We start from the raw sequence: 53,427 nt of genomic DNA on the forward strand, positions 1-53,427 counted from the left end.
CACCATTTGCGGCACGCGCAAACCTTGTGGTTCGGCTCCGCAAGGTGCCGAGGCCCCGGGCAAACGCAGGCAGAACCAACATCCCGACCGTCGCGCAATGTGCGCTCTTTTATCCTGCCCTCCTGCGGTCGTGGGTAAGCGTCCGGCCCCTGCACAGTATTGGCGTGGTGCAAAATCGGGGCATGTCGGGTTCCTTCGTAGCATGGAGGATCTCCGATGAATTTGAGACATTTCGAGAACACGGCGCGGCAGTCCTTTTGGGTTGTTCACATCGAGGCGTGGCGGCAGAGCGGGCTGGACCGGACGAACTATTGCCGCCAGCACGGACTTTGGAAGTGCACGTTCGATCGCTGGCTGAAGTATCTGGCCGGCAAGGAAGCGGCTCGTAAGCATGTGGAATATCAGGCGGAACTGCGCCGGGAGAAGCGCCGTGAAGCCGAGGAAAAGCGCCAGAAGAGACGCGCCCGGCTGCGGTTCAGCGTGAGCACGGATGAGCGCAACCGTGCGCTTCAGGCGTTCTGGGCGATGCATGTCGAGGCGATGAACTGGAGCGGGATGGGCATGCGCGAGTACGCCGCTGCGCTCAATCTGTCGCCGACGAGCCTGCGCAAATGGCGCGACCGGCTGGACGAGGGCGAGGTGGAGATCGACTGGCGCGCGCATCTTCACCCCTCCGCCCGTCCGGTCGTTGGCACTAGTGCCAGCAAAAAGCCGGCGGACGGCCTCTTGACGGCTCCATCGAAGGGTGAACCGGAGGCGCCGCGGCAGCCGATCCGGCGTGTCTTCAGCGACGAGGAAAAACGCGCCATCGCACTCGAGAGCGACCAGGCGGGCGTCAGCGTGTCGAGCGTGGCGCGCAAGCACGGCATCGTCACGGGACTGCTGTTCCGCTGGCGGGTGCAGTTCGGCGTGGCGCAGAAGAAGCGCGCGAAGCTGGCGCCCGTCGCGCTGGACGAAGGTACGCCGGCGGCACGTGTGCTGCAGGATCTGATGCAGCGGCCCGACGGCATGATAGCCGTCGAATTGGCCGACGGGCGGCGGGTCTTCGCGCCGGTCGGCAGCGATCCCGATGCTGTGCGGGCGCACGTCGAGCGCGGGGAGATCGCACCATGATGATCGTTCCCGCCGGCGAGAAGGTGCATCTGGCGCTGGGCTACACCGACATGCGCAAAGGCCTGGACGGGCTCGCCATGCTGGTGCAGCAGACGCTGAAGCAGGACCCGTTCTCGGGCCACCTGTTCGCCTTCCGGGGAAGGAAGGCCTCGATGCTGAAGATTCTGTTCTGGGACGGCAACGGGCTCTGCCTGTTCACCAAGCGGCTCGATCAGGGCAGCTTCGTGTGGCCGGTGATGGCGGGCTATGACGGCGCGATCACGTTGACGCCGGCGCAGCTGGCCATGCTGATCGAAGGCATCGACTGGCGTGCGCCGGAACGTGTCTGGAAACCGGCACTGGCGGGATGAAAAGGCACGCAAATGCTGACAGATGAAGGCTTCTAAGCTTGGGCGCGACGCGGTTTTGCAGTAGAATCGCGCATGCGGCTCGATCTGGATAACCTGCCCTCCGATGTCGACCTCCTGCACCAGCTGGTGCGCGAGATTGTGGGCGTCGTCGAGAGCCGCGACGGCGAGATCGAGCGCCTTCAGTCGATCATCAAGAAGCTGCAGCGGGCGCAGTTCGGCCGCCGTTCCGAGCGCCTCGATCCCGACCAGCTGGCGCTCGCCCTGGACGATCTCGATGCCGATATCGCTCGCATCAGGGAGAGCAGTCCGGACGTCGCGAAGCTGCCGTCGGAACGCACGTCTCATCGCAAACCGCTGCCCGATCACCTGCCGCGCCAGGAGGTTCGGCTCGACATCGAGAGTGAGGTTTGCGCGTGCTGCGGCGGCGCGCTCCATGCGATTGGCGAGAGCCAGGCCGAAATGCTCGACTGGGTGCCGGCGCAGCTGCGCGTGATCCGCATCACCCGCCCGAAATATGCCTGTCGCCTCTGCGAGAGCGTGGTTCAGGCGCCGGCGCCGGAACGGCTGATCGCCGGTGGAGTGGCCACGCCGGCGCTGCTCACGCAGGTTCTCATCAGCAAATATTGTGACCATACGCCGCTCTATCGGCAGTCGCAGATCTTCGCGCGGCACGGCATCGATCTGGCGCGCTCGACGCTCGCCGGCTGGGTCGGTGGCGCATGCTGGTGGCTGGAGGCGCTTCACGACAGGCTGGCGAAGAATATCCTGGCTTCCGACTATCTCTTCGCCGATGACACGCCAGTTCCGGTGCTCGATCCCGGCCGGGGACGCACCAAGACCGGAAGGCTGTGGGTCTATGCCCGTGAACAGCGCGGGTGGAGCGGACCGGAACCTCCAGCCGCTATCTACATGTTCGCACCCGACCGGAAGGCCGAGCGCCCGGCCAGACATCTGGCGTCCTATAGAGGCGTACTGCATGTCGATGGCTATGCCGGCTTCGAGACGCTCGCGAAGGCCGGGACCATCAAACTTGCCGCCTGCTGGGCGCATACGAGGCGCAAGTTCTACGATGTCGCGCAGGCCACCGGCTCGCCCCTCGCCGAAGAGGCCATGCGCAGGATCCGCGATATTTACGTGATCGAAGCAGAGCTTCGCGGGCAGTCGCCGCCGCACAGACTGGCGGCACGACGAAGCCGCTCGAAGCCACTGGTGGCAGCACTGGAGGCCTGGCTGAAGGCACAGCTGGCGCTCATCCCCGCTGCCGGGGAACTGGCGAAAGCCATACGCTATGCGCTCTCCAGATGGGACGGCCTCACCCGGTTCCTGACCGATGGCCATGTCGAGATGGACACCAATCCTGTTGAGCGGGCGATCCGCCCCGTCAGCCTTGGGCGGAAGAACCACCTCTTCGCCGGCAGCGACGGCGGAGGGGCGAGATGGGCGATCCTTTGTTCGCTCATCGAAACCGCCAAGCTCAACGGAGTCGAACCCTACGCCTATCTCGCCGACGTTCTCCAGCGCATGGTCGACGGCCATCCCGTCAACCGGCTCGATGAATTCCTGCCATGGGCATGGACAGCAGCGAATCTTGCCAAGAGCTGACATCATGTGCAGCCCCCGGACGCATACGGTCGTGGTTCCTGTGCTGCGCCTCCTTCCTCGCCACGGAACGCCAGAGCCCGACACCATGCGAAAGCGGGTCCTCGTGCTCATGGCGCTCTCCGCAAGGGCAAAGGTGCAACGAAAAGCGCGCCCGATCGCGACGCGAGAAGCGCGGCATCGATGGGATTGCTGCGCGCGAGCGGCGCGGCGAACAGCGGCGCCTCGCGCCAACTTTGCGCCATTGGCCGCACCAATTCGGTGGCGCCGGCTGCAGACTCTTTGTCGATGATCGGGGCCAAGGCCGCTATGTAAGTGCGCGTCTCCAGCGGCAGCCGCTCACCCGCAAGCGAGGCCTCATAGCGCGCAGGCCCGGCATTGTAGGCCGCGAGCATGGCGCGGATGCTGCCATAGCGGTCATGGAGCTGGCGCAGATAGGCGGCGCCAGCGAGGATGTTGTCACGCGGGTCGAACGGATCGGCGCCGAGACCGTGATGGACGCGAAGCTCGTCCCAGGTCGCGGGCATGATCTGCATCAGCCCCATGGCACCGGCAGGCGAGATGGCGCGCGGATCGCCGCCGCTCTCGGCTTGCAGGACCGCACGGATCCAGCTGGCCGGAAGCTCGAAGCGCTGCGCAGCCTCGTCGATATGGGCGGCGTAGAACGTGACGGAATAAGCCAGGGTCGGCATCGTGGTTTGCGCCGTGGCAGAGCCAGGCGAGGCGCCGCCGATTAACAATCCGGATGCAAGGAAGAGCACAGAGCGATGCATGTCAGCGCACCGCCGCGCGCCAGATGAAGTCGCCGTCGCCGGCTTCATCTGTGAGCAGTGGCATTGCTCGCCCGATGACGGTCGTAGCGGCGGTGGGGCCGAAGTAGCGCCCGTCGAGGCTATCACCGACGTCCGGGTTCATCAGGAACAGTTCGCCAGCCGCGATACGCCGGCAGCCCCGCCAGACCGGCAGATCGCGCCCCATGCGGTCGCGCGGCAGCGCTTCGCCCAATGGCACGCCATCGACAGTGATGGCGTCGCCGAGGCGGCAGACGTCCTGCCCCGGGAGCCCCATCACACGCTTCAACAACGGCGTGCCTTCGCCGAGATAGCCACGCGCGATGAGGAACGCAGCGAGCGGCGGTGGCGGCATTACCGCCACCAGATCGGTGATCTCAAGATGATCCGCCGGCTCGACCGAGTAGAGCCCGACAGGAACGCTCGCCGAGACATTCCAGATCAGCTTGAGCGGCGTCGGCAGCGTGGCGGCGTAGGCCATGCCGACGCTGGCGGCCGCAGCCATCAGCACATAGGCGGCGCGGTTCATTGACCGCACTCCTGCCGCTTCAGCCACGCCTGATGGCGCTCCATGCTATAGGCGCGCGGCTCGAAGCCGACACTGATGCGGTGCGCGACATGACCCCAGTGATCAGGGGCGACGGTCGTCGCATCGATGCCGATCGCCTCGATGGCGTCGATGTGCTGCAGGATTTTCTCGACCTTCGGCCAGCCATCCACCCGCAGCAGGATCTCGCCGCCGGGACGCACGAAGGGCAGCGTCTGGTAGCCGTCGCCCGGCGCCACGCAACGCACGATGTCGAGGCGGGAGGCGACGGTGCCGAAGTCATTCGAGGCCCACCGGACAAAGGCGAAGATGCAGCCGGGAGGGAAAGAGAGGATGCGCCGGCGGCGATCCAGAAGCTGCTCATGTGCATGATGGCCGAAGCGGATCCAGTTCTCAATCCGCTTCTCGATATGGGTCAACTCCACATGGGTCAGGACATCGGACGGGGGACTGGAAGCAGATGCCGTGCTTGCCGCACGGGGCGCAAACGCCGCGCTCATGGCTGGTCTCCAGATTGGGGAGGGAATTCGCGCGCGAGGAGGTCGCGCAGCATCTCGGCGACGGTGACGCCGCGCCGGAAGGCGGCGACCTTGATCCGCCCGCGCAGGTCGGTCGTCACATCGATGGTGAGGCGCGCGGTGAACGCGGCGCCGGGCCGGCGCTCGGTCGAGATATCTGCCGCCTTGATCCAGTGCTCGGGATCGGCAGGTCGAGAGGCGAAGTCGCGGCGGATCGGGCGATCGCTCATCGCGCTTGCCTCCCGAGGTCGAGACCATTGATCTCGGCGCTCAGCGCAGCGATCTCGCGCGTGGCCGGCCCGGCATCGTCGCGCTCGAAGACGAGACGCCCGGATTGCGCGGCCGCCGCAAAGGCGATGCGCTGGCCGATGGTGCTGGCGAGCACCGGCGGATCATGGTCAGCCAGCGTCCGCGCGGTCTCGCGCGCGAGAACCGTGCGCGCGCCGCAGCGGTTCAAGGCGAACCGGACCAGCATCTCCGGGCGGTAGATCCGCGCCTCGCGGATCAGCGCCAGCATCTCGGCCGACGCCCAGCCATCGAAGGGCGAGGGCTGCACCGGGATCAGCACTAGGTCGGCGGCGAGCAGCGCCGAGCGCATCAGCCCTGCGACGCGGGGCGGACCATCGATGACGATGTGATCCGCGTCACGCGCAAGCTCGGGCGCCTCCCGGTGCAAGGTGTCGCGGGCGAGCCCGACGACACCGAACAGCCGTGGCAGGCCCTCGCGGCTGCGCTGCTGCGACCAGTCGAGGCTGGAGCCCTGCGGATCGGCGTCGATCAGCGTGATCCGCTGTCCCTGCCGAGCCCATTGCCCGGCGAGATGCAGCGCCAGCGTCGTCTTGCCGACCCCGCCTTTCTGGTTGAGGAGCGCGACGATCATCGATGCCCCCTCGAGCGAGGCGGCGTCTGTGAGACGCTGTCAGGCGGCGTCTTTCCCGACCACTTCGCCCCCAGTCGGGGCTGATCGACGGCGCTCGCAAAAGCGCTCGCGCGCCTCTTAAGGTTAGATTCTGAGTTAGACTCTAAGTTAAGGGCGCGATTTCCTGATTTAGGACAGTGGGTTATGGTCTGTTTTGGTTCCTGATAGCACGAGGCACCGGTTCCCGATGGCACGATAGTCCGGGTTCCCGATAGCACGAGGCTATCCACAGGCTGTCCACAGGGCGCGGCTGGCTCGAAGGCGAGCAGCAGCCGGCCGCTGACCTCGACCTCGACGAACAGCATGTAGCCGGGAAGCGGCTGGCGCCGGATCAGATCCCTGAGTTCGAAGGCGAAGCGCTTGAACGGCGACAGGCTGCCGGACTTCTGGTGCAGGTGCCGGAAATCGAAACGCCACCCATCCTGCTGTCGCCCGCCATGCTTGCGCACAAGGCGGTAGAGCCAGCGCTCCAGTCCGCCCGTCAGCCCGAAATAGGCCCGGTCGATGGTGAGCACGAGCGCATCGTCGAGTACGGCACGGTAGAACCAGTCCGGCAGGATGAGGTCGACACCATCCGGCCGGCCGCTGCGGTCGGTGCGCTCCTGCCATTCATTGATCCAGGAGAAGCGGTGCCGGCGCCCCTCCGCCGGCTGGCGGATGGTGGTCGAGACCGTCGTGGATTGGAGACGGTCGAGCGCGGCCTTGAGGCGCTGATAGTCGCGCAGGGAGGTGCCGCGTCCGACAAAGGTGAGGATCTCATAGGGCGTCGCCGCCATCAGGCGCGAGGTGCGAAGCCCCGCGTCGCGGGCTTCGACGATCTGGCTGGCGGCCCAGATGAGAATATCCGCGTCCCAGATCGTCGCCATGCCGTGGTCGGGCACGGCCTCGACCCGGATGGCGATGCTGCCGGTCCGGAAATCGATCGGAGCGACGCGCGGCGTCTTGGAAAGGGAGAAGAAGGGATAGGCCATGAGATCCTGCGCATCTCGTGGCGCGAAGTCCCCCGGCAGGGCGCGGAACAGATCGAGCTGTCCGCGCTCCGAGAGGCTGTGATGCCGCGCCGCCATGTGGGCGTTCAGCGCGCGGCGCGGCCGGCCAACGAACCAGCGGCAAGCGCATGGCGCTTGGCCGGCAGGACGGTGCCGCGCGGATCGGAGGTCGAGGTGACGGCCCCGCGATCCGTCCAGGCCTGCAGGTCGTCAATGGAATAGACGACGCGTCCGCCCAGCTTGCGATAGGCGGGGCCGGTGCCATAGGTGCGGTGCTTTTCCAGCGTGCGGGCCGACAGGCTGAGAAACTCGGCGGCTTCCTTGGTGCGCAGGTAGCGCGGCGGGAGGGTGGCGAGATCGGGTCGCATGGAGCGGGCCTCCGTGGGCGTGGCGGGAGCCGCCGGAGTGCGGCGGCGGACGGTGACCACGGTGGCGGAGGAGGAATGTCGGGAGGGATGGGGAAGATTGGGGGGCTAAAATCCCCACCCCGTCACGCCCGGCGGCGATGACGGAACAGCCGCAGATAACCGCCGGCGATCAGGCCGGTGCCGCCTTCCACCAGGCCGATGACGCGGTCGCGCAACGGCGATGTTTTCCAGGGATCGGCCGCGACCCGCTCGATGCCGAACAATGCCGCGGCAATGTCACGGTAGCTCGCGCCCCGGTTTCGTCCGTCGCAGGCTTGAAGCATCAGCCGCAGGCGCCCGCGCTGCTGGCGGGTCATGCGGGTGTCGGGTGGCATCCGCTTCCCACGCTGCGCATGCCAGAAGCGGTTCAGGGCCTCGATACGGCCGGGCAGATCGTCGTCAAAAGGGATCAGAGCCGCGATCGATGCGGTGAGGTCGACGCCGGAAAGCAGAAGGTGCGGCGGCGCCGCATGATCAGGTATGTCGGCAGGTGCAGCGTGAAGCGCCGTGCTGGTGCTCAGCAGATGTTCGGGAAGCTCGGTGAGGACGGTGATGGCCGGATTGATCCGTAGGGACCAGTGGACCGGCTGACGGGTCGCCGGGAGCGAGGGTTTCGCGGGGACATCGCAACCCCCAGAGATGTTCGGCCTCGGCCGGGAGGGGTGCAGCCGCTCTCTCGGCGTCCACAAGTTCCCGATAGGCCTGCTGGTAGGATGGATCCCGCCTCAGGCACTCCCAGGCCAATCCCTCCACCGAGAGATCATCGAAATAGTCGTAGGTCCGACTGTCTCGCCAGCGCGACGTATCGGGCTTCATGAGCGACTCCCAGACGGTGCATGCCGTGGGGGCATCAATTGAAGATTGTATCGCCGGGCAGAACTCACCTCACAGGCAACAGGTGATGCGTCGCGCGCATCACCTGGATAGCGGCGCTTCAGTTCACGCGATGTGGGAGCAGATCGCGATAGCCTGTCTGGGCGAGCCAGCGGGCGCGCTCCAGATGGCTGTCATGCACCGCGCGGGCGCGGGCAGGCTCCTGCGCCGGATCAATCCCGAACAGGACGACCACAACTTCCTGCCAGTCGGCTCCCTCAGTGGTCGCGTCGAGGAGGCGCATATAGAGCTTGATATGGGTGCGGTCATAGGCGGTCAGTTCCTGACCGGACGGCGCCTTATCATCAAACGCCTTGGCCACGTCCATCCCCCGCAGGCTGCCGTTTCTTCTGTCGCAAACCAAGCCGTCGGCGACGGCGTGGGGCTGCAATTTGGGATCATTCTATCATGCGTGCTCATAAAGCCGAACGCTGCGTCGCCGGTGCGCACACCTGATCCACGGTCTCTTTGGCACTGACGATGCGAGGCACTCAGCGATCGCTGCCAGACCGTGGCGAGCGCGATGTAGAGAATACTCCGTGGTGAAATACTCATCAAGCGACTGCTCTCTCGGCCATGGAGATCCGAGAGGTGTTCGCGCGCAATCTAAAGGCCTTGCGGCTGGCCAAGGGGCTGTCGCAGGAGGAGCTTGCGCACCTCGCGGACATTGATCGCACCTATATCAGCTCGCTCGAGCGGTGCGTTTACAACGCCAGCATCGATGTGGTGCAGCGGCTCGCCTCGGTTCTCGGCGTCGAGGCCTCCGACCTGCTCCTGCGTCGGCCTACAGGCCCGACCGAGACCGATCTCGAAGACGACAAGTAGGGCTCGATTGTCCCATCGCAATATTCGCCGCTTGCCGATGGAGTGCGTCCCCGGCGTCGGTGGCCGGGGACGCGGTCCGCGCATCAGTCCCCGCGGCGCCCGTTGGGGCGGGACCAGATGAGGGAGAAGTTCTCGCCGTCCTCGTCGTCGAAGAGGTTGGCGTAGATGGCGGCGGTGAAGCTCGGATCGTCGAGCTTGAGGCCCAGATAGTCGCGGCCCTCGGTGGAGCGCTTGGACCAAGCGGCCCCGATCTCGGCGCGGCCGACCAGGACCCGGTGGCTGGGGGCGTTCTCGCCGGTGGCGCGGGTGTCGGGGATGATGCGCACGCCCCGGGCCTGCACGCCGAGGGTCACGATGTCGCCGGTGAACTCGTTGGTGCCGGTCTTCTTGAAGGTGCCGATGGTGGCCATGTTCCGTCTCCGTCCTGTCTTCTGAGCCCGCACCATTGCGGCCTCGATGGCGATCGGGAGGCCGAAGGCGAGCGACGCCACATCGCCTCGGGGTCCCCGTCGCGCTGGCGCGGTGGGGTGAGGATTGCGACCGCAGCGCAGCGGAGGACGGCGCAGGCGCGACTTTGTTACTTCGCGAGGAATGACGGCGATCCGGGGCCCCCGCGCGGCGCGCGGGGTGGGCGTCGGCAGGGGAAGAAAGTCGGGACCAGCCGTTGTGGCATAGGCGCTCGAGGCGCAGCCGTCCTTCGGCCAGATCAGGCCATTGAAGAGGCCGTTTGGAGCGGGCACGGGCGGATGGATGAGGGAGATGGTTTGGCCTCGCGCCGGATATAGAGACCCGACCGGCCAACATCGGCGGACGATACCCTGAGCTTGGCCAAGCTGCGCATTCCCCGTCCCGCCAACGTCGCGAATGCTCTGCCCCAGGGGGCCTTTCGACGGCGACGCGGTCGCCATCCTCCACGCGCACCAATCTTGCCGCATCGGAGGACGAAGCCGGCGCGCCGGATCTCCGCTCCCTCCCGGCCCGACCGGTTGACGCGGACGATATGCCGTTCGCTGTCTGGTGCGCCGAGCGGCTATCGCGGTGTCAGGGAGGGGAGCTGTGCCCGTCAGAAGGGCCGAACGCCTTCGTCTCGGTGATGCACACGAAGGCTACAATGCCGACCACGCCGGCTCCGATGATCGAAAACACCATCTGCCACGTCTGCGAGGGCATGGTGTGCTTCACGATGCCATGGGTGGCGTGGAAGCCTGCCGCCGCAGCCGGGACGACGAACACGGCAGCGATGAGCAGACGTGCCCAGATCGAGCGGACGGTGGCGAACAGGAACTGGCCGAGGCCGTAAGTCAGGCCAGCGGCGGCAAGGCCGACAACAAGAACGCCGAGCCATCCGGCGCCGGTGCCATAGGCCCATGTGCCCGCCGTGGTGCCCGCAAACAGCGGCAACGCGAATACCGCCAGCGTGAAGAGCAGCCAGCAGAGGAATGCGATCGTCGCCATGCTGAGGAGAATGCCGATGAAGATCATGGGGGCGGCTCCATAAAATCAGATCGACGCGCCTCCACCACCACGATGCACCGGCGGGATTGGCGTTGGCGTCAGAGCACGAGCGCACGCCGCCTCCGCCGGTAATGGCCGCCTATTCGCCTCTCAAGAGGCGAACGGGTCGATTACGCGGACGATGGCGGCTTCGTCGCCGTCATATTCGGCCGCCGGGGTGACGGAGAGCGTGCCGTCGCCGGCGCGGAAGATGATGACGGTGGCCATCAGGGTGGTGGCGAGGCTGAAGGCGAAGGCGTGAGCGATCTGGGCGGACATCGACCTGGCTCCTGCGCGAGCGGAGGTCCATCCCCCGCTGACAGGCGCCCGAAAGGGCCGGCCGTTGGCCGCAATCACCGCGTGAGGCGCAGCCGGAGCGGCGGCACGCGGAGCGTAGTCCGACCCTTCATGGGTTGATGGCGTCAGGCCATCGCTGGACCCAAGGATCAGCGTCGTGAAGCGGGGATGGTCGTCCGATCAGGAGACCTTGATGGCGGGTTACAGCGCAGGTCGCTTCCGCCGCGCTGCGAGTTGCAACACGTGCTGCCTGTGGGAGGCCGTCAGCGTTCCACGTTAAACGGATTGATGACCGCCACACCGGCGGCGTCGAAGGCGCTGGTATCGCGCGTGGCCACAGCGAAGCCCCGGGAGGCTGCGATCGCGGCGATATAGCCGTCGGGCGTCGGAAAGCCCTTCCCGGCCGTGCGCGCCTTGACCGCGAGGTCGGCATAGTGTCGTGCGGCAGCGACATCGAACGGCAGGACGCGGTCAGCGAACAGCTCCATCACCCCGTCCAGGGCTTCGGTGAGCCGGTCTTTGCGCTTGCCCGCGGGCAGCGCACCGATGCCATACAACAGTTCGGCAATCGTGACGCTGGAGAGATAGAGCGTCTCGGTCGCCTGCTCGTCGAGCCACGCCCGCACGGCGTCGTCGGGGGCGGGCTTCATCGCCTCCGAGATGACATTGGTGTCGAGAAGGATCATTCGAAGCTCATGGGCTCGGCAGGTGTCCGGTCACGCGCCGGGCTGAGGGCGTCGATATCCTCATTGGTCAGCCCCAGCCGGCGGCTGCGTTCCGCGAGCGCCGTTCCGAGCCGGAGGCGCGTGTCAGGGCGAACGGCGGTCTCTAGGATCTCGCGCATCTCGGCTTCGGTGCTGCGGCCATGCTGGGCCGCGCGCACCTTGAGGGCACGGTGCGTTGCCTCGGAGAGGTTGCGGATCGTCACTGCGGGCATGATGGCGCCTCCCAGTAAGGCTGATAGCATTGATAGCAAAATAGAGGAATTGCCATCACATTCAAGATGCAGGGTTGCGGCGACGCTTAGGCGCCGCCGGATCCGAACCGATAGACCGGGATGCCCATCTTGCGGGCCTTGTCCGCGAGATTGTCCTGAATGCCGGTGCCGGGGAAGATCACGACGCCGATTGGCACCACGTTCAGCATCTGGTCATTGCGCTTGAAGGGAGCGGCCTTGGCGTGCTTCGTCCAATCAGGCTTGAAGGCCACCTGCGGCACCTTGCGGCTGTCGGCCCAGAGGGACGCGATCTTTTCGGCGCCCTTTGGCGAGCCGCCATGCAGCAGCACCATGTCCGGGTGCTTGGCGTGGATCTGATCGAGCTTGGCCCAGATCTGCCGGTGATCGGCGGTGTCGCCGCCCGAGAAGGCGATCTTTGGCCCTGCGGGCACAAGCACCTCAGTGTCGGCACGCCTTCTGGCCGCGAGGAAATCCCGGCTGTCGATCAGCGATGCGGTGAGGTGGCGATGGTTGACCCGTGATCCGGCCCGTGGCGTCCAGGGCGAGCCGCTGGCGATACGGTAGCGGTCGGCGGCGGCCTCGCGGAAGGTTTCCATGCCGTCGCGCCGGCCGATCAGGTTCATGCCGATGTCGATCAGGCGCTCGAGCTCTAGGGACTTCACCTCGGAGCCGTCCTGTTCACGCTGAAGCTGCTTCTGGGCCTGCTCATTATCGTCAAGCTTCTGCTCGATCCGGTCCACGGCGCGGTGGAACATGTTGACGGTCGACCAGAGGAGATCAGGGAGGTCGGCATCGAGGCTGGTGTCGGTGATCGTGGCGACCAGGGCGTCGAAGATATCGGCGATGGCGCCTTCGATGAGGCGGTCCTCCGGTGGCGGGCGCTGGTCGCGTTCGTCCTCGGAAGGACGATGGCCGTGGATCTGCAATTCCTGGATCAGGTGGTCGGTCGGAGATGATACGTGGTGCGGCTCGTGGTCGTCATGCGCGCTCATGGGATGCTCCGTCGGTTGGGACCGCGACCTTCGCGGCCTTCATGGCGACGAAGCCGTCGGGCGGGACGGACCTGCACCCGGAGCGCTGGCATGGTCCCCGAAAGTGGGAACCGATTTCGAGACAAGACCATGCCGGAAAAGCGCACAGGGCCGCAGCGCCAGCGGAGGATGGCGATAAGCCGGCGATTTTGCCTCGCGATGGAAAGCGGCCTGAAGGCCGCGCCGGAAAATCGTCGGCGGCAGCCATTGCCGATCCGACCCGGCTGATGGCCGATCGCCCTCTCGAAGGCGCAAGGCGCGGTCCTTTCCGTGGGCTGACGCATCCTTGCGGGTATGGCAGCCACGTCTCGCGGTTCAGCCCGTTCCGGCTATTGGGGCAGGCTCATGAAGCGCAAGACGTCTTCCGGGGCGAGTTGCAACCGAACGCACGCCCGGAGCGCATCGAAACCGAGCCGCTGGAGATCCTCGTTGAAGTCCCCAAGTGCTGGCGACAATGGAATGGCCTCGATGCCCTCGGCGTTCGCCCGTTCAATTAGCATGTCCCGTGCGCCGTCTCCCGCCGGATCGTTGTCGCGAACGATGTAGAGTCGCCGCAGCCGCAGTGGGAACAGGATGGCGGCCAGATGTGCTGCGGAGAGCGCTGGCGCCATCGCCATGCTCGGCAGGACCTGCCGGAGCGACAGCATGGTCTCGATGCCTTCGCCCGCTGCCATCACGCTGTTGGGCTCACCGATGCGGACGGCCGACCCAAGCAGATCACCGATCGCCTTGCGCGGCGTGTCGACCGGAGCCTTGTCCGTACCGTCGGGGGCGAGCCAGGTGCGGTGTACGCCGGTGATCCTGCCGGAGAGATCGGTGACGGCGGCGATCATCGCGGGCCAGGTCTCTGTCGGACCGTCGTCAGGCTTGTAGTAGCAGCGCGGATGGAAGCGCAGGTTTCCGGCTCCGTGCAGAAGCGTAATGCCGCGTCGGCGCAAATACGTCTCTGCGAGGGTCCCGGCGATGGGCTGCGACATGGCGAACAACCGGCGCGCCGCTTCGATGGCCCCTGATGGAGCCGGCGTGACGCCGCGACGAGGCGCTGCGGGCTCCGGTTCGGGGTGCGGCAGGCTGAGAAAGGTTCGCGCTTCCTCGGCAACATCAGCGAAGTCGGTGAGGCCCAAGGAGCCACGTATCACGTCGAGAAGATCGCCATGTTCGCCGGTGGCGGCATCGGTCCATTTGCCCGCCGGGCCCTTCGCGGATGCCTGGAGCCGGACGAAGAGCGAGCGGCCCGGTGTGTTGCGGACATCGCCGACGAGCCAGTAGCGGCCCTCCCGGCGCCCATTGGAGAGATAGTGACGGCACACGGCTTCGGCCCGATCGGCGAGCCGGCGCGACAGATCGTGAGCAATCCCGGACATGGCGAGCTTTTCAAAAACAAAGGCCCGCCGACAGAGCCGGCGGGCCGAGGTTCAGGATCGTGTTGAGGATTACTCCGCCGCCACGGCAGGGGGGATGTCCGTGGTGTCTTCAGTATCCTCAAGGCTTTCGTCTTCGCCCATGGCCGTTGTGCCGTCCTGCGCCGCCGTTTCTTCGCCGGCTGCCGGTTCGGCCCCGCGTAGCGGTTCCGGCAGCCAGCCGGTATCAGCCAGCAACGTTTCGGCCTCGCGGGCCATGTCGCCCTTCTTCAGGTGCGCGATACGCTCCGCTGCGCGCAGCCCCTTCGCCTCGCTCACCGCCAGCAGAATGCGGGCCTTGGTGACCCGGCCGAGGAAATTATCCACGGTCGGCTTCCAACCGGCCGCCGCCATGTCGAGGTCAACGGCGCGGGCGAGTTGATCGGCATGGTGGAGTGCGCGGGGGCGCCGGTTCCAGGCCTCATGAACAGCATTCACCGACAGGCTCACCACATGAGCGAACAGGCCGGAGCGGCTGTCGCTGTCCAAGTCGTGCAGAGCCTCCCAGAGATCGGCCGAGTCCTTCGGCAGGACATTCGCCCATCCCTCATGCCGGGCGTGGATCGCCGCGGCCGAGGCGCTGTCGTTCAGCCCCGGCGCCTGCGCACTGAACGCCACGCTCTTCAGGTCGAGTTCAAGGCAGCTGTCCGAGCCATAGCGGTAGAAGCTCTTTAGCGTCAGGGCATGCAGGGCGGCGAGGAAGGCGACATCGGGCCGCTCACCCAATGCCTGGCGCAGGCCAAGCGTGCGATGCGCGGTCAGCTCGGTCATCAGCCGGTCCGAGAGCGCAGACAGCCCTTCGTCCTCCTCGAGTTCGGGCACCGGCATCTCGGCCGTAACAGCATCGCCCGCCCTCGTGGCCGCAGCGGCGGCAAGGCCCGGCCCGGCGTCCTCCACAGCGACTTCGGGCTCAGCCGGCAGTTCGTCCTCCGGCCGCACATAACCGCGCTCAATGCGGACCGTGCCATCATGGGCGATGCTGACGAAAGCGCCAGCGCGCGCCACATCCAGAGGATCGAAGGTGATCGGACGCGCCTCGAAGGCTTCGATCGCCGTCTCGATCTCGCCGAGCCGCACATCGACATCGTCCGGCAACTCGTCCGCCTCGGCGTATTCCGTGGAGAGGCGATCATATTCCGCCTGCAGGGCGTCGCGGCTGGCCTCCTCTTCGGCGGTGAGCGGGATGGTCTCACCGCGCAGCTGGCGCAGGCCGTAGGTGTGGCCATAGGCGAAGTCAGGGGCCATCTCGACCCATTTCCACCCCTCGGCGGCGACAGCGTCCGCCTCGGCCTTGAGCTTCTCGGCCACCAGCCGGTCGACGAGCGCGACATCCTGCAGCCAGCCGCCGTCGTCGCCCTGAAACAGGTCGCGCAGAATGGTGCCGCCGGCCTCGACATAGGCCTCAAGGCCGATGAACTGGGCGCGCTTGTCGCAGGCGCGAACCGCACCTTCGGTCAGCATGCGACGGATGGCATAGGGCTGCTTGTCATAGGAGATCTTCAGCCGCTCGAAGATCTGCTCCTGGCGCGCATGGTCGCCGGAGACAGTGAAGGCCATGAGCTGCTCGAGCGTCATGCCGTCCTCGGCATAGACCTCCAACAGCACCGGCGAGACCGAGGCGAGCCTGAGGCGCTGCTTCACCACCCCGACCGAGACGAAGAAGGCGGCGGCGATCTCTTCCTCGGACTGCCCCTTCTCGCGCAGCGCCAGAAAGGCGCGGAACTGGTCGAGCGGGTGCAGCGGCGCGCGCTGGACATTCTCGGCGAGCGAATCCTCCTCGGCGATGCCGCCTTCCCGGATGACGCAAGGCACCGGCGCGGTCCTGGCGAGCCGCTTCTGCTTCACCAGCAATTCCAGCGCCCGATAGCGTCGCCCGCCGGCCGGGATCTCAAACATGCCGGTCTCGACGCCGGCGCCATCGACGACAGGCCGGACGCTGAGGCCCTGCAGCAGGCCACGGCGGGCGATGTCCTCGGCCAGTTCCTCGATCGAAACCCCGGCCTTGATGCGCCGGACGTTCGACTGGCTGAGCAGGAGCTTGTTGAAGGGGATGTCACGCGAGGGCGAGAGAATGATCTTCTGAACATTGGTCGCCATGGAAGGCACCTCCGCGACGGGCGGCCAAGAGCCTCTCTCTCGGCCTCCAACCCGTCACGAAGCGCAGCGCCGCCCTCTCACTCTGGAGGGCGACGCCGCAGAACCGCAGATCTGCACAAACGGAAAACCGGAAAGCCGGAGACACGGATCTCCGGCTTTGGGGAAATCAGGCTGCCCGATCGAGCAGCTTCTTGGCCCGGCCCTCAAGGTCGAGCCGGGCATCCTGGTGGGGCTTGTCGCGTGCGAGCGCGGTGATACCCTGCACGAAGTCGAAGATGCTCTCCGGCTTGCGCCCTTCCTCGGCCAGCACCGTATCGATGATTCTGGCGGTCTCGGCCCTGGAGAAGCCCCGGTTGCGAAGGAAGTCGCTGCGGTCCTCATCGGTGCGCGCGACGATCTTCGCCCGCGCCGCCTTGATGCCGTTGACGAAGGGCATGGGCGAGGAATTGGCAAAGCGGGTGAGTGCCGGCGCTGCCTCGTGCGCGAAGCGGGAGGCGGCGTATTTAGAGTGGCGGATGGTGATCTCCTGGAAATCCTCGACACCCCAGAGATTGCGGTTCTGGCACACGGCACGCAGATAGAAGCTCGCGATGCCGAGCGTCTTGGCGCCCACCTCCGAGTTCCAGCAATAGAAGCCCCGGAAATAGAGGTCCGGCGTGCCATCCGGCAGCCGCCCGGCCTCGATCGGGTTGAGGTCGTCCACGAGGAACAGGAAGACGTCGCGGTCGGAGGCGTAGAGCGTCGTCGTATCCCTGGTGATGTCGACACGCGGATTGTAGACGCCAGTCGACCAGTCGAGCACGCCCGGCACCTTCCAGCGCGTATCGCCGGTGCCGTTGCCGGCGATGCGCTGCACTGCCTCGACCAGCTCATGATCATAGATCCGGCCATAGTCTGGGCCGGTCACGGCGCGCAGCTCGACGCGGCCATTGGCGGTTTCGAACGTCTTGATCTGCTCGGCGCGGTGCGAGGTCAGGCCATATTGGAGATTGATGCCGGCCAGCGCGGCGGGAAGCTGGCGCAGATAGGCAGCCGGTGCCCCGATCTGGGCCGCGAGCTGGCCGAAGGACCAATGGTTCGGCTCAACGGGCGCATCCGCCCCGGGCAGCACCAGTGCCAGCCGCTCGGCATTGGAGCGGCTCGCCTCCACATGGATGCGGGACGTCTCCACAAGGCGCGACCGGCTGTGATCGGCCCGGCCCCGCACCATCGCGGCCAGTTCGCCGAGCGACAGGAACCGCTCATCATCCGGCCGGGAGAACCACTCCGACGACACGCGGCCGATCCGCTCGCCGCGCGTGACATCCACCTTGTAGCCGCCGCTGGCATCACGACCGGCATCCAGAACCTGCATGTTCATGGGGACCAACCTCCATGACGGGCGCCGGAAGCCTCTCTCCCAGCCATCAACCCGTCACGGGAATCCCATCCGGCCTCTCACTCTTATCGGCACGGTGAGGTACCTAGAGATGCGTTTCGTCGAGCGGAGCCTTCCCTCCCGTCGCTTCCTGGACGACCGGCAGATGACGTCATTGGTTGGCAGAGCCGCCTAGCTGACCGCCTGGGCTCGGATGGGCCACAGATCCAGACGGATCGATGCCTGAGAGCGCCCGGCGTTCTGGGACTACAGGGCAGGTGACGCAGAGGCCATTTTCCGGCGTTTTCGACCTCGCATCGCGTCTGGCAGAGGCGAAGGAAGGGCGCCGTCAGCGCGCCATGCTATCCGGCGACTTTCGTGCAGATGCTTCCATTCTGCTTCCAACGCCCGCAGCGCGAAGCTTTGGAAGCAGAAAACGCCCCGAAGGGCGTTTGCTAACTATCTGATTTTCTTGGGAAAATTTGGAGCGGGCGATGGGATTCGAACCCACGACCCCAACCTTGGCAAGGTTGTGCTCTACCCCTGAGCTACACCCGCATCCATCTCGCTGGCGGCACCTCAGTGCGTCGCCGCGGTGAGTTCGTATGCCAAAACCCCACGCAGAATGCAACAGGCGTCGCTCCAACTTGTCCACAGGCTTCGCGCAGGAGGCGTCCCAACTCCAGAAAATACAAGTGATCATAGATGGTTATGAAAAATCACTCGCGGTGGATAGGGTCGATCCACTTCACCGCCTCGGGCTTCTCCGCCGGCTCGATGTCGAGATTCACCACCACCGGATCCTGGCCGGAGCGCACCAGCACGCACTCCAGAGTCTCGTCGGGGGAGGCGTTGATCTCCTGGTGGGGCACGTAGGGCGGCACGAAGATGAAGTCGCCGGGGCCGGCCTCGGCCACATATTCCAGGTGCTCGCCCCAGCGCATGCGCGCGCGGCCCTTCACCACGTAGATGATGCTCTCCAGGTCGCCGTGATGGTGCGCCCCGGTCTTGGCATCCGGATGGATGTGCACCGTGCCGGCCCAGATCTTCTCCGCCCCGGCCCGCGCCCGGTTGATGGCGGCGGCGCGGTTCATGCCAGGGGTCTGGGCGGTGTTGGGATCGAGGCTGTCGCCGGGGATCACCTTCACCCCGTGCATGCGCCAGTCGGTCTTGCCGTGTCCATCGTCGTGGGAATGATCCGTACCCATCTTGTCCTCCCTGTCGCCGAGGCCCCGCGCGGGGCCCCATTCCCTTGCCGCGCCGCCGCGCGGGGGCTAGAACGGCGCCAACTCAACGCATCCCTTTTCAGGAGACGGCGGCTCATGGCGCCCTATCAGTATGCCTACCACATGCACGGCATGACCAAGGCCTATCCGGGCGGCAAGAAGGTGCTCGACAACGTGCACCTGTCTTTCTACCCGGACGCCAAGATCGGCGTGCTCGGCAACAACGGTGCCGGCAAGTCGACCCTGCTGCGCATCATGGCCGGCATGGACAAGGATTTCACCGGCGAGGCGCGCCCGGCCGAGGGCGTGCGCGTGGGCTACCTGCCGCAGGAGCCCCACCTCGATCCCGAGAAGACCGTCCGCCAGAATGTCGAGGACGGCGTGGCCAAGCAGAAGGCCATCATGGAGCGCTACAACGAGCTCGCCATGAACTACTCGGACGAGACCGCCGACGAGATGACCCAGCTGCAGGACGAGATCGAGGCCCAGGGCCTGTGGGATCTCGACAGCAAGGTGGAGCAGGCCATGAACGCGCTGGGCTGCCCGCCGGACGACTGGGAGGTGACCCGCCTCTCCGGCGGCGAGCGGCGCCGCGTGGCCCTGTGCCGCCTGCTGCTGGAGCAACCCGAGCTGCTGCTGCTCGACGAGCCCACCAACCATCTGGACGCCGAGACGGTGAACTGGCTGGAAGGCCATCTGCGAGCCTATCCCGGCGCCATCCTGATCGTGACCCACGATCGCTACTTCCTCGACAATGTCACCGGCTGGATCCTGGAGCTGGACCGCGGCCGTGGCATTCCCTACGAGGGCAATTATTCCTCCTGGCTCGGCCAGAAGCAGAAGCGCCTGCAGCAGGAGGGCCGCGAGGACGAGGCCCGCCAGCGCGCGCTTGCCCGCGAGCAGGAGTGGATCGGCGCCAGCCCCAAGGCCCGGCAGGCCAAGAACAAGGCCCGCATCCAGCGCTATGACGACCTGGTGCAGAAGGCGTCCGAGCGGCAGCCCTCGGCCACGCAGATCGTCATCCCGGTGGCCGAGCGCCTCGGGCAGAACGTCATCGCCTTCGATCATCTCAGCAAGTCGTTTGGCGACAAGCTGCTGATCGACGACCTGTCGTTCAAGCTGCCGCCGGGCGGCATCGTGGGCGTCATCGGGCCGAACGGCGCGGGCAAGACCACGCTGTTCCGCATGATCACCGGGCAGGAGACGCCGGACGGCGGCACCATCGAGATCGGCGAGAGCGTGAAGCTCGGCTATGTGGACCAGAGCCGCGACGCGCTGGATGACAAGAAGACCGTGTGGGAGGAAATCTCCGACGGCAACGAGGTGATCTACGTCGGCAAGAAGGAGATCCCCTCGCGCGCCTATTGCGCGGCCTTCAACTTCAAGGGCGGCGACCAGCAGAAGAAGGTGGGCATGCTCTCGGGCGGCGAGCGCAACCGCGTGCACCTGGCCAAGGTGCTCCAGCGCGGCGGCAACGTGCTGCTCCTCGACGAGCCCACCAACGACCTCGACGTGGAAACCCTGCGCGCCCTGGAAGAGGCGCTGGAGGATTATGCCGGCTGCGCCGTCATCATCTCCCATGATCGCTTCTTCCTGGACCGCATCGCCACCCACATGCTGGCCTTCGAGGGCGACAGCCACGTGGAATGGTTCGAGGGCAACTTCGCCGACTACGAGGAAGACAAGAAGCGCCGCCTAGGGATCGACTCAGTCATCCCGAAGCGCATCCAGTACAAGAAGTTTTCGAGGTGAGGGGGGGAGGGCCTCGGATCACTCGATCCGAGGCCCTTGTTATCAGAGGCGGCCCGGCTCAAGCTATTTGAGTTGGAATGAATCCCTGCGCTGCGCTATGTAAAAGCAATGAATTTTTTCGATTTTATCACTCAAGACGAACTCGATGAGCTGCCGGATGATCCCGAGGCAGCGTTTGTCCTTTTTGCCAGTCTTGCGCAGGGCAGGCTGGCAGAAAGGCAGCGGGGGCTTGATCTGAACGATAGTAGTGACTGGGAGTTGCTAAACGAGGCTCGCCATGGCTTCATGAATGTTGTCGTTGCTGTTGGTAGGCGTTTCGGCATTGAACCATTTTGTTCAATGGAGATGCCAAAAATTGCAGATTTCGGTACCAAAGAACATCAGCAATTTAAAGCTGATCTTGATTTTTATATCGCGCAAATTGCTGTCGGAAATTCGATGCGGGGCAAGCGCGATTCTGTAAATATACCACTGTCTGTGAAAGACAGAATTCGGTCTTATGTTGCAGCATTGAAATCTGAGGTGGAGAAGGCGGAGATCGGCGATGCTCGGCGATCTGCTTTGCTGGACAAGCTTGCAAAATTTGAGCGGGAATTAGAGAAAAATCGTCTCACGCTGTTGGAATTGACCCGCGTTATAGTTGCTGTTGCTGCCGTTCCGGGTGCCTTGTGGGCGTCAACGGAAATTACATTCAAATTGGTGAACAACGTCATCCAAGCGGTTGGCGAGGCAAAAGCGACTGAAGACAGTGAACGCCAATTAGTTTCTACTGAGCCTATGAAGGCGCTTTCACCTCCTAGAATAAAAACTGAGACATCAGTGCGGCGATCACCTGACGCCTTGGATGATGAGATCCCTTTTTAAGCTGAATGGTTTGAGGGAGGGTCGCTGTTCAATCGATGCTAGAAATTTGACCTCACAGTTTGGATTGTCGATAAGGTCTGTAGCGCACCACACTTTTTCCTTAAGCCTTGATGAGGGATCAATAGGGCGCTTCCGTCTTATTCGCCCTCATCTTGATCCCCTCCAGCAACGAGACCTGCAGGCGCAGGATTTCGTCGAGGGCTTCAGATTGCGCAAGCCCATCCGTTCGCCCTTGGCGACGTCGAGATAATCCGCTTCCTCTCCCCCCTTGCACCGCCCCCCAAACGCGCTACACCTTCTCTGGCATATTGAATCCAGAAGGGGTGTGCGGTGCCGCTCATCGATCTGTCCGGGGAGCGTTTCCAGGTGGAGGTTTCGGGGCCGGAGGGGGCGCCGCCCCTTGTGCTGTCCCATTCCCTTGGCTGCACGCTGAATATGTGGGACGAGGTGGTGCCGCTGTTCGCCCGCACCCGGCGGGTCATCCGCTATGACGCCCGCGGCCATGGGGCGAGCGCCGCGCCCGACCAGGTCTATGCCATGGGCGACCTTGGCCGCGATGTGCTGGCGATCCTCGACCGGCTGGGCCTCGCGCACGCCGATTTCTGCGGCCTGTCGCTGGGCGGCATGGTGGGGCAGTGGCTGGCGCTGAATGCGCCCCAGCGCCTGACGCGGCTGGTGCTCTCCAACACCACCGCCCATGCCGGGCCGCCCCGCTTCTGGGACCAGCGCATCAAGGCGGTGCGCCGCGACGGCGTGGAGCCCATCGCCGATTCCGTCATCGACAGCTGGTTCACCCCGGATTACCGCGCCACGGCGCCGGCGCGGGTGGCCTCGGTGCGGGCCATGGTGACGGGCACAAGCCCCGCCGGCTACATGGGCACCAGCGCCGCCATGCGCGACATGGATTTCCGCCACGATCTCAAGGCCGTGCGCACCCAGACGCTGGTGATCGTCTCAGACGGCGACCGCTCCACGCCGCCGGCCTGGGGCGAGGCCATCGCCGCCGCCATCCCCGGCGCGAAGCTGGCGCGGCTGCCGGGTGGCCATCTCTCGGCCATCGAGCAGCCGGAGGCGTTCGTGCGCACGGTGGACGGTTTCCTGGGCTGACATCCGGGACGGCGACGTCCACGCCCCAGATTGAAGGCGCGCTTCGGCGTCGCCCATCCGGTACCGCAGGTCGAGGAGGGCGCATGGCGTGCGCCCCCGCCCGGGCGTTGCTCAGGCGGCTTTGGCCGCCTCAAGCCCTTCCAGCGCTTCCTTGGCGATGGGCGAGAGGCCCTCGCCGCCATGGGCGATGTGCTCGGCGATCTTGGAGCGCATGCGCGGGTCCCAGAACTTCTGGATGTGGATGCGCGTGGCCTCCACGGCCTCGTCGTGCTTCTGCGCCGAGAAGGCGGTGGCGATCTGGTTCGCCATGTAGACGAGCTTTTCAGCAGTGCTATGCGACATGGTTCTGCCGTTCCGGTGAGGGGAGGGCGATGCGCCCGGGATGGGTGAAAACCTCGAAACCGTCCTGGCGCACGATGGCGCAGAGCGTAATGCCCGCCGCTTCCGCCGTGCGGATGGCCAGCGAGGTCGGCGCGGAGACGGCGGCGATGACGCCCACGCCCAGCACGGCCGCCTTCTGCACCATCTCGATGGAGACGCGGCTGGTCAGCAGCAGGAGGCCGCGCGCGGTGTCGAAGCCGGCTTCCGCCGCCTTGCCCACCAGCTTGTCGAGGGCATTGTGCCGGCCCACGTCCTCGGCCAAGGCGAGGATGCCGCGGCCGGGCTCGAAATAGGCCGCCGCGTGCACCGCGCGGGTTTCATGGTTGAGGCTTTGGAGCGGGCCGAGGGTCGCCATGGCGTCGAGCAGCGTCGCCGGGGAGAAGCGGGTGTCCGCCGTCACCAGCGCCGCCGGCTTCACCGCCTCGGCAAGGCTCTCCACCCCGCACAGGCCGCAGCCCGTGGGCCCGGCCAGCGTCCGGCGCCGGGCGGAGAGATGCTTCATCTTCTCCTCGGCGATCCACATGCGGGCCTCGATGCCCTCGTCCGCCACGATCACCTCGCGGGAGAGGATCTCGGCGGCGGACGCGACGATACCCTCGGTTAGGGCGAAGCCGAGGGCGAAATCGGCGATGTCCGTGGGGCTCGCCATCATCACAGCGTGGGTTGTGCCGTTGAAGGTGAGGGCGACCGGCACTTCCTCCGGCACGGCGCGTTCGCCGGTGGAGACCGTGCCGTCGCGCACCTGCACACGCTCCACCCGCCGCGCCGGAGACGGGGCGGGGAGGGCGATGTCCTGCGACAGAGCGCAGGTGGAGGGCGTGTCGGTCATCTCAAGGTTTCACATGGGAGCGGAACGCTGGTTCCGGAAGGGGTGAACTCTTCCTGTTTAGGGGAGGGGCGTCAGCTTCTGCTGTAGTCATGCCGATCCGTTTGCGACACCGCGCGGAAGGTGTTCCTGGCCTGACCAGGTGGATGGCCGGGTCAAGCCCGGCCATGACGGTTTGAAGTGCTTGTGCACCCTGTGGCCCCCACCCCAGCCCTCCCCGCAAGCGGGAGAGGGGGCGTGAAAGCGCAGGCCTCACTCCGCGGCTTCGGCGGCGATGCGGCGGGAGGTGCGCGAGAGGTTCTCGTAGTCCTCCTGCCACTGGGTGGGGCCGTTGGAGGGCGAGACCTGCACGGCGGTCACCTTGTATTCCGGGCAGTTGGTGGCCCAGTCGGAATAGTCGGTGGTCACCACGTTGGCCTGCGTCACCGGATGGTGGAAGGTGGTGTAGACCACCCCCGGAGCCACCCGGTCCGAGATCACCGCGCGCAGCGAGGTGGAACCCGCCCGGCTGTCCAGCTTCACGAAATCGCCATCCCGGATGCCGCGGTTCTCGGCGTCGTGGGCGTGAATCTCCAGCACGTCCTCCGGATGCCAGGCCACGTTCGCGGTGCGCCTGGTCTGGGCGCCCACATTGTACTGGCTGAGGATGCGGCCGGTGGTGAGCAGCAGCGGGAAGCGCGGCCCGGTCTTCTCGTCGGTGGGCACGTATTCGGTGAGGACGAATTTGCCCTTGCCGCGCACGAAGCCGCCGATGTGCATGATGGGCGTGCCTTCCGGCGCGCTGTCGTTGCACGGCCACTGCACCGAGCCCAGTTCGTCGAGCTTGGCATAGTTCACGCCCGCGAAGGTGGGGGTGAGGGCCGCGATCTCGTCCATGATCTGCGAGGGGTGGGTGTAGGTCATGGGGAAGCCCAGCGCGTTGGCAAGCAACTGGGTGACCTCCCAGTCCGCATAGCCGTTCTTCGGCGCCATCACCTTGCGGATGCGCTGGATGCGGCGCTCGGCATTGGTGAAGGTGCCGTCCTTCTCAAGGAAGGAACAGCCGGGCAGGAAGACGTGGGCGTAGTTGGCCGTCTCGTTCAGGAACAGGTCCTGCACGATCAGGCATTCGAGGCCCGCAAGGCCCGCCGAGACGTGCTTGGTGTCGGGGTCGGACTGGAGGATGTCCTCGCCCTGCACGTAGAGGCCCTTGAACGTGCCATCCACCGCCGCGTCGAACATGTTGGGAATGCGCAGGCCCGGCTCGTCGTCCAGCGGCACGCCCCACAGCGCCTCGAAGGTCGAGCGGGTGGCGTCGTCGGAGACGTGGCGATAGCCCGGCAGCTCGTGGGGGAACGAGCCCATGTCGCAGGAGCCCTGCACGTTGTTCTGGCCGCGCAGCGGGTTCACGCCCACGCCGTTGCGGCCCACGTTGCCCGTGGCCATGGCGAGGTTGGCGATGGCCATCACCGTGGTGGAGCCCTGCGAATGCTCGGTGACGCCGAGGCCGTAATAGATCGACCCGTTGCCGCCGGTGGCATAGAGCCGGGCCGCGCCGCGCACCAGGGCCGGATCGACGCCGGTGTACTTCTCGACCGCTTCCGGCGAGTGGCGTTCGTCGGCGACGAAGGCGGCCCAGTCCTGGAACTCGTCCCAGTCGCAGCGCTCGCGCACGAACTGCTCGTTCACCAGCCCCTCGGTGACGATCACGTGGGCCAGCGCCGTGACGATGGCGACGTTGGTGCCGGGCTTGAGCGGCAGGTGGTAGGACGCCTCGACATGGGGCGAGCGCACGATATCGGTGCGGCGCGGGTCCACCACGATCAGCTTGGCGCCCTCGCGCAGCCGCTTCTTGAGGCGGGAGCCGAACACCGGGTGGCCGTCGGTGGGATTGGCACCGATGATCAGGACGACGTCCGTCTCCTCGACGCTGTCGAAGTCCTGGGTGCCGGCGGAGGTGCCGTAGGTCTGGGAGAGGCCGTAGCCGGTGGGCGAGTGGCAGACGCGGGCGCAGGTGTCCACGTTGTTGTTGCCGAAGCCGCCGCGGATCAGCTTCTGGACCAGGTAGGTCTCCTCGTTGGTGCAGCGCGAGGAGGTGATGCCGCCCACGGCGCGCTTGCCGTACTTCTCCTGGATCCGCTTGAACTCGGAGGCAGCGTAGGCGATGGCCTCCTCATAGGTCACTTCCTGCCACGGCTCGTGGATGGAGGAGCGGATCATGGGCTTCAGGATGCGGTCCTGGTGGACGGCGTAGCCATAGGCGAAGCGGCCTTTGACGCAGGAATGCCCGCGGTTCGCCTTGCCGTCCTTGTAGGGCACCATGCGCACCAGCTCGTCGCCGCGCATCTCGGCCTTGAAGGTGCAGCCCACGCCGCAATAGGCGCAGGTGGTCACCACCGAATGCTCGGGGGTGCCGATGTCGTACATGGCCTTCTCGTTCAGCGTCGCGGTGGGGCAGGCCTGCACGCAGGCGCCGCAGGAGACGCATTCCGAGGTGAGGAAGGGCTCGTCCATGCCCGGCGAAACCCGCGAGCCGAAGCCGCGGCCGGAGATGGTGAGCGCAAACGTGCCCTGCACTTCCTCGCAGGCCCGAACGCACCGGTTGCAGACGATGCACTTCGACTGCTCGTAGGTGAAGTAGGGGTTGGACTCATCCTTGCCGAGCTTGGTGTGGTTCTCGCCCTCGTAGCCGTAGCGCACGTCGCGCAGGCCCACCACGCCGGCCATGTCCTGCAGTTCGCAGTCGCCGTTGGCGGAGCAGGTGAGGCAGTCCAGCGGGTGGTCGGAGATGTAGAGCTCCATCACCCCCTTGCGGATCTGCTTCAGCCGCTCGGTCTGGGTCTTGACCACGATGCCTTCGGCCACCGGCGTGGTGCACGAGGCCGGAGTGCCGTTGCGGCCTTCGATCTCGATGAGGCAGAGCCGGCACGAGCCGAAGCTGTCCAGCATGTCGGTGGCGCAGAGCTTCGGGATCTGGTTCCCCGCCTCCATGGCGGCCCGCATGATGGAGGTGCCCTCGGGCACCGTGATGCTCATGCCGTCGATGGTGAGGGTGACAAGCTTCTGCGACTTGGAAGCCGGCGTGCCGTAGTCGATTTCGTGAACGAGGGACATGGTGTTCCTCCAATTATTCTGCGGCGGCCGGCAGCTTCGGCGCGACGCCGAAGTCTTCCGGGAAATGATTGAGCGCGCTCAGCACCGGGTAGGGCGTGAAGCCGCCCAGCGCGCACAGGGAACCAAGCTTCATGGTGTGGCAAAGGTCCGTGAGCAGGGCGAGATTCTGCTCGCGCTTCTCGCCGGCGATCACCTTGTCGAGGGTCTCGACGCCCCGGGTCGAGCCGATGCGGCAGGGCGTGCACTTGCCGCAGCTCTCGTGGGCGCAGAATTCCATGGCGAAGCGGGCCATGTCGGCAAGGTCCGCCGTGTCGTCGAACACCACCAGGCCGCCATGGCCGATGAGCGCGTCCTTGGCGGTGAAGGCCTCGTAGTCGAACGGGGTGTCGAACTGGTGGGTGGGCAGGTAGGCGCCCAGCGGGCCGCCGGCCTGCACCGCCTTCACAGGACGGCCGGAGGCCGTGCCGCCGCCGATGTCATAGACCAGCTCGCCCAGCGGGATGCCGAAGGCGGTCTCGAACAGGCCACCGAACTTGATGTTGCCGGCGATCTGGATCGGCATGGTGCCGCGCGAACGGCCCATGCCGAAGTCGCGGTAATACTTGCCGCCCTTGTCCAGGATCACCGGTACGGTGGCGAGCGACACCAGATTGTTGATGACGGTGGGCTTCTGGAACAGGCCCTTGTGGGCCGGCAGCGGCGGCTTGGCGCGCACCAGCCCGCGCTTGCCCTCAAGGCTTTCCAGTAGGGCGGTTTCCTCGCCGCACACATAGGCGCCGGCGCCCATGCGCATTTCCATGTCGAACGACAGGCCCGAGCCGAGGATGTTGTCGCCCAGAAGGCCGGCCTCGCGCGCCTTCTCGATGGCCTTTTCCATCACCACGAAGGCGAGGGGATATTCGGAGCGCGAGTAGACGTAGCCCTTGGTGGCCCCCACCGCGAGGCCGGCGATGGTCATGCCCTCGATGAGGCAGAACGGGTCCGCCTCCATGATCAGGCGGTCGGCGAAGGTGCCGCTGTCGCCCTCGTCCGCATTGCAGACGATGTAGCGCTGGTCGGCCGGAGCCGCGGCCACCGTGCGCCACTTGATGCCGGTGGGAAAGCCCGCGCCGCCGCGCCCGCGCAGGCCGCTTTCCACCACCTCTTCCACCGTGGCCGACGGGCCGAGCGTGATGGCCCGCTCCAGTCCGCGATAGCCGCCATGGGCCTTGTAGTCGGTGAGCGAGAGCGGATCGATGATGCCGATGCGGGCGAAGGTGAGCCGCGTCTGCTTCTTGAGATACGGGATCTCCTCCACCACGCCCACGCACAGGGGATGGTCGGCGCCATGGAGGATGCCGGCATGGAGCAGGTCTTCCACGTCGGAGGGCTTCACCGGGCCGTAGCCGACGCGGCCGCGCTCGGTCTCAACCTCGATGAGGGGTTCCAGCCAGAACAGGCCGCGCGAACCGTTGCGGGTGATGTCGGCAGTGATGCCGCGGGCCAGCAGCCCAGCTTCCAGCTTGCGGGCGACGCGGTCGGCGCCGCAGGCCACCGCAGTGGCGTCGTTCGGGACGAAGATGCGGGGGGATTTCATCAGGCGTCTCCGAAGCTCTTGCCGTTGGCGAAGCAGTCGGCGATTTCGTCGATGGCATCGCGGTCAAGCCGACCCACGAGCTGGCCGTCCACAAGGGCGGACGGAGCGCAGGCGCACAGGCCCAGGCAATAGATGGGCTCCAGGGTCACCCGCCCGTCGGGGGAGGTTGAACCCATGTCCACGCCAAGCTTTTCCTCGGCATAGTGGGCGAGTGCCTTGCCGCCCACGGACTGGCAGGCCTCGGCGGCGCACAGCTTCACCACGTGGCGTCCGGGCGCCTCGCGCCGGAAGTCGTGATAGAAGGTGAGAACGCCATAGACCTCGGCGCGCGAGAGGTTGAGGCTTTCGGCGATCATGGGCACCGCCGGGTCCGGCACGAAGCCGAACGTCTCCTGCAGGGCATGCAGGATGGGCATGGTGGCCCCTTCGAGATGCCGGTTCTCGGAGATCACCTGCGCTGCGCGCTCAGTGCTCCAATCCTCATAGACCGCCATGGACGTCTCGCTTTCCCAAAAGCCGTGAGGGCGCATTGCCGCCGCTTCGTCTTGCTTATGGGAAAGTGTGTCACACCCGGCCCCCTGATCAAGCCAGCTGTGGGATGTTGCAATAGAACATCTCTATGAAAGACGGAGGTAAGGCGTGGCGCTTCGTCTGAATGAAACGCTCCGCGCTGCGTCAATCGCGTCTGTCTGGGATGGTTCTTGGTATATTGATCGTGTTTTTCTATGTACGGGGCCGCGGAGCCGCGGTCGGCCCCATCGGATTTATTGCATTGCAGCAATGGCCGGATCGGCGATGCCGCTCTGCTCCAGCTTGGGCGCGATGCGCCGGGCTTCAGCGACCAGGGCGGCGGTGATGGGCGTGGTCGGCTCGCGGTGGGGCACCACCAGGCCGATGGAGTGGGAGATGTCCGGCTCCACGATGGGAATGGACCGCACCACTGAGGTGAGCCCCAGCGAATCCGCCAGCATGGCCGGCATCACGCTCGCCCACAGGCCGGTGCGCACGTGGGTGAACAGCACGATCATGGAATTGGATTCGAGCGTCGGCTTGTGGCTGGCGCCGGCGGCAGCGAGCAGATTGTCCACGATGCGGCGGTTCTGCATGTCGGGGGTGAGCAGAGCGAGCTGAAGCTCGGCCACCTCGGCCCAGGTCACTGCGTCGCGCTCGCCGTAGCGGGACTGGGGCGAGGTGACGAGCCGGTAGCGCTCGCGATAGAGCGGCACCGTGTTGACCCGGCCCAGCGGTTCGTTGTCGAGGTAGGTGAGGCCGGCGTCGATCTCCAGGTTTTCGAGATGGTTCAGGATCTCGATGGAGGTGCGGGAGATCACCGTGAAGCGCACGTCCGGGTGGCGCGCGCGGAAGGGAGTGGTCAGCGCCGCCACCATGGGCAAAGCGGTCGGGATGGCCGCGATGCGCAGCGGGCCGGCAAGGCCGCGCTTGAGCGCATCGATGTCCTGACGCATGGCCCGCGAATCGGCCACGATCCGCCGCGCCCATTCCAGCGTGCGCTCGCCCTCGGGTGTGAAGCCCATGAAGCGCGAGCCGCGCTGCACCAGCAGCACGCCCAGCGTGTCCTCCAGCTGCTTGATTCCGGCGGAAAGGGTGGGCTGCGTCACTCCGCAGGCTTCACCGGCGCGGCCGAAGTGACGTTCCCGGGCGAGGGCGATCAGGTATTCGAGCTTGTCGATCATGGGCCCATATCATGGAGAGGAGGGGTGCCGCGCAAGGCGGCTGTGTTGCCGCAGCGCAGCGCGCGGCGCCATGGAACAGCCGAGGCCGGATGGGCGCGCTTGCATTTGCGGCCGACGACGGTAGACGGGCAGGGAAGGCGCAGCGGGCGTTTTGCGCCCGACGGACTGGGATATATCCCACCCCGGCTCTCGTGGTGCGGGGCCAATCCGCGCGGTATCAGTCGAGGGCCGGGCTGCCGGCAGAAGAGGTGTTTCATGAAGTGCATGCTGATGGCGCTGTCTCTCGGCGTCGGTGCCGTCCTCCTCGCCGCCGGCGGCGGGCAGGCGGCTTCGCTGCTGAACCCCGGCACCGCGCTCGCGGCCGGGCAGCCGGAAGCGGCGCCCCAGCAGGTGCGCTGGGTGTGCACCTATGGCCGCTGCGTGTGGCGGCCCCGCTCGAACGTGCGCGTTCCCATCTATGCCCAAAGCTGGGGTCCGCCCCCGCGCCCGAACTGCTTCTGGACCCGCCGAATCGGTCCTCAGGGCCAGTCGCACTGGCAGCAGGTGTGCCGGTAGCTCTTCGGTGGTACCAGAGTGAAGATTTTCCGCATTGCAACCATGCTCGCGAGAACGTGAACTGTGACGCCGGAGCCACAGGCAAGCTTTTAACGTTATCTTAAAGCTCGGCGACGGCGCGGCGGACCGAAGGCCGAGGATCTGGGGAAGAAGGGGAGTCCTGCCATGCCTGGCTTGGCTCATGGTTCGGTTCTGATCTCGCTTGTGGCCATGTTGTTCGCCGCCGTTCTTCTGGCGACGCCCACGCTCGCGTTCCTGACCCATCCGCAGGAACATCCGACAGTGGTGCCGCGACCGTTGCATACGGTTTCCGCGTTCGCTTGACGCCCTCCTGTGGCGGTTTCCATTTCGGCTCGAAAGCTGCCCTGCGCCTTGATCGGCGTTGGAAAGGCTTCTGCGTGCCGGGCTTTCGGGCACTGACGACGGCCGCGTCGCGCGGGGCGGCGGGCGCGGGAGGTTCACCTTGGGACGACAGCACAGTGGCGCGGCCCTGACCGGCCGGCCGGCGATGTGGCACGCCATCCTTTTCGCATCGGGCTTCCTCGCGGCCGTCGCCCTGGGGGGCGCAGGGGCGCGCGCGCAGTCGCGAGGCGGATTTTTTCCGGTGGCGCCGCAGGCGTCTCCCGGAAATTTCTTCTCGATGCTGTTCGGCGGCATGAGACCGCACGCACGCGTCGAAACGCCCGAGCGGCCGCGCATCGTCATAACGCCTCGGGTTCGCGGCGAGGGCTCGTCCACCGCCAGCTGGGGCTCGGGCGTGGCCTATTGCGTGCGCACCTGCGATGGGCGCTATTTCCCGCTCCAGGGCAAGGCGGCGGAGGAGGGTGCGCTTGCCCAGTGCAACGCCTTCTGCCCGGCGGCGAAGATGGCCATCTACACCTCGTCCGACAGTACGAAGGGCATCGACGCGGCCGTTTCGCGCAGCGGGAAAGCCTATTCGGAGCTGCCCAACGCCTTCGTCTATCGTCAGCGCCTGGTGGAGGGCTGCACCTGCACGGCAGGCAGCCGCATCGGCGGCCTCAACCGGATCGACGTGATGAACGACCCCACGCTCCGGCGCGGCGACGTGGTCATGACGGAGGAGGGCAGCCGTGTCTTCACCGGCGGCCGCAAGGGACCGCCCTATCGGGAGGCCGACTTCGTCGAGCCCGCGCGGTTCCCAGAGCTGTCGCGCGACATGCGGGCCCGCCTCTCGGAACTGGAGGTGGCGTCGCGATAGAGCGCGGTGCTCTCAAGAGCGATCGGGAAAACGCTCTTCCCGTTAGGTGGGAGCCGCCTTTGATCTTCTGACAGGAAGCGCCGAGGATCAGCCGGCGACGGCGCGACCGCGTTTTGCGGCAGTGCGCTTGGCCGCAGCGGGGGCGGCGGCGGGCGCCTCAGCTGAAGCGTCGCCGGTAACCTCGGCTTCCTGCGCGGTGTCCTCGTCCTGGTCCAGAAGGGCGCGGATGCGCGCGGCGAGTTCGCCTGTCGCATCATCGGCCACCAGCCTGCGCACCGGCGAGCCGGGGCCTTCCAGCTTGGCGGTCAGGGCAGCAAGCTTCGCCGCCACCTCGGTGACGCCGTCGCGTACGGCATCGAGCCCTTCGGGCGCAAGCAACGGTGTGGCCTCGGCTTCGCGGGGCGCGCGCTGGATCGCCTCTTCCATCAGCGCATGGTCGGCCTTGAGCATGTGCAGCGTGTCGGCAAGGCGGCGGTTTTCCACCTCGGCGGCGACGAATTCGCTGGCGCGCCGCTGCTCGAAGGCGTGGACGACGGCACGGTTGGCGTCGAGATCGCGCTCGGCGATGGCGAGCAGACCGGCCAGCCGGTCGCGTTCCGCCTCCAGGGCGGCGATGGCTTCACGCCAGCCGTCGCTTTCCGTGGTCTTGAGGGCGAGGGCGGCCTGGATTTCGGCGAGGTCCGTGGACAGGCTGGTCGCCGCTTCCGCAGCCACGGTCTTGGCCTCGGCGGCAGCGGTGCGTTCGGATTCAAGCGCGGCGGAGGTCTCCTCCAGCCGACGCGTGGTGTCGGCGAGGCGGCTGCGCAGGTCGGCCGTATCCTTCTCCAGCGCGGCGATGCGTTCGCGCTCGCTTACCAGGGTGGCCTCGCGCGTCGCCAGGGTGGCGGCGAGGGCCTGCGCGTCGGTTTCCAGGGTGCGGTGCGCCGCCTCCAGCGCCGTGAGGGCGGAGGTCCGCGCGGTAAGCTCCTCCTCCAGCCGGGCGACGGTCGCGGTGCGGTCGGCCAACTGGTCCTGGATCTCGCCCAGCAGCACGTCACGCTCGGCGCCTGTGGCCGTGGCGAGATGGTACTGGGCCTGAAGCGCCTTCAGCTCGGTTTCAAGCGCGAAGGTGCGCTGGCGCTGGGTCTCGATGGTGGCGGCATGCGCGGTGATGGTCTCGCGCATGGCATCGGTCTGGAGTTCCAGCCGGCGTTGGTTGAGGGCGAAGAAGGCGCGCTGCTGGTCCTTGTCGGCCTGCACCTCGAAGATGGAGATGGGCACGGCGGCTTCCACCCGCTTGGTGGTGAGCCGGACCGCCCGGTGCCAGACCGCCGGCAGCACGAGCAGAGCCACGAGCGTCGCAATCAGCACGCCCAACGTGAAATACATGATCTGCTCGATCACGCGCGCACTCGCCCTTCCCCTGGAGCCGGCCCGGCGAGCCCGTTTCGCTGCCGCGAGCGGGATGGGCCGTCACACGTCTCATCTGCCGTTCCGTCGGGCGAGCGGTAGTGGAATGCACCCGCCGCGCGCCGTCCCGGAACCTTCATCCATTCATGCCACGGCGCGCTGCAGCGTGCCAGCGGCGACGCGCCCGTTTCGCGCGGGGCGCGTCGATTGGTGTGCGCCCGGATGCTCTCAGAAGGGGTTCCAGGTGGGGTTGGGGGTGAACTTGAGGTAGCCGAGATTGGCGCCGAGGCGCACGCCCACGCCCGAACGGATCGGGACCACCACGATGCCGTCGGCCCCGAGCGCGGTCATGCCGAAGCCGGCCACCACATAGGCCGAGCCGGAGATGCCCCCGAAGCGGCGGAAGATGTCGTCCACGCTCCGCAGATTGTAGACGAGGACCATGGTGCGGGCGCCGTCGCCGCCGAAGTCCCAGCCCACGGAGGGACCCTGCCAGTAGACCTTCAGGTCGCCGGCGTTGCGGGTATAGAGCACGCCCTCGCCATAGCGCAGGCCGCCCACGAAGGCGCCGGAGCCTTCCTGGCCGAGGATGTAGCCGTTGGGCTGGCCCCACTGACCCACCGCTTTCTCGATGCTGAGCGCGAGCCCGCGCGAGACACTGCCGAAGAAGGAGTGGCCTTTGCTGACCAGTTCGTTGGTGGAATAGGCCTGCGGGGTCGGCCCCTGGCCTTGTGCGCTTGCGGGCACCGCGGCACCGAACGCGGCGAGGGCGACCACGAGGCCGCCAAGGTGGCGGGTGATCTGGCGCCCCATCTGGCGCCGCAGCGTCTGCGGCAGGCCGCGGGCGGTCTTGAGGAAGCTCGAAGAGAAGCGCATGGGGGATCTCGCAGTGGGCTTCGATGAAGGGGGCCGCTTCAACTGGGGCTGCGTCAACCGGGTTTGCGTCGCCTTGGGTGTGCGTCACCTGGGGCGTGTATGGCGACCGCGCGAATCGCTCAAATTATGGCGATGAGTATGACGCAGGGACGTCGGCCGCGCGCTGATGGTCGGGCGTTACCTGAAAATCACCATGCGGGATCCGGAATTATCGGCGGGTTAACCCGCCGCGCCCGTGTCCGGCGGCCCGCCGGCGCCCCAGGCCACGAAGCCGTGGACCATGTAGCCGACCTCCGCATGGCCATAGGTGAGGGGGCTGCCGTCCGGACGGGTGACGCTGCCGCCGGCCGCCACCACCAGGGCATGACCCGCCGCGCTGTCCCACTCCATCACCGGGCCGAGGCGAGGGTAGAAGTCCGCCTTGCCCTCGGCGATGAGGCCGAATTTCAGCGCCGACCCCGCCGGAATGCGCTCCGCCACCTGGTGGCGGGCAATGAGCGCGTCGGTGGCGGGATCGCCGTGGGAGCGGCTTTCGGCCACCACGAGGGGGCCGTCCGGCACCTTGCGGCAGGCGATGGGGGTCCAGTCCTGCGCATCGACGCGGGCGCCGGGTGCGCGGATGGCCCGGAAGGCGGCCCCGGGCCGCCCGGCGAACAGCAAGGCCCGGGCCGGCGCGTAGACCACGCCGAGCACCGGGGCGCCGTCCTCCACCACCGCGATGTTCACGGTGTACTCGCCGTTGCCGGAGATGAATTCGCGCGTGCCGTCGAGAGGGTCGACCAGCACGAAGCGATTGCCGCAGATGACCTCGGTGCCCGCCGCCGTCGCCTCCTCCGCTACCACCGGCACGCCGGGCATGAGGTGGGCGAGGGCGGCGAAGATGGTGGCTTCAGCCTCGTGATCCGCCTCCGTCACCGGGCTCCGGTCGGATTTCTGCCGGTGGGTGATGCCTTCCGCCTCGATGCGGCGGATGACGACGCCGGCTGCCAGCGCCGCCTCCGCAAGGCCCGCCAGCAGGGCGGCATCGGTGGGGGCGGGCGCGCGGGGCACGGGAAAGGTCATGGCGAGCGGCTTTTGCGGGTCTCGGGGACGCAGTCTCTAGCCCCGCGCGGCGGCCGTGTCGATGCGCGGTTCCACATCATGGTTGGTGCGGTGCGGCAAGTCGGCGGCAGGTCGGCGGCACGTCAGGCTGCACGCCCGGCGGCGGAGCGGCAGCGCTTGTGGCGCCGTGTGCCGGCGGTGTAACTGGACCGACTTTGATCCAGACGGATTCGGGCGCGGTCCGGCGGAGCCGCATTGAGCCGCCCGCCGTCGCCGTCCGGGAGACGCCATGTCCACCGAAAAGACCGCCACCCAAAGCCCCGCCACCGAAAAGTCCGCCGCTGCCGCGCCCGTCGTGACGCTGGCCGTCTCCGCGCTCGATCTCGGGGCCCTCCTGTGCTCGCGGGTGTGCCACGACGTGATCAGCCCGGTGGGCGCCATCGTCAACGGCCTCGAGGTGCTGGAGGACGAGGACGCCGCGGACATGCGTGATGTCGCCCTCGATCTCATCGCCAAGAGCGCGCGGCAGGCTTCCGCGCGGCTCCAGTTCACTCGCCTCGCCTTCGGTGCGGCCGGTTCCGCCGGGGCGCGGCTTGATCTCGGCGATGCCGAGCAGGTGGTGCGCCCGGTGATCGAGGACGGCCGTACCCGGGTGGAATGGTCCCTGCCACGGGAGCTTCTGCCCAAGAACCGGGTCAAGCTGCTGCTCAATCTGGTGCTGCTGGCCGGCACCACCATTCCGCGCGGTGGCGTCATCCGCATCTCGGCGGCAGGGGAGGGCGATGCCACCGGCTTCGTGCTGGCCTCCACCGGCGAGAAGGCGCGCATCCCGGAAGGGCTGCAGGCGCTGGTGGACGGCGCCGCACCCGAGGGCGGGCTCGATGCCCATTCGGTACAGCCCTTCTATGCCGGCATGCTGGCCCGCGACTGCGCCATCGCCATCCGCTTCGCCCAGGAGGGCGACACCGTGACCATCTCCACGCCGGGCTGACCAGGGCTATCGGCGGGGGCTCTTTCGCTCGCGGCGCTTGTCTGGCCCCCAAACGAAAAAGCCCCGCGATGCGGGGCCTCTTTGTTGCGTGCGAGGAGAGAGGGGATCAGACGGCGATGCGCTCGGCGCCCAGCATGGGCTCGCGCAGCACATAGCCCCGGCCCCACACGGTCTCGATGTAGTTCTTGCCCGCGGACGCGTTGGCGAGCTTCTTGCGCAGCTTGCAGATGAACACGTCGATGATTTTCAGTTCGGGCTCGTCCATGCCGCCGTAGAGATGGTTGAGGAACATCTCCTTGGTCAGGGTCGTGCCCTTGCGGAGCGAGAGCAGCTCCAGCATCTGGTATTCCTTGCCGGTGAGGTGGACCCGGTTGTTCTCCACCTCCACGGTCTTGGTGTCCAGGTTCACCACGAGGTCGCCGGTCTGGATCACCGACTGGGCGTGGCCCTTGGACCGGCGTACGATGGCGTGGATGCGCGCCACCATCTCGTCCTTGTGGAACGGCTTGGTGAGGTAGTCGTCGGCGCCGAAGCCGAAGCCCTTCACCTTGTCTTCCGTATTGGCGAGGCCGGACAGGATGAGGATCGGTGTCTTCACCTTCGCCACGCGCAGGGCGCGCAGGACTTCGAACCCCGACATGTCGGGCAGGTTCAAGTCGAGAAGGATGATGTCGTATTCGTAGACCTTACCGAGATCTACGCCTTCCTCACCGAGGTTGGTCGTATAGACGTTAAAGCTCTCGGTCTTCAGCATCAGTTCGATGCCTCGGGCCGTAGCACTGTCGTCCTCGATGAGCAAGACGCGCATGGCTATCCCTTTCCTCGCAACTACCCAGAAGTCGGGGCTGCCGACTTCTGTTGCTCGGCCATCGGGGTGATTCGCGTTACGTGTGTAGAATCGTTAACAGATCTCGATTCTCTTCCACAAGAGTCTGTCGAAAAAACTTTGTGCACGAGAGTCAAGACTGACTCTTCATCAAGCACTTAAGGTCTTTTCCACAAGCCCTCGGTCACGTGCGCGGCCACCCCTCCCGCCCGAGCCTGGGGCGGTGCCCAGGTGACGCACGCCAAGGCGCTTCACCCGAACCGTAGCGTCATCATTAATGAAGGCGGTAAACGATTGGTTGCCGTGGCGTCCGCGAACGCGATTTTCATCCCATTGCCGCGGTCGAGGTAAGGAAAGGGCAACCAGCACACGACATTCTCTGAACCCGGAAGCTCCGAGCGCACACGGGCGTTGGGGGCGCGTTCCCGTATGCGTACCGGAGTAGAGGCGATGAAGTCGCGTGACCCCCTGATCCGTGCAAAGCGATTCCAGATCGACGATGCGCGCCGCCGCCTTGCCCAGATCGACACCATGATCGCCGAGTTCGAGCGCATGGCCCAAGATCTCGAGCGCGACATTTCCGCGGAGGAGGAGCGCTCCGGCATCTCCGATCCCAGGCATTTCGCCTATCCGCCGCTGGCGCTTGCCGCGCGCAACCGGCGCGACAATCTCCAGCGGTCCGCGCAGGATCTGAAAGCTCAGCAGGAGGCGGCCCGGGCCACCCTCGCCGAGGTGGAAGCCGACCTTGCCCTGGTGGAGGCGGCCGGCGAGATGGATCGCGCCGGGCGTGTCGAGGCTCCGGGCCGGCGTCAGCCGCTGCGCCCCGGCGAGACTGCCCGCCACTGACCTCAGGAGCCTTTTGCGAGGCGGGAAAGCCGTAAGGGCGATGGCGACGGTAAATTGGTAGCTAATGCTGCGGTGCGGCGCGCTTTTTTGCGCGCGGCACGCGTGTCCTGTGGCATTCAAGGCTTCCATTCCGCAGTGCCGCTCCGGTAGCTTCTGCGCGGTCCCCCACCGAGCACGAATGTTCCGTGACCTCCCACCGCAAGGTCCATGCCCTCGTCGATCGCGTCGCCGCCGGCGACCTGCACGCCTTCGAGGAGCTCTACCGCCTCACGAGCCCGAAGCTTTATGGGCTCGTGCTCCGCCTGCTCCGGCGACCGGAGCTGGCCGGCGAGGCGCTGCGGCAGGCCTACAGGCGCATCCGGGCTGAGGCCCACACCCTGCGCCCGCAGGAAGATCCGGTCTGCTGGATGGCCGCCGTGGCCCGCTCCAGCGCCCTCGACATGGCCTGGAAGCGGCCCGTGGGCGACGCCTTCGAGCCGTTCGACGCCGCCCAGAGGGGCGAGGACCCGCTCGCCTCCGAACGCCGGAGCCCGGCGTTGATCCGTCTGCTCGCCTGCCTCGGCAAGCTGCCGGAGGAGCGCCGGCGCATGGTGCTGCTCGCCTTCTATGACGGCTGGAACCGCGAGGCCCTGTCCATCTATTTCGACGCGCCGGTGGCCGCCATCCGTGCCTGGATGGCGCGCAGCGTGTCCCAGCTCGGCGAGTGCATGGGGCGGCGCTCATGACGGTGCCGGCCCCCGCGGCGCACCTGACCGAGGCCGACCGCACCCTAGCGGCCGAATACGTGCTCGGCACCCTTGATTCGGAAGAGCGAAAGAACGTGCGTGCGCGCATCGCGGCCGATCCCCCGTTCGCGGGGCTGGTGCGGCTGTGGGAGCGCCGCCTGTCGCCGCTCCACGAACTTGCCGTCCCGGTGACGCCGCCGCCCTCGATCTGGCGGGTGATCGTCGCCGATCTCAAGGCCGCGCCGGCCGCTGCGCCGCCCAAGACGCTTCGCAAGGTTCCACCACCGGCCGAGCCCGCGCCGCGCCCGGTGGTCGGGGAGGTGCGCCCCGGCCGGGCGCCCGCGCCCCGGCCCCAGGGACCGGTGGCAACCGTGCGCCGGCTGTTCGGCTTCGCCCCTCCCGGACGCGGAGCAGGGGAGGGGCCCCCGCGCCCGAAGCGGCCGGCCCCGGTCCCGCCGCCTGCCGCGCCTCCGGTGCCGGTGGCTCTCAGAGTGCCCGGCGGGCGGACCCTCGGCGGCGCTATTCAGGATGCCGTCGCCGCCGGCCTGCTGCCGCCCGCCCCTCCCTTGCCTGAACCACCGCCGCAGGCCGCTGCGTCGGAGCGGGCCGATTCCTTGCCGCCCCCGCTCAAGCTGGCGCCCCCTGCGCCGCCGCGCCCGCGTCCGGTGCCGGAACCGCTGACGCCGCCCCCGGCCTTCATCTTCCTGGAGCCCGATCCGCCGCCAGCCGCCGAAGGCACCGAGACCGGGACGGATCAGGTATTGCCCGCGCCGCCTCCGGCGGACGAGGGCGCGCTGACCGCTGGGCCGCCACCACCACCGCCCTTCACGTTCCTGGAGCCTGAGGCACCGTCGCCCGACGCTTTTTCGCCGACCGCGGTGGGCGCGAATCAGCCCGCGCCATCGACAGCAGACGAGGGCGCCGCGCCTGCGGTCCATGCTGCCGAGATCGCGGCAGGGGCGGATCAGGCCTCGCCTGGGCTGCTACAGGACGGCGTGACGCCTGCGCTACCCGGAAGCCCGGCGATCCCCATGCCCGGCGTTTTCGAGGCGGAGGCGATAGCCAGTTCCGCCTTCGATTCGGTCGAGGCCGCGCCAATCTCCGGTTTGCCGGTGCCGACATCCGTCGTGGCAGCGGAATCCCATGCCACCAGTGCCGAGGGCGGCTCTCAGGTCCCGGCGGAACTGCTGATTACGGTTTTGCCTTACGGCCCGGAGGAGGTCGCGAGCCTGGAGACGGTGCGGCCACCGTCCGGGACGGCAGACGTCGCAGCCTCTTTCGGGGATGACGGCTTGGGCGTCGCCGATGCAGTCCGTGACGCGACTGCCGAGGCTGGCGCGGGGGATGCGTCATCACCCCATGCGCAACCGGCTGAGGTGGCGGCGAGCGCGGAGGCCGCGTCCCCGGAGCCTCGCACCGAGCCTGCCACCTTCGAGCCGGCCCCTCTCCAATCCGTCCCCGCCCAATCCACCTTGGCCACGGCCCCCCCCATCGAGCCGACCCCGGTCGAGCCCTCCGCCGAGCCGCCCTCCGCCGATCCCGCGGCCGGCGCCAAGGGGGAGGAGGCGCCGCCTTTGCCTGGCTGGGCCGCGGTGGTGGCGTCCGGCGTGGTCTCGGCGCTGCCGGAGCCTGCCGCGGCGGGCGATGAAGCCGCGCCCGCCGATGGGCTGCGCCGGCCGATGCGGCGGAGCAGCTTTCCGTGGCGGGCGGCGACGCTCACGCTGACGGCGCTGCTCATCGCCGTCGCCGCTTTCGCCGCCTATCGCGAATGGTTCTGGCCGCGCGACGGCCAATGGGTGGGCGTGCTCCAGAGCGAGCCGCTGCCGTCCATCGCCGTCCGCCTCGATCCGGACAGCGGCGTGATCTTCGTGCGCAGCTTTGCGCCCGTACCGCCGGAGGGCGAGATCAACCGGCTGTGGCTGCTGGTTCCCGGCCGGCCGGCGCTGCTGCTCGGCGCGTTCACCGCCGGACTGTCCGGCCGCACGCCGGCGCTCGCAGGTCTCGGCCGGAACCGGCTCGGCGCGGCCGAAGTGGTGGTGACGCAGGAGCCGAAGCTCGGCTCGGGCGCTGCCTCCGCAGACGGGCAGCCGCCGGGCAAGGTGGTTTATCGCGGACGCCTCGCACCGGAGTGAGCGCGCGGGAGCCGGATCTGATCGGATTGAATCAATCCGATCAGCGAAAATGCTTATGATACCGGCGCTGCGGCGCCGGGCGCTTTCGGCCGCCGCCCATTCGAGGAGTGTCATGTCGAGCACCACCCCGACCGATCCGCTGCATCCCCGCCCGGTGGATCGCGCCCTTGATCCCGGCTTCCGCCACGGCCAGTCCACCGAGCCCAATTATTCCGGCGTCACCTCCTTCCTGCGCCGGCGCTATGCGCGCGACGGCGGCGGAGCGGAGGTGGTGGTGTGGGGCGTGCCGCTGGATGTGGCCGTCTCCAACCGGCCGGGCACGCGATTCGGGCCGCGCGCCATCCGCGCCGCATCCACCATCCTGGATGGCGACCCGTTCTATCCCTTCGGCATCGACCCGTTCGAGACGCTGGATGTGGTCGATGGCGGGGACTGTGTCTTCGACTACGGCCTGCCCGCCGGGATCCCGGCCGCCATCGCCGCGCAGGCGCGTGCGCACTATGCCCGGGGCGCCCATCTGGTGAGCCTCGGCGGCGATCATTTCCTTACCTATCCGGTGCTTAAGGCTCTCACGGCCCATCTCGGCGAGCCGGTGGCGCTGGTGCAGTTCGATGCGCACCAGGATACCTGGGAAGACGGTGGCGACCGGGTGGACCACGGCACCATGATCACCCGCGCCGTGAAGGACGGGCTGATCCGGGTCGATCGCTCGATCCAGGTTGGTATCCGCACCTACGCCCCCCAGACCTGCGGTATCGAGATCGTCCACGGGTTGACGGCCGCCGAGATGGGGCCGATCGCGCTGGCGGACCACATCGCCGACCGGGTCGGGGATGCCCCGGTCTATGTCACGTTCGACATCGATGCGTTGGACCCCGCCTTCGCGCCGGGCACCGGCACGCCGGTGTGCGGCGGCCTTTCCACCCGCGAGGCGATCTCGTGCCTGCGGCGGCTCGGCGGTCTCGACCTGAAGGGCTTCGACGTGGTGGAGGTGTCCCCGCCCTATGACCATGCGGAGATCACCGCGCTCGCGGGGGCGACACTGGCCTCGGTCTACCTGTGCCTCCTTGCCGAGCGCAAGGCGACCGGGCGGCCGGTCGCGCTCTGAGGCGCGCCGGGCGGCCCGGCAGGGGGCGAAACCTTGCGGGGCCGTAGCGGATGTGGGACAGCGGGACCGGTCGTGGCGGAAAGGAATACAGCGTGAAGGGAAGCGGCCCGACGGCGCTCAACTACCTCGTGCCGGGGTCGGGCCTCGCGCTCGCGCTGTTCCTGAAGGCGTGGCCGGACCTCGCGCCGGGCTCGGAAGGTCTGGTGCCGGGCATCGCCGCGGTCCTCGCCATCGCGCTGCTGTGCGGTTCGGCGATCTCGTCGGTCGCCCATGCGGACGTGGTGGCACGCCGCCTTGGCCAGCCCTACGGCGTCCTGCTGCTCACCATGTCCGTCACCATCATCGAGGTCTCGGTGATGGCCTCGATGATGCTCCATGGCGAGAACAACCCGACCCTGGCGCGGGAATCGGTGTTTTCCGTGCTGATGATCGTCAATACCGGCATCGTCGGCCTGTGCCTGCTGCTCGGCAGCCTCAGGCACCGGGAACAGACCATCCAGCAACAGGGCGTCTCGGGCTACCTCTCAGTGATGATTGCGCTGGGAGTGATGCTGCTGGTTTTGCCAGCCGAGACCCACGAGGGCGAGACCGGCACCTTCTCCCCCCGGCAGCTCATCTTCATGAGCTTCGTCGCGATCTCGCTCTACGGGGCGTTCCTGTACATGCAGACGGTGCGCTACCGCGAGCACTACGAGAGCCAGCCGGAGGGCCACAGCGACGCGCCGCCCACGCCGAACGCGTTTGCGCTCAGCCTTGTCATGCTGCTCGCGAGCCTTGCGGCGGTGGTCGCCTTGTCGAAGCACGTGGCGGCGGCCTTCGAGGACTTTCTCGGCAATTTCGCGCTGGCTGATCCCGACGCCGTGACCGGCGCCCTCATCGCGCTGCTGATCCTGTTGCCGGAAGGCATCGCCGCGGTGCGGGCGGCCTCCCGCAACCACCTCCAGCATTCGTTGAACATCGCGTTGGGCTCGGCGCTGGCCACGGTGGCGCTCACCATCCCGGCCATGGCCTTCATCTCGACGCTCATCGGCCACTCCATGGTCCTCGGCCTCGACACCGAGGACCGCACCATGCTGCTGGTCACCTTCGTGCTGTCCATCCTGTCGTTCGGCACGGGGCGGACTAATGCGCTGAACGGCGTTGTGCATCTCATCGTCTTCTGCGTCTATGTGATGCTGCTGTTCATGCCGTAGGGCGGGGCGGCGACAGGTGGACAGGCGGCGGGCCAGATGGCATGTTCCGCCCGATTTTTGAACGAGGCGCGGGCCGTGAAGAACTTCCTGCTTTATATCTTCACCTGGTGGAACAAGCAGACCGTCGGCACCATGTGGTGGACGAAGCGGTTCGGCGAGTTCGTGGGCGAGGATGAGTTCGGCAATCGCTATTTCCGCACCAAGGGCGGCAAGATCGACCCGACGCTGGGCTTCGAGCGCCGCTGGGTCATCTACCCCGGCTATGCGGAAGCCTCCACCATTCCGCCCGGCTGGTGGGGCTGGATGCACCACCGCGTGGACACCCCGCCGGTGGACGAGGCCTATACCCCCCGCTCCTGGCAGAAGCCGCACCGCCGCAACATGACCGGCTCGCCCGGCGCCTACCGGCCCAAGGGCTCGGTTCTGGCCGGCGGCCTGCGGCCCCGCGTCACCGGCGACTACAAGGCCTGGACCCCCGGCGATTGATGGTCGCTCGCGCACGGCAACCTTCCGCGCGCCATCGCCTTATTCGCCCGGTCGCCTTGCCGCTGCCCGAATCCGGCGCTTCAGAAGGGCGGCGTGGCGAATGCCCGCCGCCTTCAGATTTTGTAACGGGTTGATGTCCTGATGCGCCTTTACCGTACCGTGCCGCTTCTCGCCGCGGCGTTTCTCGCCGGCACGGCATCCGCGGCACTGGCGCAGGTGCAGTATCAGCGTCCGGGCCAGATCGAATCCACGCCCCTCGCGCCCCCCGGCACGATTCCAGCGCCGCCCGGCACCGTTCCGGCTCCCCGTCCGGCCGCGCCCTCCGCCGCCCCGGCCCCCCGGCCGGTGACGCCCGGCACGGTCCAGCGTGGCCCGGCGCCGGCCTTGCCCCCCGGCGTCCAGCCGGCGCCTGGCCCGGCTCCCGTTGCGGCGCCACCGCCAGCCCCGAACTCGGATGCGGGCGGCGACGTGGTGGTGGTGCAGCCGCCGACCCAGAAGATCGCCAATGCCTTTGCGGTCTTTGCCGGCCTCGACAAGATCACCGGCCGCATCACGGCGTTCGACGTGGCTATCGGCGAGACGGCGCAGTTCGGTGCGCTCCAGGTGACGCCGCGCGTCTGCTACACGCGGCCGGCCACCGAGACGCAGAACACCACCTCCTTCGCCGAGGTGAACGAGGTGACGCTGGCGGGACAGGCCAAGCGCATCTTCACCGGGTGGATGTTCGCCTCCAGCCCCGGCCTCCATGCGGTGGAGCACCCCATCTACGACGTGTGGCTGATCGGCTGCAAAGCCTCGGCCCCGGTGACCGCGCGCGGCCAGCAGTAGAAGTCCGCCTCGCCCTGGAGGGCGTGATCGAGCAGGCGGTGGTAGTGCCGCCGCGACACCTCGATGGCGCCGAAGGTCTTCAGGTGGCTGGTGACGAACTGGGTGTCCAGCAGCCGGAAGCCGCCGGCGATCAGCCGTCCCACCAGATGCACGAGGGCGACCTTCGAGGCGTCGGTCTCGCGGTGGAACATGCTCTCGCCGAAGAAGGCGCCGCCGAGCCGCACCCCATACAGCCCGCCCACCAGTTTCCCGTCGCGCCAGGCTTCCACCGTGTGGCAGCGCCCGCGCAGGAACAATTCGCCGTAGAGCTTGCGGATCCGCTCGTTGATCCAGGTCTTCTCGCGGCCCTCCTGCGGCTCGGAGCAACCGTCGATGACGGCGTCGAAGTCGTGGTCGACGCGCACTTCGAACTTGTCGGAGCGCACGGTGCGGGCGAGGCGGGAGGAGATGTGGAAGCCGTCCAGCGGGATGATGCCGCGCCGCTCCGGCTCGATCCAGTAGAGGCCGGGATCGTCGGCACTTTCCGCCATGGGAAAGATGCCGCAGGCATAGGCCTTCAGCAGGACATCGGGTGTGATCTCGACGATCTGGTCGCTCAGCCGGCTCATGGAGAGCAATGATAGCAGGAAATGGCGCGACCGTGTGGCCGCCGCCTCACCCCCGCTTCAGGAAGTCGCCGATCCGCGCCACCGCTTCCGTCATGTCGGGAGCCGCGCCCGCATAGGAGATGCGCAGGAACTGGTGGCCGTGGAAGGGGTCGAAATCCACCCCCGGCGTCGTCGCCACATGCGCCGCGTCCAGCATGCGGCGGGCGAAGGCGGCGCTGTCGTTGGTGAAGTCGGACACGTCCGCGTAGAGATAGAAGGCGCCGTCCGCCGGCAGGAAGCGCTTGAGCCCCGCCTGGGGCAGGCCTTCCGTCAGGATGCGGCGGTTCTCCACATAGGTCGCCTTGACGAGGTCCATCTCGGCCCGGCCCTCGAAGGCGGCGTCGGCGGCGATCTGGGACAGGGTCGGCACGGAGATGGAGAGGTTCTGCTGAAGCCGTTCCATGGTGCGCGACACGCCCGGCGGCACCACCATCCAGCCCACCCGCCAGCCGGTCATGCAGAAATATTTGGAGAAGGAATTGATGACGGTGACGTCGTCGCCGATCTCCACCCCGCTCACCGCCGGGAAGGCGTAGTCGAGCCCGTGGTAGATCTCGTCGGAGATGAAGGCGAGGTTCAGGTCGCGGGCGCAGGCGTAGAGCGCGGTCAGGGCGGCGCGGTCCATCATGGTGCCGGTGGGGTTGGCGGGGCTCGCCACCAGCACGCCCTTGAGCGGGGCCTTGCGGTGGGCCTCCAGCAGCCGCTCGGGGGTCAGGGCATGGCGGTCTTCCGCGCGGGTCTCGATCAGCACCGGCTCGCAACCCAGCGCATGGAGCACGTGCCGGTAGGGCGGATAGCCGGGTGCGGCGATGGCCACCCGGTCGCCGGGCTCGAACAGGGCCAGGAAGGCGAGCACGAAGCCGCCGGACGAGCCATGGGTCACCACGATGCGCTCGGGGTCAACGGCGACGCCATGGGTCTCGCCATAATGGCGGGCGATGCGGGCGCGCAGGGCCGGAATGCCGAGGGCGGCGGTATAGCCCACCTGCCCGGCCTCCAGCGCCGCCGCCGCCGCCCGCCGGGCTACGGTGGGGGCGGGGGCGGCCGGCTGGCCTACTTCCAGATGGATGACATGGCCGCCGCCGGCTTCGATGCGGGCGGCGTGCTCCATCACATCCATGACGATGAACGGCTCCACCGCGCTGCGGCGGGAGAGGGCGATGGAGCGGGGGAAGGGCGCTGTGGCCATGCTGCGATTTCCAGCTTGTTTCGTGCATTGGCGGACCACGACGCAGCGGAAGGTCCGCGCTGCCGTGCTGCCGCCTTAATCTGACTGTCCCTGAGACGGGTTCGCCTCAACGTGAAGACCGGTGCATTGACCAGGGGTCCGGCGGACACCAGTGTCCGGCTGTCTCGTAGCCTGCGCCGTCGCGGGCGCCAATAGGGCGCCCAAGGGGGCGAAGATCGGGCGAGGACGGGGCGATGATGTCGGCCGGCACGGGTGCTGGCAACGTTGATGTCGTCGCAGCCCGGATGCATGCGTCGCCGCCGGCATGGGGTGGCGCGGACCAGAGGGATCGAGGAAACGGATCGAAGCCGAGCGATAATGCCCATGCCTTCTTCATCCCTGTCTTTTCTGTCGGTCGTCCGCGCATCCGGCCGGGCCCTGGCCCGCGGCCTGTGCCTTGCGGCCGCCGTGGCGCTGCCGATCCAGGTCGCAATGGCGCAGGAGCAGGCCCGCAAGGGTCCGAGCACCATCCGCGACACCGAGATCGAGGCGCTGCTGAAGGACTATACCCGCCCCATCCTCAAGTCGGCGGGCCTCGGCCAGCAGAATGTCGAGGTGGTGCTCATTTCCGAGCGATCGTTCAACGCCTTCGTGGCCGACGGCAAGCGCATCTTCGTCAACACCGGCGCGCTGGTTGATTCGACCACGCCCAACCAGATCATCGGCGTCCTGGCCCACGAGACCGGCCATATCGCCGGTGGCCACCTCGCCCGCATGCGCGAGCAGCTGGCGGGTGCCCAGACCATGGCCATCGTCGCCATGCTGCTGGCGGCCGGTGGCATGGCGGCGGGCGCCGCGGGCGGCATGAACGGGCGCGACCTCGGCAATGTGGGCGGCGCGGCCATGTCGGCGCCCCAGGAACTGATCCGGCGCTCGCTCCTCAACTACCAGCGGGGCGAGGAGGCGGCCGCCGACCGTTCTGCGGTGAAGTATCTGGATGCCACCCACCAGTCGGCCAAGGGCATGCTGGAGACCTTCCAGCGCTTCCAGAACGACCAGCTCTTCATCAGCCAGCGGGTGGATCCCTATTCGCTGAGCCATCCCATGGCCCGCGAGCGCATCGCCGCGCTGGAGCAGCTCGCCAAGGCCAGCCCCTATTACGAGGCCAAGGATCCGCCCGCGCTCCAGGCCCGCCACGACATGATGCGGGCCAAGCTCATCGGCTTCATGGAGCGGCCGGAGACGGTGGCGCGGCGCTATCCGGCCTCAGACACCTCCATGGCGGCGCAATATGCACGGGCGATCTCGGCTTACCGCTTCGGCAATGTGAATGGCTCGGTGGCCCAGATCGACGCGCTCATCGCCCGCGATCCGTCCAACCCCTATTTCTACGAGCTGAAGGGTCAGGCCCTGCTGGAGGCCGGACGGGCAGCCGAATCGGTTGCCCCGCTGCGCAAGGCGGTGGCCATGACCAACGGCGCCCCCCTCATCCGGTCCATGCTCGGGCAGGCGCTGGTGCAGGCGGGCAATCCCTCCTACACCCAGGAAGCGATTCGCGAGCTGGTGCAGGCCACCCAGCGTGATCCCAATTCCGCCTCGGCCTGGCGGTCCCTCTCCCTGGCCTATGGCCGCTCCGGCGACCTCGCCAACGCCGACCTTGCCGCGGCCCAGAGCAGTTTCGCCGAGGGCGAGTTCAAGCTCGGGCGCGAGCTGGCCGCCCGCGCCCGCCAACGTTTTCCGCAGGGCTCGCCGGGTTGGTTGCAGGCCGACGACCTGGTGAACTTCAAACCGCCCAAAAGCGCCGCCAACCAGCAGTGACACTCTTTCACCCCATGGAGAATTGAATGCCCCCCCATCTGGGCTCGCCCATCACCAGCCTTCGGCGCCTCGCCCCCCGGCTTTTCACGCTGGCGCTGGCCGCCCTCTCGGCTGTCGTCCTGGTGGCGCGCCCAGCGGCTGCCTTCACCGACGATGAGAAGAAGGAGCTCGGCGGCATCATCCGCGAGTATCTGATCCAGAATCCGGAAGTGCTGCAGGAGGCCATCTCGGTCCTCGAGTCGCGCCAGATGGTTCAGGACGCCAGCCAGCGCAGCAAGGCCGTAGGCGAGGTGCGCCAGCTTCTCGTGAACAGCCCGCGTGGCATCGTGGCGGGCAATCCCAAGGGTGACGTCACCCTGGTGGAGTTCTTCGACTACAATTGCGGCTATTGCAAAAAGGCGCTCTCCGACCTGCAGGACCTCATCAAGCAGGATCCCAACCTGCGCGTGGTGCTGAAGGAGTTCCCGGTGCTGGGCCAGGGCTCCGTCGAGGCTGCCCAGGTGGCTGTGGCGGTGCGCATGGTGGCGCCCGAGAAGTACATGGCCTTCCATCAGGCCCTGCTCAGCGGTCGTGGCCAGGCGGACCGGGCCAAGGCGCTGGCGGCGGCGAAGGAGGTGGGCATCGACACGGCCCTGCTTCAGAAGCAGGCCACCTCGCCCGAGCTGAACGCCACCCTCGACGAGAGCATGAAGATGGCCGAGGCGCTGGCACTGAACGGCACGCCGTCCTACGTCATCGGCGACCAGGTGGTGATCGGCGCGGTGGGCTTCGACAAGCTGAAGGCCGCCATTGCCGAGGCCCGCAAGCACCCGCCGGTGGTCAAGTAAGGGTTAAGTCCCGAGCGCCGGGGCTGTCGGCTCAGGCATTCCCTAGCGTCATGAGGGGCGGGCGTTCACAGCCGCGTGCGCCCGTCGTGCGGCCCGCTCTTTCCTTGCGGGCCGCACGCCCCTATAAGGCAGCGACCCGGCCAAATGGAGCCGGCGGCAGATCAGTCACGGATGTCCGATACTGTCCACGTCCTGAACGGACCAAACCTCAACCTCCTCGGCACCCGCGAGCCCGGCATCTACGGCGCGGCGACGCTTGCCGACGTGGAGGCGCTTTGCCGTGCCGAAGGCGCGGCGCTCGGCTTTGAGATCCACTTCCGCCAGACCAATTCGGAAGGCGCACTGGTGGATTTCATCCAGGAGGCGCGCGGCGCGCGCGGCATCGTGCTGAACGCAGCGGCCTATACCCACACCTCCGTGGCGTTGCGTGACGCCGTGGCGGCCGTGGGGGTGCCTACCATAGAGGTGCACCTGTCCAACGTGTTCGCGCGGGAGGCGTTCCGCCACCACTCCTATCTGTCGCCGGTGGTGCGCGGCGTGATCTGCGGCTTCGGGCCGCAGAGCTACGTGCTGGGGCTTCGCGCCCTCGCCAGCCTGCCGCACACGCCGTGACGCACCATTCACACGCGCCCAAAATCAGGCGCGCCCACATTACTCGCGCCCAAATGGCTCGTGCCCAAATGGCTCGCGCCTCCGCGGCCCGATCCGGCCTTCAGATCCGGCCGGCAAGAGCAGGAACAAGATGAAGCCCAACCAACCCCCCATCGACACCGCCATCGTCAAGGAGATCGCCGATCTCCTCTCGGGCAGCGACCTGACCGAGATCGAGGTGGAGCACGAGGGCCTGCGCATCCGCGTGGTGCGCGCCCCCGCGCCCGTCACTTACGCCCAGGCTCCCGCGGCGCCGTTCGCAGCGGCCCCTGTCGCGGTCGCGGCACCCGTCGCCGAGGTGGGCCCGGCCGATTTTTCCAAGCACCCGGGCGTGGTGCCCTCGCCCATGGTGGGTACAGCCTATCTTTCTTCTGAACCCGGCGCCCCTGCCTTCATCGAGGTGGGCGCCAGCGTGAAGGAAGGCCAGACGGTGCTGATCGTCGAGGCCATGAAAACCATGAACGCCATCCCGGCCCCGCGCTCGGGCACGGTGACGCGCATTCTGGTGGGCAATGCCCAGCCGGTGGAATACGGCGAGCCGCTGCTCATCATCGAATGAGCTGGTCAGCGCAGACCGAGGCGTTTTCGAGCGGGGCGGGTTCCGCCTCGCAAGACGGGAACGCATTAACGCAGACACTTGGAGCAGGGCCGCGGTTCATGGAAACGCGCATCTGCTTTAGAGGCGGGCACTGCTGATGTTCAGAAAAATCCTCATCGCCAACCGCGGCGAGATCGCGCTGCGCATCCTGCGCGCCTGCAAGGAGCTGGGCATTGCGACGGTCGCGGTCCACTCCACCGCCGATGCCGACGCCATGCACGTGCGCCTCGCCGACGAGAGCGTGTGCATCGGCCCTCCGGCCGCCCGCGAGAGCTACCTCAACATCCCCTCCCTGCTCGCCGCCTGCGAGATCACGGGGGCGGACGCGGTGCATCCCGGCTACGGCTTTTTGGCCGAGAACGCCCGGTTCGCCGAGATCCTCGCCGATCACAACATCTATTTCATCGGCCCCAAGGCGGAGCACATCCGCATCATGGGCGACAAGATCGAGGCCAAGAAGACGGCCCAGTCGCTCGGCATTCCGGTGGTGCCGGGTTCCGATGGCGGCGTCCATTCGGATGAGGAGGCCCATCGCGTCGCCGACGAGATCGGCTTCCCGGTGCTGGTGAAGGCGGCTGCCGGCGGTGGCGGGCGCGGCATGAAGGTGGCGATGACCAAGGAGGACCTCTCCGAGGCCCTCTCCACCGCCCGCACCGAGGCCAAGGCCGCCTTCGGTGACGATGCGGTCTATCTTGAGAAGTATCTCTCCACCCCGCGCCACATCGAGGTGCAGGTGCTAGGCGACGGCAAGGGCCACGCCATCCATCTGGGCGAGCGCGACTGCTCGCTCCAGCGCCGTCACCAGAAGGTGTGGGAAGAGGCGCCGTCCCCGGTGATCACCCCCGAGCAGCGCGCGCGGATCGGCGAGACCTGCGCCAAGGCCATGCGCGACCTCGGCTATCTTGGCGTGGGGACCATCGAGTTCCTGTATGAGAACGGCGAGTTCTATTTCATCGAGATGAACACCCGCATCCAGGTGGAGCACCCGGTGACGGAGATGGTCACCGGTATCGACCTGATCAACGAGCAGATCCGGGTTGCCGCCGGCGAGCCCCTGACCCTCACCCAGAAGGACGTGGTGATCGAGGGCCATGCCATCGAATGCCGGGTGAATGCGGAGCATCCCACCACCTTCCGGCCCTCGCCGGGCAGGATTACCCACTATCACGTGCCCGGCGGGCTCGGCATCCGCGTGGATTCCAACGCCTATCAGGGTTACGTCATCCCGCCCACCTACGACAGCCTGGTGGGCAAGCTGATCGTGCACGGCAAGACGCGGGATGAATGCCTGCGTCGCCTGCGACGCGCGCTGGACGAGTTCGTGGTGGACGGCATCGACACCACGCTGCCGCTGTTCCGCACCCTGGTGCGCACCCGCGACATCGCCGAGGGCAAGTACGACATCCACTGGTTGGAACACTTCCTCGCCGAGGGCGAGGGCAAGAAGGCCGGCTGACGCCGGGAACACTTGGATAATAAGGCGCCACGTGGCGCCTTATTTTTTGCGTGCGGCGCCCCGTTTCCCGGCATTGAGGCTCCGCCTCAGTCGCGCGAGATGTGCTCGGGCTTGCCCTTGCGCTTGGTGGAGGCCAGCTCCGACAGCTCCTTTTCCGTCATGGTCTTCACCATCTCCCGCGAGGCGCCCGTCAGCTCGCTGGTCTTGCGTTCGCCACGCTTGGCCGCGAGGGCGGCACCCGCCGCCATCTGCTGGGCCTTGGATTTTGCCGGCATCAGTGTCTCCTCGTGCCAGTGGCAGCGGTCGGCGACCGACGCCGGACAGGGTGGCTCAAGCCGTGGTCAGGCCTGAGCGCCGACGGCTCATCGGTTATCGCGGACGGCGGTGCGGCCCTTCAGCACCTGAAGCTCCGCCTGCGCCCACAGCTCGCGGTCGCGGCCCTGGGGAAAGCCTTCCTCCTGCCAGAGGGCGCGGGCGCGCCGGCTGATCTGCTCGCGCTCGGTGGCGGTCAGGCCTTCTCCGGCGGCGTCGGGGGCCTTGGTCTGGGGTTGAGTGGTGTGGGGCATGGGTCCTCCACAGGCTGGTTTCGGGCGCGCGGCGGCGCTCCCTCCGGACAAACCAACGACGCGCATCGCTCCCGGTTCCCGGTTGAGGCCGCCACGGCTACAAGGGAATGAATCAAAAAGCAGGAGACGGCGATGGCGAGCTTCCCCCGCACCGGCGAGATCGCGGCGCAGGTCAAGGCGGTCCTGGAGCGGCTGGGTGTCTCCCCGGATCGCCTGTCGGGACCGAACGCCGCGCGCTCGCCCCTCACCGGGGAGGTGGTGGCCCATTGGGGTGCCCTCTCCGGATCTGCGGCCGACCTCGCCGAGGCCAATCCCGGCGCCGATTCGGCGGAGGCTGCCATCGGCCGGGCGCACGCCGCCTTCCTGCACTGGCGCAGCGTGCCGGCGCCGCGCCGGGGCGAGCTGGTGCGGCTGCTGGGCGAGGAATTGCGCGCCGCCAAGGCCGACCTTGCCGCGCTGGTGACGCTGGAGGCGGGCAAGATCGCCTCCGAGGGCGCGGGCGAAGTGCAGGAGATGATCGACATCTGCGATTTCGCCACCGGCCTGTCCCGCCAGCTCCACGGCCTCACCATCGCCACCGAGCGGCCCGACCACCGCATGATGGAGACCTGGCACCCCATGGGGGTGGTGGGCGTCATCTCCGCATTCAACTTTCCGGTGGCGGTGTGGTCGTGGAACGCGGCGCTGGCCCTGGTGTGCGGCAATGCTGTGGTGTGGAAGCCATCGGAGAAGACCCCGCTGACCGCGCTGGCGGTGGACGCCATCTTCGCCCGCGCTGCCGCCCGCTTCGGCGGCGTGCCGGAAGGGCTGTCCACCCTCCTGCTCGGCGGGCGCGAGGCGGGGGAGGCGCTGGTGGACGACCCGCGTGTTGGCGTGGTCTCGGCCACCGGCTCCACCGCCATGGGCCGGGCGGTGGCGCCCCGTATCGCGCGGCGGTTCGGGCGGGCGATCCTGGAGCTGGGCGGCAACAATGCCGCCATCGTCTGCCCCTCCGCCGATCTGGATCTGACCCTGCGCGCGGTGGCCTTCGCCGCCATGGGCACCGCCGGCCAGCGCTGCACCAGCCTGCGCCGCCTCTTCGTGCATGACAGCGTCTATGACGCGCTGGTGCCGCGGCTGCATCAGGCCTACGGCTCGGTGCCGGTGGGCGATCCGCGGGAGCCGGGCACCCTGGTGGGGCCGCTTATCGACGAGGACGCCTACTCCGCCATGCAGGCGGCGCTGGAGGATGCCCGTGTGGCCGGCGGCCTTGTGTCCGGCGGCGAGCGGCTGGGCGCGGAAGACGCGCTCGACGCCTATTATGTGCGCCCTGCGTTGGTAGAGATGCCGTTCCAGGCCGATTGCGTGGCCGCCGAGACCTTCGCGCCCATCCTCTATGTGATGCGCCATGCCAATCT

Annotated in this window: 58 protein-coding genes and 1 tRNA gene (1 of these 59 cut by a window edge); 24 read left to right on the forward strand and 35 right to left on the reverse strand. The window is 67.4% G+C overall.

Annotation, left to right across the window (positions count from 1 at the left end; translation table 11 throughout):
- The first annotated feature begins 216 nt into the window (after window positions 1-216).
- The 3 genes from tnpA to tnpC all read left to right on the forward strand — a co-directional run bounded on the left by tnpA (window position 217) and on the right by tnpC (window position 3,065).
- Window positions 217-1,113: an IS66-like element accessory protein TnpA gene (tnpA, locus tag FZ033_RS15675; RefSeq protein ID WP_149577058.1), complete on the forward strand. Its 897-nt coding sequence runs from the start codon at window positions 217-219 to the stop codon at window positions 1,111-1,113.
- Window positions 1,110-1,463: an IS66 family insertion sequence element accessory protein TnpB gene (tnpB, locus tag FZ033_RS15680; protein WP_149577059.1), complete on the forward strand. Its 354-nt coding sequence runs from the start codon at window positions 1,110-1,112 to the stop codon at window positions 1,461-1,463. Before tnpA ends, tnpB begins: the two co-directional genes overlap by 4 nt.
- Before the next feature lie 72 nt (window positions 1,464-1,535).
- Window positions 1,536-3,065: an IS66 family transposase gene (gene tnpC / locus FZ033_RS15685; protein ID WP_149577060.1), complete on the forward strand. Its 1,530-nt coding sequence runs from the start codon at window positions 1,536-1,538 to the stop codon at window positions 3,063-3,065.
- 107 nt (window positions 3,066-3,172) lie between these two features.
- Here tnpC and FZ033_RS15690 read toward each other — a convergent pair whose 3' ends face one another.
- The 10 genes from FZ033_RS15690 to FZ033_RS15730 form a co-directional block, all read right to left on the reverse strand.
- Complete coding sequence (locus FZ033_RS15690; RefSeq protein ID WP_149577061.1) at window positions 3,173-3,835, reverse strand: lytic transglycosylase domain-containing protein; 663 nt, start codon at window positions 3,833-3,835, stop codon at window positions 3,173-3,175.
- Between the two features lies 1 nt (window position 3,836).
- Window positions 3,837-4,382 carry a S26 family signal peptidase gene (locus FZ033_RS15695; RefSeq protein ID WP_149577062.1) on the reverse strand — a complete coding sequence of 182 codons (546 nt, stop codon included), beginning with the start codon at window positions 4,380-4,382 and terminating at the stop codon, window positions 3,837-3,839.
- Window positions 4,379-4,900 carry a DUF2840 domain-containing protein gene (locus tag FZ033_RS15700; protein ID WP_149577063.1) on the reverse strand — a complete coding sequence of 174 codons (522 nt, stop codon included), beginning with the start codon at window positions 4,898-4,900 and terminating at the stop codon, window positions 4,379-4,381. Before FZ033_RS15700 ends, FZ033_RS15695 begins: the two co-directional genes overlap by 4 nt.
- Window positions 4,897-5,148, reverse strand: a complete 252-nt coding sequence (locus FZ033_RS15705) for a ribbon-helix-helix protein (RefSeq protein WP_149577064.1) — start codon at window positions 5,146-5,148, stop codon at window positions 4,897-4,899. The genes FZ033_RS15700 and FZ033_RS15705 overlap by 4 nt, the downstream gene beginning before the upstream one ends.
- A complete protein-coding gene (parA, locus tag FZ033_RS15710) occupies window positions 5,145-5,798 on the reverse strand; it encodes a ParA family partition ATPase (RefSeq protein WP_149577065.1) in 654 nt (217 codons plus the stop codon). Before parA ends, FZ033_RS15705 begins: the two co-directional genes overlap by 4 nt.
- Window positions 5,795-6,904: a replication initiator protein A gene (locus FZ033_RS15715; protein WP_149577066.1), complete on the reverse strand. Its 1,110-nt coding sequence runs from the start codon at window positions 6,902-6,904 to the stop codon at window positions 5,795-5,797. The genes parA and FZ033_RS15715 overlap by 4 nt, the downstream gene beginning before the upstream one ends.
- Before the next feature lie 8 nt (window positions 6,905-6,912).
- Window positions 6,913-7,194, reverse strand: a complete 282-nt coding sequence (locus tag FZ033_RS15720) for a helix-turn-helix transcriptional regulator (protein WP_149577067.1) — start codon at window positions 7,192-7,194, stop codon at window positions 6,913-6,915.
- 122 nt (window positions 7,195-7,316) lie between these two features.
- Window positions 7,317-7,799 (reverse strand): DUF2285 domain-containing protein, encoded by a 483-nt coding sequence (locus tag FZ033_RS15725; RefSeq protein ID WP_232847533.1) that lies wholly within the window; start codon window positions 7,797-7,799, stop codon window positions 7,317-7,319.
- Window positions 7,708-8,049, reverse strand: coding sequence for a transcriptional regulator domain-containing protein (locus tag FZ033_RS24360; RefSeq protein WP_232847507.1), 342 nt, complete (start codon window positions 8,047-8,049; stop codon window positions 7,708-7,710). The genes FZ033_RS15725 and FZ033_RS24360 overlap by 92 nt, the downstream gene beginning before the upstream one ends.
- A 118-nt stretch (window positions 8,050-8,167) precedes the next feature.
- A complete protein-coding gene (locus FZ033_RS15730; protein ID WP_149577236.1) occupies window positions 8,168-8,434 on the reverse strand; it encodes a DNA -binding domain-containing protein in 267 nt (88 codons plus the stop codon).
- A 248-nt stretch (window positions 8,435-8,682) separates the two neighbouring features.
- Here FZ033_RS15730 and FZ033_RS15735 point away from each other — a divergent pair, with 248 nt between their 5' ends.
- The gene (locus tag FZ033_RS15735; RefSeq protein WP_149577068.1) at window positions 8,683-8,931 is read left to right on the forward strand and encodes a helix-turn-helix domain-containing protein; all 249 of its coding nucleotides are present in this window, start codon (window positions 8,683-8,685) and stop codon (window positions 8,929-8,931) included.
- An 83-nt stretch (window positions 8,932-9,014) separates the two neighbouring features.
- On the opposite strand, the gene FZ033_RS15740 is transcribed toward FZ033_RS15735, so the two are convergent.
- From FZ033_RS15740 to FZ033_RS15785, 11 genes are all read right to left on the reverse strand, one after another.
- A complete protein-coding gene (locus tag FZ033_RS15740) occupies window positions 9,015-9,341 on the reverse strand; it encodes a DUF736 domain-containing protein (RefSeq protein WP_149577069.1) in 327 nt (108 codons plus the stop codon).
- A 631-nt stretch (window positions 9,342-9,972) separates the two neighbouring features.
- Window positions 9,973-10,413 carry a hypothetical protein gene (locus FZ033_RS15745; protein WP_149577070.1) on the reverse strand — a complete coding sequence of 147 codons (441 nt, stop codon included), beginning with the start codon at window positions 10,411-10,413 and terminating at the stop codon, window positions 9,973-9,975.
- Between the two features lie 123 nt (window positions 10,414-10,536).
- Window positions 10,537-10,704 (reverse strand): hypothetical protein, encoded by a 168-nt coding sequence (locus FZ033_RS24065; protein ID WP_188079525.1) that lies wholly within the window; start codon window positions 10,702-10,704, stop codon window positions 10,537-10,539.
- A 281-nt stretch (window positions 10,705-10,985) separates the two neighbouring features.
- Complete coding sequence (locus tag FZ033_RS15750) at window positions 10,986-11,408, reverse strand: type II toxin-antitoxin system VapC family toxin (protein ID WP_149577071.1); 423 nt, start codon at window positions 11,406-11,408, stop codon at window positions 10,986-10,988.
- Entirely contained in the window at window positions 11,405-11,659 is a 255-nt protein-coding gene (locus FZ033_RS15755) for a FitA-like ribbon-helix-helix domain-containing protein (RefSeq protein WP_149577072.1), read from the reverse strand. Before FZ033_RS15755 ends, FZ033_RS15750 begins: the two co-directional genes overlap by 4 nt.
- 86 nt (window positions 11,660-11,745) lie before the next feature.
- Window positions 11,746-12,672 (reverse strand): DUF2493 domain-containing protein, encoded by a 927-nt coding sequence (locus FZ033_RS15760; RefSeq protein WP_149577073.1) that lies wholly within the window; start codon window positions 12,670-12,672, stop codon window positions 11,746-11,748.
- 368 nt (window positions 12,673-13,040) lie between these two features.
- Window positions 13,041-14,075, reverse strand: coding sequence for a DUF7146 domain-containing protein (locus tag FZ033_RS15765; RefSeq protein ID WP_149577074.1), 1,035 nt, complete (start codon window positions 14,073-14,075; stop codon window positions 13,041-13,043).
- A gap of 69 nt (window positions 14,076-14,144) precedes the next feature.
- Entirely contained in the window at window positions 14,145-16,208 is a 2,064-nt protein-coding gene (locus FZ033_RS15770) for a ParB/RepB/Spo0J family partition protein (RefSeq protein WP_149577075.1), read from the reverse strand.
- A gap of 166 nt (window positions 16,209-16,374) precedes the next feature.
- Window positions 16,375-17,568: a DUF932 domain-containing protein gene (locus FZ033_RS15775; protein ID WP_149577076.1), complete on the reverse strand. Its 1,194-nt coding sequence runs from the start codon at window positions 17,566-17,568 to the stop codon at window positions 16,375-16,377.
- A 480-nt stretch (window positions 17,569-18,048) separates the two neighbouring features.
- A tRNA-Gly gene (locus FZ033_RS15780) sits at window positions 18,049-18,123 on the reverse strand.
- Between the two features lie 161 nt (window positions 18,124-18,284).
- Window positions 18,285-18,773 carry a cupin domain-containing protein gene (locus FZ033_RS15785; protein ID WP_149577077.1) on the reverse strand — a complete coding sequence of 163 codons (489 nt, stop codon included), beginning with the start codon at window positions 18,771-18,773 and terminating at the stop codon, window positions 18,285-18,287.
- Between the two features lie 114 nt (window positions 18,774-18,887).
- Between FZ033_RS15785 and ettA the strand changes: the two genes are divergently transcribed.
- From ettA to pcaD, 3 genes are all read left to right on the forward strand, one after another.
- Window positions 18,888-20,543: an energy-dependent translational throttle protein EttA gene (ettA, locus tag FZ033_RS15790; RefSeq protein WP_149577078.1), complete on the forward strand. Its 1,656-nt coding sequence runs from the start codon at window positions 18,888-18,890 to the stop codon at window positions 20,541-20,543.
- A 108-nt stretch (window positions 20,544-20,651) separates the two neighbouring features.
- Window positions 20,652-21,407, forward strand: coding sequence for a hypothetical protein (locus tag FZ033_RS15795; protein WP_149577079.1), 756 nt, complete (start codon window positions 20,652-20,654; stop codon window positions 21,405-21,407).
- Between the two features lie 330 nt (window positions 21,408-21,737).
- Window positions 21,738-22,514: a 3-oxoadipate enol-lactonase gene (gene pcaD, locus FZ033_RS15800; protein WP_149577080.1), complete on the forward strand. Its 777-nt coding sequence runs from the start codon at window positions 21,738-21,740 to the stop codon at window positions 22,512-22,514.
- 111 nt (window positions 22,515-22,625) lie between these two features.
- Here pcaD and FZ033_RS15805 read toward each other — a convergent pair whose 3' ends face one another.
- From FZ033_RS15805 to FZ033_RS15830, 6 genes are all read right to left on the reverse strand, one after another.
- Entirely contained in the window at window positions 22,626-22,856 is a 231-nt protein-coding gene (locus tag FZ033_RS15805; protein ID WP_149577081.1) for a formate dehydrogenase subunit delta, read from the reverse strand.
- Window positions 22,846-23,724, reverse strand: a complete 879-nt coding sequence (gene fdhD / locus FZ033_RS15810) for a formate dehydrogenase accessory sulfurtransferase FdhD (RefSeq protein WP_232847508.1) — start codon at window positions 23,722-23,724, stop codon at window positions 22,846-22,848. The genes FZ033_RS15805 and fdhD overlap by 11 nt, the downstream gene beginning before the upstream one ends.
- Before the next feature lie 249 nt (window positions 23,725-23,973).
- A complete protein-coding gene (gene fdhF, locus FZ033_RS15815) occupies window positions 23,974-26,814 on the reverse strand; it encodes a formate dehydrogenase subunit alpha (protein ID WP_149577082.1) in 2,841 nt (946 codons plus the stop codon).
- A 13-nt stretch (window positions 26,815-26,827) separates the two neighbouring features.
- Window positions 26,828-28,390 carry a formate dehydrogenase beta subunit gene (locus FZ033_RS15820; RefSeq protein WP_149577083.1) on the reverse strand — a complete coding sequence of 521 codons (1,563 nt, stop codon included), beginning with the start codon at window positions 28,388-28,390 and terminating at the stop codon, window positions 26,828-26,830.
- Window positions 28,390-28,884: a formate dehydrogenase subunit gamma gene (locus FZ033_RS15825; protein WP_149577084.1), complete on the reverse strand. Its 495-nt coding sequence runs from the start codon at window positions 28,882-28,884 to the stop codon at window positions 28,390-28,392. Before FZ033_RS15825 ends, FZ033_RS15820 begins: the two co-directional genes overlap by 1 nt.
- Window positions 28,885-29,154: 270 nt before the next feature.
- Window positions 29,155-30,084: a LysR family transcriptional regulator gene (locus FZ033_RS15830; RefSeq protein WP_012115457.1), complete on the reverse strand. Its 930-nt coding sequence runs from the start codon at window positions 30,082-30,084 to the stop codon at window positions 29,155-29,157.
- 255 nt (window positions 30,085-30,339) lie between these two features.
- Between FZ033_RS15830 and FZ033_RS15835 the strand changes: the two genes are divergently transcribed.
- From FZ033_RS15835 to FZ033_RS15840, 3 genes are all read left to right on the forward strand, one after another.
- A complete protein-coding gene (locus FZ033_RS15835; RefSeq protein WP_149577085.1) occupies window positions 30,340-30,639 on the forward strand; it encodes a hypothetical protein in 300 nt (99 codons plus the stop codon).
- A 165-nt stretch (window positions 30,640-30,804) separates the two neighbouring features.
- Complete coding sequence (locus FZ033_RS24070) at window positions 30,805-30,963, forward strand: hypothetical protein (RefSeq protein ID WP_188079526.1); 159 nt, start codon at window positions 30,805-30,807, stop codon at window positions 30,961-30,963.
- A 331-nt stretch (window positions 30,964-31,294) separates the two neighbouring features.
- A complete protein-coding gene (locus FZ033_RS15840; RefSeq protein ID WP_188079527.1) occupies window positions 31,295-31,858 on the forward strand; it encodes a DUF2865 domain-containing protein in 564 nt (187 codons plus the stop codon).
- An 87-nt stretch (window positions 31,859-31,945) separates the two neighbouring features.
- Here FZ033_RS15840 and FZ033_RS15845 read toward each other — a convergent pair whose 3' ends face one another.
- The 3 genes from FZ033_RS15845 to cysQ all read right to left on the reverse strand — a co-directional run bounded on the left by FZ033_RS15845 (window position 31,946) and on the right by cysQ (window position 35,185).
- Window positions 31,946-33,241, reverse strand: coding sequence for a coiled-coil domain-containing protein (locus FZ033_RS15845; protein WP_149577087.1), 1,296 nt, complete (start codon window positions 33,239-33,241; stop codon window positions 31,946-31,948).
- A gap of 234 nt (window positions 33,242-33,475) precedes the next feature.
- Window positions 33,476-34,060: a DUF1134 domain-containing protein gene (locus tag FZ033_RS15850; RefSeq protein WP_232847534.1), complete on the reverse strand. Its 585-nt coding sequence runs from the start codon at window positions 34,058-34,060 to the stop codon at window positions 33,476-33,478.
- 282 nt (window positions 34,061-34,342) lie between these two features.
- Window positions 34,343-35,185, reverse strand: a complete 843-nt coding sequence (cysQ, locus tag FZ033_RS15855; protein WP_149577088.1) for a 3'(2'),5'-bisphosphate nucleotidase CysQ — start codon at window positions 35,183-35,185, stop codon at window positions 34,343-34,345.
- Between the two features lie 268 nt (window positions 35,186-35,453).
- Between cysQ and chpT the strand changes: the two genes are divergently transcribed.
- Complete coding sequence (gene chpT / locus FZ033_RS15860; RefSeq protein WP_232847509.1) at window positions 35,454-36,155, forward strand: histidine phosphotransferase ChpT; 702 nt, start codon at window positions 35,454-35,456, stop codon at window positions 36,153-36,155.
- A 106-nt stretch (window positions 36,156-36,261) separates the two neighbouring features.
- Here chpT and ctrA read toward each other — a convergent pair whose 3' ends face one another.
- On the reverse strand, window positions 36,262-36,963 hold the full coding sequence (ctrA, locus tag FZ033_RS15865) for a response regulator transcription factor CtrA (protein WP_012115463.1): 702 nt from the start codon (window positions 36,961-36,963) through the stop codon (window positions 36,262-36,264).
- Window positions 36,964-37,431: 468 nt separating this feature from the next.
- Between ctrA and FZ033_RS15870 the strand changes: the two genes are divergently transcribed.
- From FZ033_RS15870 to FZ033_RS24620, 7 genes are all read left to right on the forward strand, one after another.
- Window positions 37,432-37,827 (forward strand): flagellar export protein FliJ, encoded by a 396-nt coding sequence (locus FZ033_RS15870; RefSeq protein ID WP_149577089.1) that lies wholly within the window; start codon window positions 37,432-37,434, stop codon window positions 37,825-37,827.
- A gap of 185 nt (window positions 37,828-38,012) precedes the next feature.
- Window positions 38,013-38,552 carry a sigma factor-like helix-turn-helix DNA-binding protein gene (locus FZ033_RS15875; protein ID WP_149577090.1) on the forward strand — a complete coding sequence of 180 codons (540 nt, stop codon included), beginning with the start codon at window positions 38,013-38,015 and terminating at the stop codon, window positions 38,550-38,552.
- Window positions 38,549-40,684, forward strand: a complete 2,136-nt coding sequence (locus FZ033_RS15880) for a hypothetical protein (RefSeq protein ID WP_149577091.1) — start codon at window positions 38,549-38,551, stop codon at window positions 40,682-40,684. The genes FZ033_RS15875 and FZ033_RS15880 overlap by 4 nt, the downstream gene beginning before the upstream one ends.
- Window positions 40,685-40,796: 112 nt before the next feature.
- Entirely contained in the window at window positions 40,797-41,792 is a 996-nt protein-coding gene (speB, locus tag FZ033_RS15885; protein ID WP_149577092.1) for an agmatinase, read from the forward strand.
- Window positions 41,793-41,884: 92 nt separating this feature from the next.
- Window positions 41,885-42,985, forward strand: coding sequence for a calcium:proton antiporter (locus tag FZ033_RS15890; protein ID WP_188079528.1), 1,101 nt, complete (start codon window positions 41,885-41,887; stop codon window positions 42,983-42,985).
- Window positions 42,986-43,060: 75 nt separating this feature from the next.
- Complete coding sequence (locus tag FZ033_RS15895) at window positions 43,061-43,471, forward strand: NADH:ubiquinone oxidoreductase subunit NDUFA12 (protein ID WP_041575777.1); 411 nt, start codon at window positions 43,061-43,063, stop codon at window positions 43,469-43,471.
- 141 nt (window positions 43,472-43,612) lie between these two features.
- Complete coding sequence (locus FZ033_RS24620) at window positions 43,613-44,299, forward strand: DUF2155 domain-containing protein (protein WP_149577094.1); 687 nt, start codon at window positions 43,613-43,615, stop codon at window positions 44,297-44,299.
- Here the strand turns inward: FZ033_RS24620 and aat are convergent.
- On the reverse strand, window positions 44,236-44,907 hold the full coding sequence (gene aat, locus FZ033_RS15905) for a leucyl/phenylalanyl-tRNA--protein transferase (protein WP_149577095.1): 672 nt from the start codon (window positions 44,905-44,907) through the stop codon (window positions 44,236-44,238). The two genes, FZ033_RS24620 and aat, sit on opposite strands and share 64 nt — an antisense overlap.
- Window positions 44,908-44,953: 46 nt before the next feature.
- The gene (locus tag FZ033_RS15910; RefSeq protein ID WP_149577096.1) at window positions 44,954-46,135 is read right to left on the reverse strand and encodes a pyridoxal phosphate-dependent aminotransferase; all 1,182 of its coding nucleotides are present in this window, start codon (window positions 46,133-46,135) and stop codon (window positions 44,954-44,956) included.
- A 357-nt stretch (window positions 46,136-46,492) separates the two neighbouring features.
- Here FZ033_RS15910 and FZ033_RS15915 point away from each other — a divergent pair, with 357 nt between their 5' ends.
- The 5 genes from FZ033_RS15915 to accC all read left to right on the forward strand — a co-directional run bounded on the left by FZ033_RS15915 (window position 46,493) and on the right by accC (window position 51,464).
- Complete coding sequence (locus FZ033_RS15915; protein WP_149577097.1) at window positions 46,493-47,932, forward strand: M48 family metalloprotease; 1,440 nt, start codon at window positions 46,493-46,495, stop codon at window positions 47,930-47,932.
- 26 nt (window positions 47,933-47,958) lie between these two features.
- Window positions 47,959-48,759: a DsbA family protein gene (locus FZ033_RS15920; RefSeq protein ID WP_149577098.1), complete on the forward strand. Its 801-nt coding sequence runs from the start codon at window positions 47,959-47,961 to the stop codon at window positions 48,757-48,759.
- Window positions 48,760-48,930: 171 nt separating this feature from the next.
- Window positions 48,931-49,371, forward strand: coding sequence for a type II 3-dehydroquinate dehydratase (aroQ, locus tag FZ033_RS15925; RefSeq protein WP_149577099.1), 441 nt, complete (start codon window positions 48,931-48,933; stop codon window positions 49,369-49,371).
- 130 nt (window positions 49,372-49,501) lie between these two features.
- Window positions 49,502-49,969 carry an acetyl-CoA carboxylase biotin carboxyl carrier protein gene (gene accB / locus FZ033_RS15930; RefSeq protein ID WP_149577100.1) on the forward strand — a complete coding sequence of 156 codons (468 nt, stop codon included), beginning with the start codon at window positions 49,502-49,504 and terminating at the stop codon, window positions 49,967-49,969.
- 136 nt (window positions 49,970-50,105) lie between these two features.
- Window positions 50,106-51,464 (forward strand): acetyl-CoA carboxylase biotin carboxylase subunit, encoded by a 1,359-nt coding sequence (gene accC, locus FZ033_RS15935; protein WP_149577101.1) that lies wholly within the window; start codon window positions 50,106-50,108, stop codon window positions 51,462-51,464.
- Between the two features lie 86 nt (window positions 51,465-51,550).
- Here accC and FZ033_RS15940 read toward each other — a convergent pair whose 3' ends face one another.
- Both FZ033_RS15940 and FZ033_RS15945 read right to left on the reverse strand, forming a co-directional pair.
- Window positions 51,551-51,739, reverse strand: a complete 189-nt coding sequence (locus FZ033_RS15940) for a DUF3008 family protein (RefSeq protein ID WP_149577102.1) — start codon at window positions 51,737-51,739, stop codon at window positions 51,551-51,553.
- A gap of 87 nt (window positions 51,740-51,826) precedes the next feature.
- A complete protein-coding gene (locus FZ033_RS15945; protein ID WP_232847510.1) occupies window positions 51,827-52,030 on the reverse strand; it encodes a DUF2934 domain-containing protein in 204 nt (67 codons plus the stop codon).
- A 132-nt stretch (window positions 52,031-52,162) separates the two neighbouring features.
- Between FZ033_RS15945 and amaB the strand changes: the two genes are divergently transcribed.
- A protein-coding gene (gene amaB, locus FZ033_RS15950; RefSeq protein WP_149577103.1) for an L-piperidine-6-carboxylate dehydrogenase crosses the window boundary here: on the forward strand, window positions 52,163-53,427 show its 5' portion. 304 nt of this gene lie beyond the right edge of the window; 1,265 of the gene's 1,569 nt are visible here — the first part of the coding sequence; the start codon lies at window positions 52,163-52,165; its stop codon lies beyond the right edge, outside the window.

This window comes from Xanthobacter oligotrophicus, from assembly GCF_008364685.1.
In the GTDB taxonomy this organism is placed as follows: domain Bacteria; phylum Pseudomonadota; class Alphaproteobacteria; order Rhizobiales; family Xanthobacteraceae; genus Xanthobacter; species Xanthobacter oligotrophicus.

Bases quoted from the DNA above. Each gene is read 5' to 3' on its own strand.
- FZ033_RS15740 (WP_149577069.1), bottom strand. From the start codon at position 9,341: ATGGCCACCATCGGCACCTTCAAGAAGACCGGCACCAACGAGTTCACC.
- ctrA (WP_012115463.1), bottom strand. From the start codon at position 36,963: ATGCGCGTCTTGCTCATCGAGGACGACAGTGCTACGGCCCGAGGCATC.
- FZ033_RS15880 (WP_149577091.1), top strand. From the start codon at position 38,549: ATGACGGTGCCGGCCCCCGCGGCGCACCTGACCGAGGCCGACCGCACC.
- FZ033_RS15765 (WP_149577074.1), bottom strand. From the start codon at position 14,075: ATGTCCGGGATTGCTCACGATCTGTCGCGCCGGCTCGCCGATCGGGCC.
- FZ033_RS24070 (WP_188079526.1), top strand. From the start codon at position 30,805: ATGCCTGGCTTGGCTCATGGTTCGGTTCTGATCTCGCTTGTGGCCATG.
- FZ033_RS15715 (WP_149577066.1), bottom strand. From the start codon at position 6,904: ATGGCGGCGCGGCATCACAGCCTCTCGGAGCGCGGACAGCTCGATCTG.
- speB (WP_149577092.1), top strand. From the start codon at position 40,797: ATGTCGAGCACCACCCCGACCGATCCGCTGCATCCCCGCCCGGTGGAT.
- tnpB (WP_149577059.1), top strand. From the start codon at position 1,110: ATGATGATCGTTCCCGCCGGCGAGAAGGTGCATCTGGCGCTGGGCTAC.
- FZ033_RS15785 (WP_149577077.1), bottom strand. From the start codon at position 18,773: ATGGGTACGGATCATTCCCACGACGATGGACACGGCAAGACCGACTGG.
- chpT (WP_232847509.1), top strand. From the start codon at position 35,454: ATGTCCACCGAAAAGACCGCCACCCAAAGCCCCGCCACCGAAAAGTCC.
- FZ033_RS15760 (WP_149577073.1), bottom strand. From the start codon at position 12,672: ATGAGCGCGCATGACGACCACGAGCCGCACCACGTATCATCTCCGACC.
- ettA (WP_149577078.1), top strand. From the start codon at position 18,888: ATGGCGCCCTATCAGTATGCCTACCACATGCACGGCATGACCAAGGCC.
- FZ033_RS15920 (WP_149577098.1), top strand. From the start codon at position 47,959: ATGCCCCCCCATCTGGGCTCGCCCATCACCAGCCTTCGGCGCCTCGCC.
- fdhD (WP_232847508.1), bottom strand. From the start codon at position 23,724: ATGACCGACACGCCCTCCACCTGCGCTCTGTCGCAGGACATCGCCCTC.
- FZ033_RS15940 (WP_149577102.1), bottom strand. From the start codon at position 51,739: ATGCCGGCAAAATCCAAGGCCCAGCAGATGGCGGCGGGTGCCGCCCTC.
- FZ033_RS15820 (WP_149577083.1), bottom strand. From the start codon at position 28,390: ATGAAATCCCCCCGCATCTTCGTCCCGAACGACGCCACTGCGGTGGCC.
- FZ033_RS15755 (WP_149577072.1), bottom strand. From the start codon at position 11,659: ATGCCCGCAGTGACGATCCGCAACCTCTCCGAGGCAACGCACCGTGCC.
- accC (WP_149577101.1), top strand. From the start codon at position 50,106: ATGTTCAGAAAAATCCTCATCGCCAACCGCGGCGAGATCGCGCTGCGC.
- FZ033_RS15825 (WP_149577084.1), bottom strand. From the start codon at position 28,884: ATGGCGGTCTATGAGGATTGGAGCACTGAGCGCGCAGCGCAGGTGATC.
- FZ033_RS15720 (WP_149577067.1), bottom strand. From the start codon at position 7,194: ATGCGACCCGATCTCGCCACCCTCCCGCCGCGCTACCTGCGCACCAAG.
- FZ033_RS15745 (WP_149577070.1), bottom strand. From the start codon at position 10,413: ATGATCTTCATCGGCATTCTCCTCAGCATGGCGACGATCGCATTCCTC.
- FZ033_RS15945 (WP_232847510.1), bottom strand. From the start codon at position 52,030: ATGCCCCACACCACTCAACCCCAGACCAAGGCCCCCGACGCCGCCGGA.
- cysQ (WP_149577088.1), bottom strand. From the start codon at position 35,185: ATGACCTTTCCCGTGCCCCGCGCGCCCGCCCCCACCGATGCCGCCCTG.
- FZ033_RS15690 (WP_149577061.1), bottom strand. From the start codon at position 3,835: ATGCATCGCTCTGTGCTCTTCCTTGCATCCGGATTGTTAATCGGCGGC.
- FZ033_RS24620 (WP_149577094.1), top strand. From the start codon at position 43,613: ATGCGCCTTTACCGTACCGTGCCGCTTCTCGCCGCGGCGTTTCTCGCC.
- FZ033_RS15910 (WP_149577096.1), bottom strand. From the start codon at position 46,135: ATGGCCACAGCGCCCTTCCCCCGCTCCATCGCCCTCTCCCGCCGCAGC.
- aroQ (WP_149577099.1), top strand. From the start codon at position 48,931: ATGTCCGATACTGTCCACGTCCTGAACGGACCAAACCTCAACCTCCTC.
- FZ033_RS15840 (WP_188079527.1), top strand. From the start codon at position 31,295: ATGAGACCGCACGCACGCGTCGAAACGCCCGAGCGGCCGCGCATCGTC.
- FZ033_RS15795 (WP_149577079.1), top strand. From the start codon at position 20,652: ATGAATTTTTTCGATTTTATCACTCAAGACGAACTCGATGAGCTGCCG.
- FZ033_RS15705 (WP_149577064.1), bottom strand. From the start codon at position 5,148: ATGAGCGATCGCCCGATCCGCCGCGACTTCGCCTCTCGACCTGCCGAT.
- FZ033_RS15730 (WP_149577236.1), bottom strand. From the start codon at position 8,434: ATGGACGTGGCCAAGGCGTTTGATGATAAGGCGCCGTCCGGTCAGGAA.
- tnpA (WP_149577058.1), top strand. From the start codon at position 217: ATGAATTTGAGACATTTCGAGAACACGGCGCGGCAGTCCTTTTGGGTT.
- FZ033_RS24065 (WP_188079525.1), bottom strand. From the start codon at position 10,704: ATGTCCGCCCAGATCGCTCACGCCTTCGCCTTCAGCCTCGCCACCACC.
- parA (WP_149577065.1), bottom strand. From the start codon at position 5,798: ATGATCGTCGCGCTCCTCAACCAGAAAGGCGGGGTCGGCAAGACGACG.
- tnpC (WP_149577060.1), top strand. From the start codon at position 1,536: ATGCGGCTCGATCTGGATAACCTGCCCTCCGATGTCGACCTCCTGCAC.
- FZ033_RS15775 (WP_149577076.1), bottom strand. From the start codon at position 17,568: ATGAACATGCAGGTTCTGGATGCCGGTCGTGATGCCAGCGGCGGCTAC.
- FZ033_RS15835 (WP_149577085.1), top strand. From the start codon at position 30,340: ATGAAGTGCATGCTGATGGCGCTGTCTCTCGGCGTCGGTGCCGTCCTC.
- FZ033_RS15805 (WP_149577081.1), bottom strand. From the start codon at position 22,856: ATGTCGCATAGCACTGCTGAAAAGCTCGTCTACATGGCGAACCAGATC.
- FZ033_RS15850 (WP_232847534.1), bottom strand. From the start codon at position 34,060: ATGGGGCGCCAGATCACCCGCCACCTTGGCGGCCTCGTGGTCGCCCTC.
- FZ033_RS15695 (WP_149577062.1), bottom strand. From the start codon at position 4,382: ATGAACCGCGCCGCCTATGTGCTGATGGCTGCGGCCGCCAGCGTCGGC.
- FZ033_RS15735 (WP_149577068.1), top strand. From the start codon at position 8,683: ATGGAGATCCGAGAGGTGTTCGCGCGCAATCTAAAGGCCTTGCGGCTG.
- FZ033_RS24360 (WP_232847507.1), bottom strand. From the start codon at position 8,049: ATGAAGCCCGATACGTCGCGCTGGCGAGACAGTCGGACCTACGACTAT.
- fdhF (WP_149577082.1), bottom strand. From the start codon at position 26,814: ATGTCCCTCGTTCACGAAATCGACTACGGCACGCCGGCTTCCAAGTCG.
- FZ033_RS15750 (WP_149577071.1), bottom strand. From the start codon at position 11,408: ATGATCCTTCTCGACACCAATGTCATCTCGGAGGCGATGAAGCCCGCC.
- FZ033_RS15870 (WP_149577089.1), top strand. From the start codon at position 37,432: ATGAAGTCGCGTGACCCCCTGATCCGTGCAAAGCGATTCCAGATCGAC.
- aat (WP_149577095.1), bottom strand. From the start codon at position 44,907: ATGAGCCGGCTGAGCGACCAGATCGTCGAGATCACACCCGATGTCCTG.
- FZ033_RS15770 (WP_149577075.1), bottom strand. From the start codon at position 16,208: ATGGCGACCAATGTTCAGAAGATCATTCTCTCGCCCTCGCGTGACATC.
- FZ033_RS15700 (WP_149577063.1), bottom strand. From the start codon at position 4,900: ATGAGCGCGGCGTTTGCGCCCCGTGCGGCAAGCACGGCATCTGCTTCC.
- accB (WP_149577100.1), top strand. From the start codon at position 49,502: ATGAAGCCCAACCAACCCCCCATCGACACCGCCATCGTCAAGGAGATC.
- FZ033_RS15915 (WP_149577097.1), top strand. From the start codon at position 46,493: ATGCCCATGCCTTCTTCATCCCTGTCTTTTCTGTCGGTCGTCCGCGCA.
- FZ033_RS15830 (WP_012115457.1), bottom strand. From the start codon at position 30,084: ATGATCGACAAGCTCGAATACCTGATCGCCCTCGCCCGGGAACGTCAC.